Annotated in this window: 49 protein-coding genes, 1 tRNA gene and 1 rRNA gene (2 of these 51 only partly in view); 17 read left to right on the plus strand and 34 right to left on the minus strand. The window is 34.6% G+C overall.

Features of this window, described 5'->3' with window-relative positions; translation table 11 throughout:
- A protein-coding gene (locus NEF87_RS12905; protein ID WP_457916147.1) for a M1 family metallopeptidase crosses the window boundary here: on the plus strand, nucleotides 1-581 show its final stretch. The gene continues 1,888 nt to the left of window position 1, outside the view; the window shows 581 of its 2,469 coding nt (coding positions 1,889-2,469); its start codon lies off the left edge, out of view; its stop codon occupies nucleotides 579-581.
- Between the two features lie 251 nt (nucleotides 582-832).
- Nucleotides 833-1,060: a hypothetical protein gene (locus tag NEF87_RS12910; protein WP_371801862.1), complete on the plus strand. Its 228-nt coding sequence runs from the start codon at nucleotides 833-835 to the stop codon at nucleotides 1,058-1,060.
- Nucleotides 1,061-1,066: 6 nt separating this feature from the next.
- On the opposite strand, the gene NEF87_RS12915 is transcribed toward NEF87_RS12910, so the two are convergent.
- The 8 genes from NEF87_RS12915 to kdd form a co-directional block, all read right to left on the minus strand.
- Nucleotides 1,067-3,952, minus strand: a complete 2,886-nt coding sequence (locus NEF87_RS12915; RefSeq protein WP_457916148.1) for a cation-translocating P-type ATPase — start codon at nucleotides 3,950-3,952, stop codon at nucleotides 1,067-1,069.
- A gap of 50 nt (nucleotides 3,953-4,002) precedes the next feature.
- Nucleotides 4,003-4,776 (minus strand): ADP-ribosylglycohydrolase family protein, encoded by a 774-nt coding sequence (locus NEF87_RS12920; protein ID WP_457916149.1) that lies wholly within the window; start codon nucleotides 4,774-4,776, stop codon nucleotides 4,003-4,005.
- Nucleotides 4,777-4,838: 62 nt separating this feature from the next.
- A complete protein-coding gene (gene kamE / locus NEF87_RS12925; protein WP_457916150.1) occupies nucleotides 4,839-5,627 on the minus strand; it encodes a lysine 5,6-aminomutase subunit beta in 789 nt (262 codons plus the stop codon).
- Nucleotides 5,628-7,211 carry a lysine 5,6-aminomutase subunit alpha gene (gene kamD / locus NEF87_RS12930; protein ID WP_457916151.1) on the minus strand — a complete coding sequence of 528 codons (1,584 nt, stop codon included), beginning with the start codon at nucleotides 7,209-7,211 and terminating at the stop codon, nucleotides 5,628-5,630.
- Nucleotides 7,195-8,700: a lysine 5,6-aminomutase reactivase ATPase KamC gene (gene kamC / locus NEF87_RS12935; RefSeq protein ID WP_457916152.1), complete on the minus strand. Its 1,506-nt coding sequence runs from the start codon at nucleotides 8,698-8,700 to the stop codon at nucleotides 7,195-7,197. Before kamC ends, kamD begins: the two co-directional genes overlap by 17 nt.
- A gap of 1 nt (nucleotide 8,701) precedes the next feature.
- On the minus strand, nucleotides 8,702-9,751 hold the full coding sequence (gene kamB / locus NEF87_RS12940; protein ID WP_371801868.1) for a lysine 5,6-aminomutase reactivase subunit KamB: 1,050 nt from the start codon (nucleotides 9,749-9,751) through the stop codon (nucleotides 8,702-8,704).
- A gap of 59 nt (nucleotides 9,752-9,810) precedes the next feature.
- Nucleotides 9,811-11,079, minus strand: a complete 1,269-nt coding sequence (gene kamA, locus NEF87_RS12945) for a lysine 2,3-aminomutase (RefSeq protein WP_457916153.1) — start codon at nucleotides 11,077-11,079, stop codon at nucleotides 9,811-9,813.
- A 74-nt stretch (nucleotides 11,080-11,153) separates the two neighbouring features.
- A complete protein-coding gene (kdd, locus tag NEF87_RS12950; RefSeq protein WP_371801870.1) occupies nucleotides 11,154-12,194 on the minus strand; it encodes an L-erythro-3,5-diaminohexanoate dehydrogenase in 1,041 nt (346 codons plus the stop codon).
- A 254-nt stretch (nucleotides 12,195-12,448) separates the two neighbouring features.
- Between kdd and NEF87_RS12955 the strand changes: the two genes are divergently transcribed.
- A complete protein-coding gene (locus NEF87_RS12955; protein WP_371801871.1) occupies nucleotides 12,449-13,957 on the plus strand; it encodes a peptidase dimerization domain-containing protein in 1,509 nt (502 codons plus the stop codon).
- A 21-nt stretch (nucleotides 13,958-13,978) separates the two neighbouring features.
- Here the strand turns inward: NEF87_RS12955 and NEF87_RS12960 are convergent, their stop codons facing one another.
- The 4 genes from NEF87_RS12960 to NEF87_RS12975 all read right to left on the minus strand — a co-directional run bounded on the left by NEF87_RS12960 (nucleotide 13,979) and on the right by NEF87_RS12975 (nucleotide 18,555).
- Nucleotides 13,979-14,479, minus strand: coding sequence for an Lrp/AsnC family transcriptional regulator (locus NEF87_RS12960; protein WP_371801872.1), 501 nt, complete (start codon nucleotides 14,477-14,479; stop codon nucleotides 13,979-13,981).
- Nucleotides 14,480-14,596: 117 nt separating this feature from the next.
- A complete protein-coding gene (locus NEF87_RS12965) occupies nucleotides 14,597-15,850 on the minus strand; it encodes an acyl-CoA dehydrogenase family protein (protein ID WP_371801873.1) in 1,254 nt (417 codons plus the stop codon).
- Nucleotides 15,851-15,872: 22 nt separating this feature from the next.
- The gene (locus NEF87_RS12970; RefSeq protein WP_371801874.1) at nucleotides 15,873-16,688 is read right to left on the minus strand and encodes an SDR family NAD(P)-dependent oxidoreductase; all 816 of its coding nucleotides are present in this window, start codon (nucleotides 16,686-16,688) and stop codon (nucleotides 15,873-15,875) included.
- A gap of 220 nt (nucleotides 16,689-16,908) precedes the next feature.
- Nucleotides 16,909-18,555 carry a hypothetical protein gene (locus tag NEF87_RS12975; protein ID WP_457916154.1) on the minus strand — a complete coding sequence of 549 codons (1,647 nt, stop codon included), beginning with the start codon at nucleotides 18,553-18,555 and terminating at the stop codon, nucleotides 16,909-16,911.
- Between the two features lie 125 nt (nucleotides 18,556-18,680).
- Here NEF87_RS12975 and NEF87_RS12980 point away from each other — a divergent pair, with 125 nt between their 5' ends.
- Together NEF87_RS12980 and kal are read left to right on the plus strand one after the other, a co-directional pair.
- Nucleotides 18,681-19,412, plus strand: a complete 732-nt coding sequence (locus NEF87_RS12980) for an HFX_2341 family transcriptional regulator domain-containing protein (RefSeq protein ID WP_457916155.1) — start codon at nucleotides 18,681-18,683, stop codon at nucleotides 19,410-19,412.
- Between the two features lie 174 nt (nucleotides 19,413-19,586).
- The gene (gene kal / locus NEF87_RS12985) at nucleotides 19,587-20,024 is read left to right on the plus strand and encodes a 3-aminobutyryl-CoA ammonia lyase (protein ID WP_457916156.1); all 438 of its coding nucleotides are present in this window, start codon (nucleotides 19,587-19,589) and stop codon (nucleotides 20,022-20,024) included.
- On the opposite strand, the gene NEF87_RS12990 is transcribed toward kal, so the two are convergent.
- On the minus strand, nucleotides 20,010-23,183 hold the full coding sequence (locus NEF87_RS12990; protein ID WP_457916157.1) for a hypothetical protein: 3,174 nt from the start codon (nucleotides 23,181-23,183) through the stop codon (nucleotides 20,010-20,012). The two genes, kal and NEF87_RS12990, sit on opposite strands and share 15 nt — an antisense overlap.
- A gap of 1,011 nt (nucleotides 23,184-24,194) precedes the next feature.
- On the opposite strand from NEF87_RS12990, the gene NEF87_RS12995 reads away from it, so the two are divergent.
- Both NEF87_RS12995 and kce read left to right on the plus strand, forming a co-directional pair.
- A complete protein-coding gene (locus tag NEF87_RS12995; protein ID WP_457916158.1) occupies nucleotides 24,195-25,439 on the plus strand; it encodes an aspartate aminotransferase family protein in 1,245 nt (414 codons plus the stop codon).
- 111 nt (nucleotides 25,440-25,550) lie between these two features.
- A complete protein-coding gene (kce, locus tag NEF87_RS13000; protein WP_371801880.1) occupies nucleotides 25,551-26,372 on the plus strand; it encodes a 3-keto-5-aminohexanoate cleavage enzyme in 822 nt (273 codons plus the stop codon).
- A gap of 6 nt (nucleotides 26,373-26,378) precedes the next feature.
- On the opposite strand, the gene NEF87_RS13005 is transcribed toward kce, so the two are convergent.
- The 6 genes from NEF87_RS13005 to NEF87_RS13030 form a co-directional block, all read right to left on the minus strand.
- Nucleotides 26,379-28,028 carry a DEAD/DEAH box helicase gene (locus NEF87_RS13005; RefSeq protein WP_457916159.1) on the minus strand — a complete coding sequence of 550 codons (1,650 nt, stop codon included), beginning with the start codon at nucleotides 28,026-28,028 and terminating at the stop codon, nucleotides 26,379-26,381.
- A 145-nt stretch (nucleotides 28,029-28,173) separates the two neighbouring features.
- The gene (locus NEF87_RS13010; RefSeq protein WP_371801882.1) at nucleotides 28,174-28,857 is read right to left on the minus strand and encodes a 3-oxoacid CoA-transferase subunit B; all 684 of its coding nucleotides are present in this window, start codon (nucleotides 28,855-28,857) and stop codon (nucleotides 28,174-28,176) included.
- A complete protein-coding gene (locus NEF87_RS13015) occupies nucleotides 28,857-29,513 on the minus strand; it encodes a CoA transferase subunit A (RefSeq protein ID WP_371801883.1) in 657 nt (218 codons plus the stop codon). Before NEF87_RS13015 ends, NEF87_RS13010 begins: the two co-directional genes overlap by 1 nt.
- A gap of 246 nt (nucleotides 29,514-29,759) precedes the next feature.
- On the minus strand, nucleotides 29,760-30,197 hold the full coding sequence (locus tag NEF87_RS13020) for a Zn-ribbon domain-containing OB-fold protein (RefSeq protein WP_457916160.1): 438 nt from the start codon (nucleotides 30,195-30,197) through the stop codon (nucleotides 29,760-29,762).
- Between the two features lie 12 nt (nucleotides 30,198-30,209).
- A complete protein-coding gene (locus NEF87_RS13025) occupies nucleotides 30,210-31,484 on the minus strand; it encodes a thiolase C-terminal domain-containing protein (RefSeq protein WP_371801885.1) in 1,275 nt (424 codons plus the stop codon).
- 175 nt (nucleotides 31,485-31,659) lie between these two features.
- Nucleotides 31,660-31,745, minus strand: a tRNA-Ser gene (locus NEF87_RS13030).
- Nucleotides 31,746-31,906: 161 nt separating this feature from the next.
- On the opposite strand from NEF87_RS13030, the gene NEF87_RS13035 reads away from it, so the two are divergent.
- A complete protein-coding gene (locus NEF87_RS13035) occupies nucleotides 31,907-33,529 on the plus strand; it encodes a hydroxymethylglutaryl-CoA synthase family protein (RefSeq protein WP_457916161.1) in 1,623 nt (540 codons plus the stop codon).
- A gap of 62 nt (nucleotides 33,530-33,591) precedes the next feature.
- On the opposite strand, the gene hflX is transcribed toward NEF87_RS13035, so the two are convergent.
- The 5 genes from hflX to mfnA all read right to left on the minus strand — a co-directional run bounded on the left by hflX (nucleotide 33,592) and on the right by mfnA (nucleotide 38,068).
- Entirely contained in the window at nucleotides 33,592-34,941 is a 1,350-nt protein-coding gene (gene hflX / locus NEF87_RS13040; RefSeq protein ID WP_457916162.1) for a GTPase HflX, read from the minus strand.
- Between the two features lie 39 nt (nucleotides 34,942-34,980).
- Nucleotides 34,981-35,571 carry a helix-turn-helix domain-containing protein gene (locus NEF87_RS13045; RefSeq protein ID WP_371801888.1) on the minus strand — a complete coding sequence of 197 codons (591 nt, stop codon included), beginning with the start codon at nucleotides 35,569-35,571 and terminating at the stop codon, nucleotides 34,981-34,983.
- 165 nt (nucleotides 35,572-35,736) lie between these two features.
- Nucleotides 35,737-35,946, minus strand: a complete 210-nt coding sequence (locus NEF87_RS13050) for a MoaD/ThiS family protein (RefSeq protein WP_457920126.1) — start codon at nucleotides 35,944-35,946, stop codon at nucleotides 35,737-35,739.
- 161 nt (nucleotides 35,947-36,107) lie between these two features.
- Nucleotides 36,108-36,761 (minus strand): hypothetical protein, encoded by a 654-nt coding sequence (locus tag NEF87_RS13055; protein ID WP_457916163.1) that lies wholly within the window; start codon nucleotides 36,759-36,761, stop codon nucleotides 36,108-36,110.
- 53 nt (nucleotides 36,762-36,814) lie between these two features.
- Nucleotides 36,815-38,068 (minus strand): tyrosine decarboxylase MfnA, encoded by a 1,254-nt coding sequence (mfnA, locus tag NEF87_RS13060; RefSeq protein WP_457916164.1) that lies wholly within the window; start codon nucleotides 38,066-38,068, stop codon nucleotides 36,815-36,817.
- Nucleotides 38,069-38,372: 304 nt separating this feature from the next.
- On the opposite strand from mfnA, the gene NEF87_RS13065 reads away from it, so the two are divergent.
- Nucleotides 38,373-38,525, plus strand: coding sequence for a hypothetical protein (locus NEF87_RS13065; protein WP_371801891.1), 153 nt, complete (start codon nucleotides 38,373-38,375; stop codon nucleotides 38,523-38,525).
- A 111-nt stretch (nucleotides 38,526-38,636) separates the two neighbouring features.
- Nucleotides 38,637-40,673: an ATP-dependent helicase gene (locus NEF87_RS13070; protein WP_457916165.1), complete on the plus strand. Its 2,037-nt coding sequence runs from the start codon at nucleotides 38,637-38,639 to the stop codon at nucleotides 40,671-40,673.
- A 29-nt stretch (nucleotides 40,674-40,702) separates the two neighbouring features.
- Here NEF87_RS13070 and NEF87_RS13075 read toward each other — a convergent pair whose 3' ends face one another.
- On the minus strand, nucleotides 40,703-42,295 hold the full coding sequence (locus NEF87_RS13075) for a xylulokinase (RefSeq protein ID WP_371801893.1): 1,593 nt from the start codon (nucleotides 42,293-42,295) through the stop codon (nucleotides 40,703-40,705).
- A gap of 259 nt (nucleotides 42,296-42,554) precedes the next feature.
- Here NEF87_RS13075 and NEF87_RS13080 point away from each other — a divergent pair, with 259 nt between their 5' ends.
- The 3 genes from NEF87_RS13080 to NEF87_RS13090 are packed head-to-tail and all read left to right on the plus strand — an operon-like array spanning nucleotide 42,555 to nucleotide 44,450.
- On the plus strand, nucleotides 42,555-43,895 hold the full coding sequence (locus NEF87_RS13080) for an Lrp/AsnC ligand binding domain-containing protein (RefSeq protein ID WP_457916166.1): 1,341 nt from the start codon (nucleotides 42,555-42,557) through the stop codon (nucleotides 43,893-43,895).
- Between the two features lie 35 nt (nucleotides 43,896-43,930).
- Nucleotides 43,931-44,173, plus strand: coding sequence for an Lrp/AsnC family transcriptional regulator (locus tag NEF87_RS13085; RefSeq protein WP_371801895.1), 243 nt, complete (start codon nucleotides 43,931-43,933; stop codon nucleotides 44,171-44,173).
- A 19-nt stretch (nucleotides 44,174-44,192) separates the two neighbouring features.
- Nucleotides 44,193-44,450, plus strand: coding sequence for an Lrp/AsnC family transcriptional regulator (locus NEF87_RS13090; RefSeq protein WP_371801896.1), 258 nt, complete (start codon nucleotides 44,193-44,195; stop codon nucleotides 44,448-44,450).
- Here the strand turns inward: NEF87_RS13090 and NEF87_RS13095 are convergent.
- Nucleotides 44,447-44,761, minus strand: coding sequence for a nucleotide pyrophosphohydrolase (locus NEF87_RS13095; protein WP_371801897.1), 315 nt, complete (start codon nucleotides 44,759-44,761; stop codon nucleotides 44,447-44,449). The genes NEF87_RS13090 and NEF87_RS13095 overlap by 4 nt on opposite strands.
- Nucleotides 44,762-44,886: 125 nt before the next feature.
- Here NEF87_RS13095 and NEF87_RS13100 point away from each other — a divergent pair, with 125 nt between their 5' ends.
- Nucleotides 44,887-45,711, plus strand: a complete 825-nt coding sequence (locus NEF87_RS13100; protein ID WP_457916167.1) for a hypothetical protein — start codon at nucleotides 44,887-44,889, stop codon at nucleotides 45,709-45,711.
- Between the two features lie 6 nt (nucleotides 45,712-45,717).
- Here the strand turns inward: NEF87_RS13100 and NEF87_RS13105 are convergent, their stop codons facing one another.
- Together NEF87_RS13105 and NEF87_RS13110 are read right to left on the minus strand one after the other, a co-directional pair.
- A complete protein-coding gene (locus NEF87_RS13105) occupies nucleotides 45,718-47,484 on the minus strand; it encodes a GTP-binding protein (RefSeq protein WP_457916168.1) in 1,767 nt (588 codons plus the stop codon).
- A gap of 107 nt (nucleotides 47,485-47,591) precedes the next feature.
- Nucleotides 47,592-48,428 (minus strand): hypothetical protein, encoded by an 837-nt coding sequence (locus NEF87_RS13110; protein ID WP_457916169.1) that lies wholly within the window; start codon nucleotides 48,426-48,428, stop codon nucleotides 47,592-47,594.
- A 170-nt stretch (nucleotides 48,429-48,598) separates the two neighbouring features.
- On the opposite strand from NEF87_RS13110, the gene NEF87_RS13115 reads away from it, so the two are divergent.
- On the plus strand, nucleotides 48,599-48,916 hold the full coding sequence (locus tag NEF87_RS13115) for a hypothetical protein (RefSeq protein ID WP_371801901.1): 318 nt from the start codon (nucleotides 48,599-48,601) through the stop codon (nucleotides 48,914-48,916).
- 42 nt (nucleotides 48,917-48,958) lie between these two features.
- Here NEF87_RS13115 and NEF87_RS13120 read toward each other — a convergent pair whose 3' ends face one another.
- From NEF87_RS13120 to NEF87_RS13145, 6 genes are all read right to left on the minus strand, one after another.
- Entirely contained in the window at nucleotides 48,959-49,267 is a 309-nt protein-coding gene (locus NEF87_RS13120) for a hypothetical protein (protein ID WP_371801902.1), read from the minus strand.
- Nucleotides 49,268-49,316: 49 nt separating this feature from the next.
- Nucleotides 49,317-49,880, minus strand: coding sequence for an NAC domain-containing protein (locus NEF87_RS13125; RefSeq protein WP_457916170.1), 564 nt, complete (start codon nucleotides 49,878-49,880; stop codon nucleotides 49,317-49,319).
- Nucleotides 49,881-49,911: 31 nt separating this feature from the next.
- Complete coding sequence (locus tag NEF87_RS13130; protein WP_457916171.1) at nucleotides 49,912-50,418, minus strand: PUA domain-containing protein; 507 nt, start codon at nucleotides 50,416-50,418, stop codon at nucleotides 49,912-49,914.
- A 71-nt stretch (nucleotides 50,419-50,489) separates the two neighbouring features.
- On the minus strand, nucleotides 50,490-51,707 hold the full coding sequence (locus tag NEF87_RS13135; RefSeq protein WP_371801905.1) for a proteasome-activating nucleotidase: 1,218 nt from the start codon (nucleotides 51,705-51,707) through the stop codon (nucleotides 50,490-50,492).
- 707 nt (nucleotides 51,708-52,414) lie between these two features.
- Complete coding sequence (locus tag NEF87_RS13140; RefSeq protein WP_457916172.1) at nucleotides 52,415-52,678, minus strand: hypothetical protein; 264 nt, start codon at nucleotides 52,676-52,678, stop codon at nucleotides 52,415-52,417.
- Nucleotides 52,679-52,867: 189 nt separating this feature from the next.
- Nucleotides 52,868-56,052: ribosomal RNA gene (locus NEF87_RS13145) — 23S ribosomal RNA — on the minus strand.
- A gap of 303 nt (nucleotides 56,053-56,355) precedes the next feature.
- Here NEF87_RS13145 and NEF87_RS13150 point away from each other — a divergent pair.
- Nucleotides 56,356-56,571: a hypothetical protein gene (locus tag NEF87_RS13150; protein ID WP_371804315.1), complete on the plus strand. Its 216-nt coding sequence runs from the start codon at nucleotides 56,356-56,358 to the stop codon at nucleotides 56,569-56,571.
- Between the two features lie 294 nt (nucleotides 56,572-56,865).
- On the plus strand, nucleotides 56,866-57,671 hold the 5' portion of the coding sequence (locus NEF87_RS13155; RefSeq protein ID WP_457916173.1) for a hypothetical protein. 538 nt of this gene lie beyond the right edge of the window; 806 of the gene's 1,344 nt are visible here — the first part of the coding sequence; its start codon is at nucleotides 56,866-56,868; its stop codon lies off the right edge, out of view.

Raw genomic sequence — 57,671 nt, forward strand, 5'->3', positions numbered from 1 at the left:
CTAGTTTAAGAAATAGCTTACTTTGGTTGCTCTTTAAATTTGGTTCTGAGAAAGTGATCAAGTTTGGAGTCAAGAAATTCAAAGCGTTACTTGCTGGAGAAACCGTACATCCAGATATATTGGGAAGTGTTCTTCAAATAGGATCGGTAGCAGTTCCTGAAGGAAAAGCTTATTTACTTAAAATGTTGGTTTCACAGGAAACACCAGAAATGCAGAAACTATCTGCTCTTTCATCTTTAGGAAGCTCTGACAAACGTGAAAATTTGGAAGAATTCTTAAAACTTGGGTTTGATCAAGTACCTCCTAAAAATCGGGTGCAAGTTTTAGCGACTATAGCAGGAAATAAATCTGCAATTCCATGGTTGTGGCAATGGTTTAAGGATAATTTCAAAACAATACAAGGTGGAATGCCCATTTTCCATGTGGGGATGGCGATTCCAATGATCACAAGGTACGCTGGAATCGGTCATGAAGAAGATGTTAAAAAATTCATCTCTGAGAAAGTGAAAGAATTTCCAATGTTTGATGCAACAGCCAAAATGGGTTTAGAAATGCTGGAGATTTATTCCAGAATCCATTGAAACGAATGAAATAGAAAAATCCTTTTTTTTATCTTTACTTCTTTTTATATTATTGTTTTAATAAAAAATATTGATTGCTTAACTACCAGCGGTTATGTGATATTGTCGGAAATTGTCGTAATGTTGCAAAGGTTTAAATTATTGATTGATCAAATGAAATTTAGTTGTTATTTACGTCATAACAAATTTCTTTAATACCAAGCAAACACAACATCAAACTACGAAATAAAAAAGAGTGAGTGATACCTATAATGATGCCATACGGAAATACCCATACCCGATTAGTGGGGATAATTCGGGATGTTCAGAAAAAGCGTGCGTTTATCGAATTTCCAAAATATCAAAAAAAATTAGCAGTTCCTCGATTGTATATTCACTCCCAAATGAAGGATACTATTGATCAGGAACAAGAATTGGAAATAGAAACATGGTTTTTAAAAAAAAATAGAGTAATACCTTTAATGGACCGTAAATTTTAACGAGAACTAAAATTTAATTCCTTTTTTCCTACTTATCAATTTTACCAATTCAAAAGTTCCTATGCAAATGAAAGAGAAGAAGATACAAATGGACCAATCTACAATGTTGAGCACCATAAATTGAAAATTAAGGCCATTTTTCGCCAGGAATACTTGCAATCCAGGAATATAGAGGATTGCTAAATATACTACCAGTAGTATCCCCACGACAATAAACATGAATGGATTTCCATCATCTTTAATACTTTTTGCTAATGATTTGTTAGGTCTTCGAATTTGAAGAGCGAGGGTACATTCACAAAGGAATAAGGTTGTCATTAGCATAGTCAATGTTTTTGCAATTGTTGGATCCACGCCTTCAGATAGATAACGGGTAGATTCAGTAAAAAGGTAGAACGAATTGAAATTACCAAAACTATTGTTGGAATCCCGCACAGGAGAAAGAATAGTCCCATAAAAATAAGTCAATAACATGCTAACTGCGAGTAAACATCCATAAATTCCCATCAATATTAAAAATTTGTTTGAAATAATTTCTTCAGAATCTCGTGGAGCCTCTTCCATAACATCTTTGGAGACGCTATCAAAAGTTAAAATCAACCCGGGAAACATGTGCATAGTTAGAGATAGATACACCCACTGGTAGGTAAATGCAGAAGTTAAGAAATAGGGTTTACCCAAAATAACGTATAATATAAATTGAACAATTCCTTCGAAAAGATTGATACAGATGAAGAAAAAGACAACAGATCTAATATTGGCAAAAATGCCTCGTCCACGATGAATCCCTTCAACAATAGAACTAAAAGAATCATCAGAAATAACCATATCAGCGGCTTCTTTTGCAACATCCGTTCCTTGAATCCCCATAGCGACCCCTGCATCTGCCATATTTAAGGCAAGGGCATCATTCACCCCATCTCCTGTCATAGCGACGACTCTTCCTTCATTTTGATACCTTTCCACGATTGTTTGTTTATGTGTAGGCGACACTCGAGCAAAAACACGGACATCGTTAATGTTTTCGAAATTTTTCTCATCATCGATTTGATTTCCTTCCATCGCAGAATGACGTTTATCAGTAATTATCGAAATTTGGGAGCCAATTGCTATAGCTGTATTTAAAGAATCACCTGTAATCATAACTACATCCACCCCAGCACTATGACATCTTTCAACGGCGTCTTTCACATCATCACGGGGAGGATCCATGATAGCCACAAATCCAATATAAACTAAATCTGACTCTGCAAGTTCACGTCCTTCTTCAGTATCGGAGGGAATCTCATCAATTGGTCGATAAGCTAAGCTTAATACGCGGTATCCTTGTCGAGCATATTCATTTATTGTATTCATTACGATTAACTTCATTTCAATAATAAAATCAACAGCTTCATTATTTTCGGCAAGCATTTTGTCACAAATATACATTAAGACCTCACTTGCTCCCTTAGTGAAGATAAAATGGTCACCTGTCTCATCTTTATAGATTTTACTCATTCTTTTGGCTTGTGATGAAAAAGGGAATTCCATGACTTCTTCAAACTTATCAAGTTTTTGAGGATCATTAATTTTAGAATACAAAGCTTTCAGTGCTCCTTCAGTAGGATTACCAATCACTTTCCAATCGGACTGAGATCTCTTCTTTTTATTTTTATCTAATTCAAATTCATGCTTGATTAAAGAGGCATTGTTGTTTAATGCCCCCGCTGTTAAAAGCATTTCAAGATGAGGAAATTTTTGGATATCGGTTACTTTTTCAGGAATGGTGGGATTATCTACTAAAAAGATTTCTCCTTCAGGATTATACCCACTTCCAGTAACTTTGAACCGAGATCCCCGTGTCCAGACATGTTGAACACACATTTGACTTTTTGTTAATGTTCCAGTCTTATCGGAACATATTACCGATACTCGACCTAGAGAATCAACAGATGTTAAATTACGGATGATTACACCATGCTCAGCCATTTTTAATACCCCCGTTAACATGACGATGGTAGTTAAAAGGGGAATATTAATTGGCATAATATCCATGGCGGAGTTTAGACTCTCTATGATTTTTAATTCTCCTGTGGAGAGCCATAAAACGATAAGAACGATTAACCAAGCGAGGATAACCCCAATACCGAACCATTTTCCAATATTATTTAATTTAGTACGGATGGGAATTTCATTAGAATTCGCTGATTCTAATCCTTGAGAAATTTTTCCTATTTCAGTATCAATGCCAGTTTTGATTACAATAGCAAAACCGGTGCCCGTAGTTATAAAAGTTCCATAAAATAAGATATTTTCTTGATTTTGAAGGTGAAGAGGGGTATTTTTCAAAGGTTTTCCATTATTTTTTTTTACTGGTTCACTTTCTCCTGTAAGAGACGCTTCATTCACACGTAAATTGGCAGATTGAATAATTCGAGCATCTGCAGGAATGCGATCTCCCGGACTTAGAACAAGTAGATCTCCCACACAAATTTTTTTTGAGAATATTTCTTGTTTTTGACCACTGCGAATCACTCTCGTTGAGGGGGCAGATAATTCGCGTAATGCATTCAACTTTTTTGTGGCTCTGGCCTGCTGAAAAATTGCAACTAAACAATTTAGCCCTACAATTGCTAAAGTGATATAAATCATTTTCATATCAGACTCCCCTGAAATCTTTCCAGCAACAAACATTATTACTGCAGCAATCAAATAAATTATGATTAACCAATTAAACAAAGGAGCGAGATAAACTCTTAAAAAAGATTGTTTGGCTTTAGGAAGCTCATTCAATCCATTGCTTAGTAATAATTGTTGAGCTTTTTCATCGGTCAAACCTTTTTTTGGATCTGTTTGAAATTCTTGAAAAATTTCATCTAATTCATAAGCCCAAAGAAATTTATTTTCCACATTAAGAATGTAATTTGTTATATCGTAAAAAAATTTATATTCAGAATTTCTCAAAAACAATCAAATTTAGAACAAAAATTCTTTGTAATTTGAGTCAAGAAAGAATCTAATTTTTGATAAAGATAGTCTGTAATTTTCTTATCTAATGTTCCATAGTACGCATGAGCAATGCCACCAGTAATACAAGCAAGTGTGTCACTATCCCCACCAAGTGAAACAGCAAGACGAATTGAATGGAGAAAATTATCAGACTCTAAAAATGCTCGAATCGCGGGTGGAACTGTACCTTGACAAGACACATCAAACTTATAAGAAGGCCGAATTGAGTCAAGTGAAATTGACAAATCATATCCGAAATGAGATTCTATAAAATCTTTAATATATTTTTTTGATTTCCCAATTCTTGCAAAATAAATTGAAATGGCCGTTGCTTGAGCCCCTTTGATACCTTCTTCATGATTGTGAGTTACTTCTGCAGATTTTTTTGCTTCCATAAGTACTGATTCAATTGTGTTATAAACAAATCCAATGGGCGAGACTCGCATAGCAGATCCATTTCCCCATGAATTATAGGGTTCGCTATGTTCTAAAGCTGCCCAGTGTCGAAAACTCGTTCCATAACTTTCGTCTGGATATAATTTATAGAATTTCCTTAAATTCTTAACGTAATCAGTTCCCGAGAGAATAGATTCTGCAAGAGCAATTGTTAGCACAGAATCATCTGTAAAAAAAGCTTCCGGATTAAATATTTCAAAATTGGTTGTTTTAATATTATTCCATTCATATAGAGAGCCAACAATATCTCCAAAAATCGCTCCAATCAAAATAAATCCCTCATATCATTAATTAGGAAAAAAAGCTTAAAAAAAGTTTGAATGTTAGCATTCTAAATTAAATTGCGTTTCACAATTTCTTCTACCATAAAAGAGGCAACTGCATCCGCGTACTTCCCAGGACCAAATCCTGCATCAAATCCTAACTCCTTAGCAAGATCATTAGTTAAACGGGGACCTCCAGCAATTAAAACAACTTTATCTCGAATTCCTTCTGCTTCAATCAATTCCACAAGTTCAGTAAGGTTTTGAATATGAACCCCTTTTTGTGTGACTGTCTGGGATACTAACATAACATCTGCTTTCAACTCAATAGCCTTTCTAATAAATTCTTCATTAGGAACTTGAGCCCCAAGATTATAAGCATCAACCATAGAATAGCGTTCTAAGCCATAATGCCCCATATAACCTTTCATGTTCATGATTGCATCAATTCCAACTGTGTGAGCATCAGTTCCAGTAGTAGCCCCTACAACAACTACATTTCGTTTGATATTATTTTTAATATATTCATCTGTTTCTTTCATGCTCATGGTTTCTACTTCAATAGCTTGAACTTTAATGGCATTATAATCAATAGAAGGAATAGCACTTCCATAGACAACGAAAAAGGTGAATTCCTTATCCAATGCTTCGTGATAAACTACATCCGGTTCAAGGAACCCTAATTTCTCAGTATATTGTCGAGCAACTTCAACCGCTTTATCGCCATCTGGTATCGGTAATGTGAAACTTAACTGCACTTTACCATCGTTCATTGTATCCCCGTAGGGTTTTAACTTACTTAAATCGAGATGTGTATCAAAATTATGTTTTTTTGAAGAATATAATCCGCCACCCATTTAATTTTCGCCTCCAATATTCAATTCTCTAGCCATTTGTTCCATGAAAGGATTGAAATATTCCTTTTCGCGCAAAGCAACTCCATCAAGACCTTTTCCACCATCAATGGGTCGTTTCACACCAGCAAATTTTCCTTGGGATAACGCTTCAAATAAACCTTGCAACTCAATCTCCTTAATTAAGGCGTTTGCTTCTGATAAAACTTTCTTGACGCGTTGTTCCATAATTCCCCCTTCTTTGAAAGAAATTTCTGAGCCCAAATCAGCCATATTATTAAAAATATACTTTGCATTCTCAATTGCTAAGGCGCGATCCTGCATAAATGGTGTGTGAATCGCTTCCGTTAACATACCTAAAAGACAAATTTTTTGATTGGTCATAATTGTGATGGCATTAAACAAAGTATCTTGGATATGACCTTTGAAAATATTCCCTGTCATAAATTTTGTGGGAGGCATATACTTTAATGGTGCATTTGGAAAGATTTCTCGAGCCATTTGGGCTTGAGCCAATTCGTAAAGAAAACCATTTTTTATGTTGGGGTTCATTTCAAAAGCATGACCTAACCCCATTTGATTTTCTTGAAGTCCAGCAAGTTTAGCAAATTGCTCATTGATAAATTGAGAGGTTAAGACAGTATGGGCTTCTTCGAAGGCATCGGAAGTAGTTAAGTAATTATCTTCTCCAGTATTAATTATTACACCTGCATAGGCATTAATCATACGTGAGAAATATTGATCGATCATAGTGCGTTTCATATTGATATCCCGAAAAAGAATACCATATAAGGCATCATTTAACATCATATCTAGACGTTCAAAAGCACCCATTGCTGCAATTTCTGGCATACATAGTCCCGAACAATAATTAGTTAAGCGAATATAGCGCCCTAATTCTTCCCCAGTTTCATCCAAAGCTTTTCGCATGATTCTAAAATTTTCTTGTGTAGCATATGTTCCACCAAATCCTTCAGTAGTTGCCCCATATGGAACATAATCTAAGAGAGATTGTCCTGTAGTTCGGATAACTGCAATTACATCAGCACCTTGTTTAGCAGCGGCTTGAGCTTGAGTAATATCCTCATAGATGTTTCCTGTCGCTACAATAACATAAATAAATGGTCCAGATTTATCTCCATATTTCTCAAGCATTTGATTCCTTTTAGAACGATTTTCTTTGATTAATTCCAAGTTATGCTTAACTACATCTTGGATGGCTAACCTTATCTCGAAAGTATCATGGGGAGGCAATTTGGTTAAGTCTATTTCCTTTTGGCTTACTTTTTCAGCTATTTCTTGAGGAGATAATTTCGTTTCAAGCATTGCGTTTCCAATGAAATAAGCAGCACCAGTTCCTAATCCATTTCCTTGTTTGATATTTTCCACCACAACATTTGGTAAAGGAACTTCAAAATCATTTATGCCATCAATGCCCATTAATCGACATACAGTCCGCTCAACGGACACAGTAGTATGTTGATCAATGAAATTTTGCATTTCACTTGCGATTTTCCGGGCAGAATTTCGGGCTTCTTTCACAATTGCAAATTTTAGATGCAATTTACTGTCATTCTGAGTTGTCATATTGATCATTTTTTTCCATTTGATTGTATTGATTTTTCGCGTATTTTACAATGTTATCAGTTAATCCAAGCAAAATAGCTATATTAAGAGCATCCTTAGGAACAATGCTGTCATGTTGAACGCGTTCCAAACGATAATCCATATGTTCTTGAATAATTTGAATAGATGTATATTTTTGAGAGGATTGAAGGTCAATTTTGTGTTTTAGGGAAAGAAAATCGACATTTTTTAGTCCCATCACTTGATAATGTGCGAATTTTTTATTAGAAATACCTTCATAGTGTGTAGTTATAAGAGAAATTGCATTTTGGGAGTTTAAATACTGGGTTAAAGCCTTGATTAAAATTGTTCCTTCTGACGGATTTGTTCCTCGGGCAAATTCATCCATTACTATGAAGGAAAATTTTTTGGGAAGAGAAGAAATTATTTGATTAACAGTAATTATCTCAGCTCCAAAAGTGGACAAACCTGCAGAAACATCTTGCATATCATCAGAAACAAAATATAGATTATCAAACAAGGGGATTTGAACAGATTTTGCAAATACAAAAAATCCATAATGAGCAAGCAGTACATTTAGGAAGAGAGTTTGCAAGGAAACTGTTTTTCCTCCCATATTTGCGCCAGTGATAATCGTCACTCCCAAATCGAGATCAATTGATATCGGTGTAAATTGCTTTTCTGATTGATTTAAAATCGATTGAACATAAGGATTTATAGATCTTTTAATTTTAATACCCTGATTTGAAGAAATCTGAGGTTTAACCCCCCCAAATTCTAAAGCAAGTTTCGCTTTGGAGATCCAAAAATCAAAAAGTCCTAATTTGGTAATATTGTCCAAATATAGGGTAGTGTATTGCCGAAGTTGAAAGGAAAGGGATTTTTTAACATTAAGTTCTTCTTCGCGTTCTAATATCACTACATCTAATCGTTCTTCCTTAAGTTGTTTTATTAACTCCGAATCTTGCGTTTGAAAGATTTTAGTTTCAAGTGATCTCTTCCTTTCACGAATTTTCTGAAGGGAATCAGAATAAGAATCATAAAGATAAAAAGTAGGAATATTTGTCTGATTTGGATCTAATAAAGAAATTACTTGTTTAAAGGAAGTAAAATCCATTTCGGGTAGGGATAGGTGCAAACTTTGCACTTTCGAAGAAAAATCCTCAAAATCCATGGCAAATTTCTTTAATTCAAAAATCTCAACTTCATCCAATATTTTCGTTTCTTGAAGATTTAATAAGGATCGTCGGATATCTCTTAATTTTGGAAGAATATAGTCAATTTTTTTATGGATTGAACTATTTTTTTGAATTGAACTACAAAGACATCCAATATTTGAAAGTTCTGTTATTAGAAGCTCCTTTTCAGAAGGGGAGAACCTCCGTAAATTATTTTTCAATTCTTTCCCAAAGGGAGTTAAAGTATCCAGCTTGTTAAGAAGAAAAGTAAATCCAATAGTATCCAAATTCTCTTGAGTTAGCCCTATCATTTTAATTACCTCCAACTAGATCAAAAATTGGTAGGGATATTTTACATCTTAAAGTCGAAAGGAATTGCTTCGGATCAAATTCATATCCAAGAGGTGAAAACGGATTAGCAGTTAGGCATAAAATCTTAATGGGGGAAAGAACTAAAATTTTACCTCCTGTTTTTTCATATTGATACAATATATCCTTTGATAAAAATAATTTTGTACCATCTGCCACCAACAGTGTAAATTCTTTATATAAAAGAGAGTTTTCCATTAATCTGATGAGCAAATTATCACTTACAGCACCTTTGATAACTAAATATTGCATATCTTTGGATAAAGAATTGATTATCTCAAGTTCAGAATCTAAAGCAGTAGTCATCTGAAGATTTTTTACGATCTCATTCTTATCAATAATCCCAACTCGAGAGATCTGTTCAGTCAATTTCATAATATGGGGATTTTTTAACTTATCAAAGGAGAGCAATCTCACGGTATGAGCAGTCATTTCAGAAACGGCATCCATATTTCTTGAAAGACTCGCCCCAGTTGCGAGAATTGTGGCATCAGTGATTGAAGGGGCAGCAAACGTTTTCCGGCTTAAAGCACCATCCACTAAAACAAGTTCACAGCCTAATTTAAGTAATTCATTACAGATTTGTGACAGATATTCGGTTTGCGAGGGACCAGCAATCTCAATATATCCATCACTTAAAGCTCGAACAATAATGATTTCTCCCAGTGGAGTTCCAATACAAGTATTTGCAAGAATTTCTTTGGTGATATCACTTTGCTCTACACATTGTTTAGCAGTAGCGATAATTGTTCCTTTTTCAATATAAATACGGGGTTTAGCGGTAGCCGTAACAACATCTATGGTTTCTCCATCTCTTCCGATGGAAGTTAACCCTAATTTGTAACGGGTGCGTATTCGTGAAATTATAAAATTCAGAGTGGTTGTTTTCCCCACATTTTTTTCCATACCAATTATTGAAACTGTTTGATAATGAACAAGCTGTTGGATTATTCGATCAACTTCAAAGTTTTCTAAGGTATTTCTTGAACTCATAGTTTTCAATCCAACATTTCTAGGGGTATGGGGTGTTAGATAAAAAAAAAAGGATGAATTTATTCCTTTTTGATATTTCGTTTGTGGCGTTCAAGATTTGCGGGTTCAATGGTAATGCCTTCCCCATGTTTTCCCTTACTATGAATAAGTCCTGCAACACCTACGAGATGATTGTATTCTTCCTCATATTCATCATTCACAATTCCGGGTTTATAATTCTCTGGCTCATCATAGCGACAAATAACACCTTCATAATTACGTAGGATCACTTTTTGATTACTTTGCGAAATTACGTAATTGGGCATAACTGGAATTTTTCCCCCACCACCAGGTGCATCAACAATGTAAGTGGGAACGCAGAACCCAGAAGTATGCCCGCGTAAACCTTCCATAATTTCAATTCCCTTAGAGACAGTTGTCCTAAAATTGAGTAAACCTATTGATAAATCACATTGATACACATAATATGGTCTAACACGTATTTTCACTAATTCATGCATCAATTTCTTCATGGTATAAACAGAATCATTTACTCCACGAAGCAATACAGATTGATTTCCAAGAGGAATTCCTGAATTTGCCAACATTGCACATGCTTGTTGAGATTCGGGAGTAATTTCATGAGGATGGTTAAAATGAGTGTTAAGCCATACCGGATGATATTTTTTGATGATATTACATAATTCTGGGGTTATTCGTTGCGGCATCACTACGGGAACCCGTGATCCGATCCGAATGATTTCCACATGAGGAATTTCTCTCAGATTTTTAATAATATATTCCAAACGAGTATCAGAAACCAAGAGCGCATCCCCTCCCGAGAGCAGAACATCTCTAACTTTAGGATTATTTCGGATATAATCTATCCCTTGATCAATTTGATCTTGTTTTAACTGTTTGTCATGGTGACCTGCAAATCTTCGGCGGGTACAATGACGGCAATACATAGAACATTGATCAGTAATTAAGAATAGCACACGGTCAGGATAACGGTGGGTTAACCCTGGTACGGGGGAATCGGTGTCCTCATGTAAAGGATCTTCAATATCAGCATCACATGAGTAAGTTTCGGCAATTGTTGGTACACTTTGAAGTTTAATTGGATCCATCGGATCATTAGGATCAATCAAAGATAAATAATAAGGAGTAATTGCCATTCTAAATTTTTCAACACAACCCCGAGCGCTTTCTTCTTCTTCCTTTGTCAATGGCAAAAATGTTTTTAGAGCCTCAACCGACTCAATACGATTCTTCACTTGCCATTTCCAATCGTTCCAGAGCTCATCTGAAACATCCCCAAACAATTCCGCTCTTCTATTGACTTTCATTTTTTTTCAGCTGAAATATTTAATGAATAAAAAGTAAGTAATTTTGGTAAAAAAAAAGGATTAGGATTTCGTTCTTATACATATTTTTCTTCAAACATTTTTCGAAGAATTGGGCTTTCACGGAGTATTTCGAGCGTGATTTCTGCGTGATCCTTGCAATATCCATTTCCAATGATCATATTAACATCCTTTCCAACACCTTCAGCACCTAAAGCCGCTTTAGTAAAGCTGGTTGCCATTGAGAAGAAATACACAATTCCATCATCTTTACATGGGAGGATACAAGACATTTCACAATCTGGAACATTTAAACAGTTGATTACAATATCAACTTCTTCGCCGCCAGTTGCTTCCAATGTTTTTTCATAGATGTCGATAGGACTCTTGGCGTTAGCGATAACAGCTTTATGACAGAATCCATATTCCATCATATATTTAGCACGATCTTCATTGCGAGCATTTCCCAAAATCAATCCCGTTGGACCTGCACGTTTTCGAGCTTCATAAGCACACATCATCCCAGATTTGCCCGTTGCACCTAGAATTAAAACTTTTTGACCAGGTTTAACTAATTTTGCAGTTTGAGCAGGAGCCCCAGCAACATCTAAAGCGGCTAAAGCAACAGCTTCACTGAAATCTTCTGGAATTTTAGAATATATTCCACTTTCAAATAAAATAGCTTTACCAGTAATGTCAGCTCGATCAATATTCATATTCAATTTGTGAATTTTATCAATTCGGAGTGGAGTAAGGCTTAAACTAACCAATGTAGCGATTTTATCACCAACTTTTAAATCGATTTTCCCTTCTAAGTCTTTTCCAATTTTTTCAACTTTTCCTAATAACATTCCACCACTGCCAGTGTCAGGATTTCGATGTTTGCCTTGCATTTCCACAATTTCAAACATTCTTGCTTTCATCTTTTCCTCATCAGCTCCACAGCTTTCTTTAATTTGGTGGAAACTTGCGGAATCAATATTTAACGATTGGACGTCAATGAGAATTTCGTTATCGTAAAGAACATCCATGTTGTTGTCGAGTTTATCACAATTTTGCGGAAGAGCACCTTTGGGTGCAATGACACGGTGTACACCGAATTTTGAACCTTGAACCATTTTTTCTAACTCCAAATAATTCTTCACTCTTTGAGGTAAGGAATCTAAAAAGTGAATCTTATGAGAATTAAGGTGATGATATATTAAAATCACTCAGAAGATAAGTTGGAAATTTTGTTGATTAATAATACATTATTCGTGATTTTTTGAAATAAGAATTTGCTTATTAATTTTGTCTACATTTAGAGTATTTTTCACAACTAAATTTGCGCATCTTTTCAAAAGGATAAAAAGGAAAAAAAATGTTACAACTTATGGAAAAAGAACGTTCACGACCTCAATTTATCTGGACTATTTTGAAGGAAATCTATGCTCATCCTGATAATTACAAAAAAAACCAAGGTAAAATTCATCAACGGATTAAAAAATGGTTGATAAAACGTTCTAATACCTACAATATTCCCCTCAAAATACAGGAAGATTCGATCGGGAATATTTTTGTAAGAAAACCTGCTCTTTCGGGGTGTGAAAACTACCCTCCCATTTTATTGCAAGCTCACTACGATATTTACGATAAAAAAGAAAGTTCCATTTATGATTTCCAGGGTTCATCGATTAGTTTCCAAGAAAAATGGATTGAAATGATAGGAACCCCCATTTTTGATGACTCAATTGTTGGTGTGGCCTTGATTCTTGCCGTGTTAATTAATAAAAATGAAATTTTTGAACATGGACCGATAGAAGCACTATTTACTGTAAAACGAGATGATAGATTTGTTGGAGCCCTTAATTTGGATGTAGATTATTTCAATATTCAAAGCAAATTCTTGTTAAATTTTGATTCAGTAGATTTAGGGGCAATAACAAATGGTACCGCGGGATGTGCAGAGTTTCTTTACTCCAAAAAAGCAACACCTATTGATCCAGGCGAGGGCAAGTATCTTACGTTTTACAAGCTTTCGATTTCTGGCTTGAAGGGAGGAGAATTAGGATCAGAAATACACTTCTTTCGTGCCAATGCAATTAAACTGATCGCCCGAGCACTTTCTTCTTTAAGTGAACACATGCAAATTAACTTAGCAGACTGGTCCGGAGGGGATCTCTATCGATTTATTCCCCGAAAATCTACGGTTATTTTTGCGGTTCATACTGATGAAGAATTCAAGGTGGAGCAAATTTTAAAAGAAGAAAAGGGAACTATCATCAAAAAATATCGCACGTTCACCGAATATGGGTCCAATCTAGAACCTAATTTATGTATTCAGTGGGAAAAAACGAAAGCAAAACCCTATTTTTCGAAGAAGATCTCAGAATCAGCCATAGCTCTTGCAAATCTCATTCCGCATGGACTAAGTCGGTCATCTTCAGTTGAAAATGAATTTGGACGTATATCTAATAATTTTGCCAAGGTAGAGACGACCCGATCAGCAATACGTTTCCATTCAAAATCTCGCGGGGATAATGCGCCTGAATTTAAAGCTTTTAATAGAACTTTAATCCAATTGGGTGACCTTGGTGGTTGGAAAGTGAAAAATGATTATACTTTTCCAGTATGGGTGCCGCAAAAAGAGAAGGAATTTCTGAATTTTGTGAAACATAAATATGAAGATATTCTCCAAAAACCGATTCGTATTGATAAATTGTATTGGGTATTAGAACCAGGAATAATTGCCAAACAGATTCCGCAGATGCAAGCCCTCTCAATTGGACCAACCGAAATTGGAGTGTTTCCTGAAAATTATAAAGTCAGTGTCTATGATATTCAAATCCTCTTTCGTCTTCTACGGACAATTCTTAAGAATCTAAATCAAATCTCAATGTAAAATGAAGAGTTCTCCCAAGATCTAAGGATCCAGATGAAGGGTTTCGTCATCGAGGCACAATTTTTTTTGATCTTCCTTAATCACATGGGATATCACGAGAGTTTCCAATTTTTCCACTAAATTGGATTTCATGATTTTCGAATAGACACGCTCCATAAAAGATTTGTTATCTTGGGTTTTGACCAAGATCAGAAAGTTTTGAGCCCCTAAAATGAAATAAACCGCCCATACTTCTTCCATTCCAACTAAGAGGGATTTCATCTTTTCAACCGAATCTTCGTGAAATTTTGCGGAAAGCAAAACAGCCGAAAGAAATTCATCTGAATGAGAAGTAAGATTCACATCAGCATGATAACCTTGAATTATTTGTTCTTCTTCCAATCGTTTAATTCGGTAATGAATGGTGGAAAGGGATACATGTAATTTTTCAGCGAGTTTTCCATATGGAATCCGGCAGTCTCTTTGTAACTCATTTAGAATTTGTTTATCAATATTATCCAAAAAACTTCGACGATTTGACATGCTACTCCCTTAATAACTAATATGGTTATTAAGTCAGAGTAACTCAAAAAATTTTTTGATTAGAGATAATATAAAAATAAAATTTGTAAAAAAGAGAATTCGAAAAACAAAACTAATTTATAAAATTGACATCATATCCTTTAAAGTGCGTGATACCAGGAAAAGTTGAATATTTCGGCTCCCTCCAATCACTTCTTGCACTTTACTTACCTCAAGTGCTTTATCCACCCGTAAATTATCGGTAAATGCAATTCCTCCGCAAATATGTTGGGTTTCATAAGCAATACGATGAGCAAGGTTTGAGGTTAAGAATTTTGTCCCGGAGCTGAACGCGGCATTATATTTGACGAATTTTTGATCTGGATATTTCAATAACTTTCGATATTCAATACCCGTTGTAAGTCCGAGAACTGTGGCAGACATCAATTCTGTGAATAGTTTTGTAATTGGAAAAGACACACCTTGATTATTAAATATGGGTTTTCCAAATTGTTGGCGATTATTGGTATAAATAAGCGAAGTAATAGCTGTAAGCCAACCTATTCCTAAACTAGAGCCAATAATAGTATCCCGTTCGGCAACTAAACCGGTGAATAAGTTTTTGTAACCTTGTCCTCGCCCACCAATAATGTTTTCTTTGGGCACTTTCACATTACTAAAAATTGTTTGACCAATTTCCACTCGAGGAACAGAATTGATTCCAAGTCGATGAGTTTCTAATCCTTTAAAATCCCTTTCTATTATGCCTTGATACATGGTTCCCCGAGGATTCGTTACATCGGATACCCCATAGGCAATAAAATAATCCGCTACAGGTCCATTGGTAGTATATACTTTCTCCCCATTAAACACCAAGTGATCATTATTATCTTGAACCGTAGTTTTCATGTTGACCGCATCGGATCCTTGAGTGCGTTCGGTAATACAAATACAGCCGACTTTTCGACCAGAGATTGTTTCGGCAAGGATTTCTTGTGCTCGATCCGTACTGCCATGTTGAAAGATTGGATTGGTAAAAATTAACCCAGAGACAACTCGAGCGAGATCTAATTCAGGATCCATGATTGTAGTGGCCATTGCGAGAAGCAATTCATAACGCATCCCATAATGTTCCATATCCCCAAATTTATTCAATCGTTGCATATAGTTCTTTTTACCCAATATTGGAAAAAGATCATAGACTTCTTTGGAATAATCCAGTTTGGGCTCTATTTCTTTCAACAAAAAATCTTCTAATTCATAGAGAAATGCCCGCTCTTCCTCCGTTATTAGAGGTGTTATAAAATTATTGAAAATCTTGTAAATATTTTTAGTAGAGAGTTTCTTCTTTATCTCCCCATCCAATATATCAACGCCAGTCATGATGTCCATTTAGGTTCTCTCCAAATGATCTTTAAAGACCATCCATCTTTCCCCCATTAATCGGAATAATGGCTCCATTCATGAAATATCCTCCTTCACTGCAAAGAAAACATACAGGATCACTCACATAAGATGTTTTTCCAATTCCAAACGGAATTCTACCCTCATAATAACTTCGGAATTTACCATCATCCTTCTTTAAGAGGTTTCCAATAATTGGAGTTTCAATCAAAGTTGGTTTTAGTGCATGGGTTCGAATATTATATCTCGCGAGTTCTTTTGCCATGGTAAGCGTCATCCCTATAACCCCTGCTTTGGAAGCAGAATATGCTAATTGCCCTGCATTTCCTTCAGCAGCTAAGGAAGCCACGTGAATGACTACACGTGGTTTATTATCTAGAGTTGGAAGGTATTTTTCTCCTTTTTCTTTCGCCTTGGCACGGGAAAGATTCACCCATTTTGTAACCACTGCTTGAGAGCAAATCGCAGCCCCTTTCAAATTCACTTCCATGGTTAGATCCCATTTTGCTTCATCAAAACGACTGACTAGGAAATCACGTAAAATTCCAGCACAATTAACCAAAAAATCGATATCTCCTATTTTATTGAAAATTGCATCAACCGAGGCATCAACAAAGACTTTATCAGATACAGAACCGTGGAAGAATAAGATTTCTTTGTTAGTAATTGCTTTTAATTTTTCAACCGCTTCATTTCCCATTTCTTGGTTTAAATCAATAATGGCGACATTAGCACCATTTTCAGCCATATCGGTGGCGATTTTCAGTCCTATTCCTGAGGCTCCACCAGTAATTAATATAGTTTTTCCTTCAAAATTCCATTTCATCGAATTTACCTTACCTGTCAAGGATTTAATCAAAAATTTCTTTTGTGGTAGCTATGCGAAAGGTATCGCACCACTTTTTTTCATTTTTGATAAAAAGTACTTATAATTTAGCGATTTTTGATTAAAAAGTTTCATTTCTTTTGGAAATTATTAAAATTATTAAGCGATTTTTGGATTATATCACTATTTTCTTAAATACGTACTCTGCATATTTTCTAGTTTATATCATCGATGTTTGTTTCTTTTGACCATAGGGATTAATATCACCCATGGGAACAAAAATTTTTGAATCAGTCGGCAAAATCACCGTTTTTTCGACATTTTGAAAAGATTTAACTTGTTGTAATCGCAGATATTCTTCTGTTGTAGAACTTTCAAGTAATAAGAGAGTATTTTTCAAATGTAGTTCCTCTCCTTGATTAACTATAGATTCTCGCATTTGAATGGATTCCATTTCCCCTCGTGTTCGCTCTATTGAGGCTTCAGCTTCAATTTTAGCATTTCCGATCTCTTTAAATTTAAAATTTGCCAGTTCCTTCTCATATAATGCTTGTTTTGTATCTTCTATTTCGATTCGTCCTTCCACCAATTGCCGTTCCGCTTCTAATTGAGCAGTTTGTTGAATTTTATTCACATATACATCCATATTGGATTTAATGGCGGCATTGAGTTGATTCGCAATTTCAGCATCTTGAGGTAGGATTTTCTTAATATCAAGCCCGAAGATCTCGAAATAATTTTCATCAAAACGAAAATAGGTAAGATCATGCTTGAAAAGAACAGGTTCGATTAATTCAGCAGCTTTAGAATGAAATTCTTCAAAATTGTGTTGGGCAGCTTCTTGTCGGATGATGCTAGCCATGGTTTCGGTCGCATATCCGATAAAATCTTCCACCGCAAAAATTTTTTTCAAGTTTTTGGGATCTATATTGAACCGGGTTTTATATCTAAGATGAATCAATAACTCCGCATTATCTTTGGTTCTCACACATAGCTGATCAGAAACGAACATTGGACCCAAAAAAATCTTCCATTTAGTCAAGATATTTGGCATCTTGGGGGTTTTACCACTAATAATCAATGTTTTAAGCCGATCAAAGGGTTCTAACAAGAGCATTTTTGGTCCTATTTCTACTCGTTGTGTTTCACCAGAATTGATCATGGCAATTTCTTCCGTTTCTAATTTCAAAGGTATAGCCCGGGATGCATCAATTTGAACTCCAAGGATCTTTAAGGCTCTTTGTTCCGCGATTGAATAGTGCTTATAATAGAGTTCTTCAAAGGGAGTCAACATCAGAGTTTGAGGTCCCTTCTCTAAACGAACTTGCCCTGTATTAAAATTCTTTATATATAGGCCATCTTGTGCACCTAAACTAATTGCCTCTATTTCCTTCTCAATTTTGGTGTATATATGCGGATAATATATCATGGGTCCTTTTCTCATCCAGATATCCCCCGCTTTGTGCATTATTTCATCTTCCCGATAATCTTGTATACATCTGATAATAAGTCCTCTATCATGGGCCAGAACATAATTATTGTAAATTTTTCCGTCTTCCAGTATTTCTCCAGGATATAATGAAAATATACATGGCCCTTGCCGAATCTCGCGCACACCATGTTTAATAATTCGCTTCTTTGAGTCATGAGGATTGATTATAGTAGCATATTGCCCTTCTTTTATTATTATTTTTTCTCGAATAGTTCCATATAGTTTTTTCCACCACAGATATTTTATTCTTCGGTACGGTCCTTCAATAAGGTTGACTTGACCGGTAAATTTGTTGATAACATGGCAATATTCCAATTCTGTGAGAATTAATGTCGATATTTTGTGCGTTTTTGCTGGGGAGGAAAGTTTTTTCATTGTACACACTTAAAAATAACTCAAGTATTTAATTTACCAATGTCACATAAATAATGTGACTATTGTGAATAATGAAAACTTTTTTTTCAAAGTAAAAATTGCATTTAGTATAGAGAATTAAGACAATGATATATCAAGAACGAGTCCATGTTATTCCTGTTGGTGATGATGATGTTGATAGAATCGTAATTCCTGCCATTCAAGGGAAGGCTGATAAGGTGTACTTGGTCACTATGGACGATAAAGATTTGTTCCAAACTATCGTTCAAGAAGCGGAATCTCGTCTCAGAGATTTAAGGATTGAGGTAATCGTCAAACGTTGCAATTTGGAAAGCTTTAGTGATTTTATTTTAGAAATTGCCCGCATCATTAAGTCTGAGATAGACAAGAAAAACATACTAAACTATAGTATATCTACCGGAGGGAATCTTGCCGCAGCTGCTGGAATGTTAGCTTGTCTTCTATTTCAAATTCGGCCGTATTTTATTAAAAAAGATTTTTCTATTGGGAAAATATCTAAAGAGCAGTTGAATATTCCATTATACCATATGGATGTGCCTGGAAAACCCCTTATATTATTTCTAAATGATATGAAAACTGAAATGGATAACCATGGTACCACCTCAATTTCCAAGAAGGATTGCTTGGAGCTCATGAAAAGACGTCACCCAGATGAAATTTTCTCATCTACTTCTGGTGAATATAATAAACTCAAGTTCCGCTATTTGGACAAACTTCTTGGTAATCATTTCATTGATATTGAAAGTAAAGTTCGCGGAAGAATCTCAATTACCTCTGAAGGACTGTTTGCTTGGGATTTCTTCACTATTTATTACAACGTTTCATCAAGAAATTAGGATCCCCATCATCTATTCAATGGAGCTGAAATTCAAAAAAAAAGATGTTTTTCCAAATAAGACTGTCTGAATTACGAATTTCTTTTAACAATCTTAAATTAATAGCATGTTCTTCGACCTATTTACAAAGATTATATTTGGAGGGAGTGGTTTAACACAATTGGAGATATTTTTATGAAATCAATAATCCGAATGCGAATGTCCATGCATGATGCCCATTATGGTGGGAATTTAGTTGATGGCGCGAAAATGCTTAATCTTTTTGGTGATGTTGCCACAGAGTTGCTAATTCGAAATGATGGTGATGAAGGTCTTTTCCGAGCTTATGACAATGTTGAGTTCTTAGCCCCCGTTTATGCAGGCGATTACATTGAAGCCACGGGTGAAATTATTGGAATCGGCAATAGTTCCCGGAAGATGCAGTTCGAAGCTCGCAAAGTAATTATTCCTCGACCGGATTTAAATGATAGTGCTTGTGATGTGCTCACAGAACCTATTGTTGTTTGTCGTGCCAGTGGAACTTGTGTTGTACCGAAAAACAAGCAGCGAAATTTGATTCCAATATCCCAATCTACAGTACCAACTTCCCCTAGTGGTTTAGCATTTAAATAGCTTCGATACTCGATGATGGAGGGTTTCTTCATTCAATTGTTTTTTTTCTTGTAATTCACCACAAATCTTCTTAAAATCTAACCAAATAACTGTAGTTAGTTTGCTCCTAATTTTTGGATATAAATTCTCAATCACCTCATACATACATATTTGTTCCGCCATGGAATAAGTCTGGTATCTTTTTTTTGGTAGAAATAGAGGTATTTCTAGATAATCTTGATTATTTTTCGCTAGAAAGAATGGTTGTTTTCGAGAAATATTTAGAAGTTTACTAATGTCCTTTTCATAATAAATATCATATGGGATAATGGGAGTGATATAAAAGTCGAGATGATAAGATTCTAAGATTGAATAGAGTTTATCATATAAAATTTGTACATTTTCACGCAAATGCAAAAAAATAACCAATTTTTGAGCGTCATTCTGGGAATTTTTAGTATAAAGTATTTGTCCAGTGGGTAGTTGTTCTACCAAGGCTCGAATTTCTTTTTCTCTTGTTTGAGAATCCTCAATGATTAGGCACATAGTGAATGGATAGCCGATTATTTGCCAGAATTCCCATTTAAAAAACCGAGGTTGATACAAGATATTATTGTTGAAAAGGAGTTGAACTTCAGTTTCAGAAAGATCTTGATTAGTTTGATATTTTTTGAGCATCGCTTTGAGATCCTCAGATAAAGTGTGAAAACTATAGTCATAGTGAATCTCATGTGGATTGACAAAAAACTCAGCATCTTTTTTCTTCACTTTTTTTAATAGTAAATAATTCTGATACCGCCAATCCAGAGGATAGAGAGCATGTTCATTAAAAAAACGTCTTTCTTCAGTTAATTCATGAGAGTGTAAGCTAATTTGAAATTTTAATTTAATATTTTTAATCAATCGTTGAAAATTTGAGTTTTGATCATAATATATTTGTTCTGGAAGGTAATATTCTAAAATTAAAAACCCATTCTCATTCCCACCAAAATAATAGCAATTTTCAAGACCAAGCATTAATAAACCCTTCAGTAATTCATCTTTCTGAAAAATAAGTGGATTGATTCCTCTATTAGGTGGTTTGATGAAGATAAATATTCTCTTCATTTTTGAGATTGGTGGATAAATTTTAAGATCTGAAAAGTAATATTGTGTAATCTCATTTAGATCATTTGAAAATTTTCCAACAATGGAGGAGTATATGTTATTATTTAAAACACAGCGATTTAGGAATATTTTTTTAAAAATCGATTGGATCTTTGTACGATTTAAACCTAAGGTCTTGGAAAAACTATTCAATTGATTAAAATAGTTTAAATTTTTGAATAAATAATTATAGTTAAATTTACTTTTAATAGAGCACTTTTGATTAAAATTTGTATTCAAATGCAGATTTTTGCTTGGTATTATTCGAGTGACTCGTTTTTTTGCTTCGTTAATTAAAAAATCAAGATTAAAACTTTCTAAATTCCATTCTTGTTTATTGTAATTAAAAAAGGTAATCATGGAAGGATCGAATGCTTTTGAGAAGTTTCTGTAAAGAATTGACAAAGAATCAATGTTTTCTAACAAAAGTAACTTAGATATGATTAAAAAGGAAGATATGTTTGCAAATATACCTTTATGATGCATTATTTTTCTATATGGTAGAACTTGTTGAAATTTTATTGACACAAATAGGAGAAATACCTCATCGATCCAATCCAATTTATATTTGCTTAAAATAAAAAATTTTATCACCTCCTTGTGTGAATTAAAAAATGAATTAATGGCCATTATCTTCGAATTTCTTAATAAATCATTGTATATTAGAGAGATAAACTTGTTTTCAATGATTTGGAAAGAATGATTTTTGACTTGAGAAAAATTTCTTTTAATATCAGCTAAAGTTGGGAATAAGTCAATCTCTAAATCTAATTTTTCAATTGATTCTGTACTCGTAAATCCGAAAAATTCTATCAATTTGAGAAGCTTAATTTCATTCTTATTTTCATAGCTTTGATTTTTATAATATTTGAAAATTTCATTCAATGAGGAAAACCGTTGAAAAACCTTATCTTGATTAAGATGGATGAAAGTTTTTTTCAATTGACTAAAATTTGGATAATTTTTAATTAAAACAGGAAACTCACTCGTTTTAATGGTTAGTTTGATGAATTTCAAAAATTCTCTCATTGTTTTAAATTCTTGAAGTTTTGAAAGGAGCATACGTGAATTGAAGAATAGAAATAAATCTAAAGAATCAATTTCGATCTTGTCGGATAATTTACTGCCATTTGCATAAAAAAGTTCTGAATTATGTGAAATTTTCTGGTTAAATGAATTTTTTCTTTTTTCATTGATTTTGGAAAAATATTTTTTAGAATTAAAGGGAAAGATCGAAAGAATGTTTGTTTCACTTGAAATTTTTGAATTATAATTAATATTATAGTTCGCTTTTTTAATTTCTAATAAGTTATAACTAATTATGTATCCACTTTCCTTTAATGAATTAAGAAATTTCGCTAAAAAATTAAGAGAATTTCGAGGAAGGATGGAATAAAGGAATAAATCATATCCTTCCTTCCTAATAATATTAACGTATGGTATTTTATGGATAATTTTTTTTATAAATTTATTCTGATCGATTCCATTAGCAAGAATTATGTTGACGTAGTAAATACCAAGATTGAGATTATTATATTGATTAACAACAAAATAATTTAAAATCATACTTCCAGTGTAAATTTCAGAATTGGAGCCTTTCCTATTTAGAAGAAGATCCCTATTCGATTTATGGAGATTTTTCTTAATAAAGCCTAAATTGATATTTTTTCCGATATAATTTCCATAGGTATAAAATAACCCTTGAATAAAATCATGGGTACTGATATTCTCTGATAAAAATGGAATAAAAGTCTTAAAAACAATTTCTAGAGATATATTTTGAAGAAAATTCTCGATAAATGAGAGATAAACCATCGAATTATTTATGATCCCTGAAAAATGATCCAAAATCTCTTGATAAATTGGCTTTAATTCAAATAATTCATTGTTTTTAAAATGGAGAAGAAATATAAAAGAAATGATATTTCTGTTGTCTAAATATCTTTCATCCATGAAACTGATAATAGAAGCAAATTCTACCAATTGAATATAATTGTCCTTGTAATTCGAATGAAGATGGATAGATTCACTCAATAATAACCCAAAGTTTTTTTGAAAATTAGAAATTTCATTAGGATCACTATGAAATAAAATATTTTTAAAAATGAAATTAGGAATTCTTTCGAATAGAAGCTCATATTTTGAGATATATTGAAGATATTTTTCGTATAAAATTCCCATTGACTGTTAATTACTGATTCATCTGGAAAGAAAAATCTTTCTATGAAAAATATATGATTTTAAAAATATTGACTTAATTAATTAATGAGAAAAATGTATGAAAAAACCCTTATTACGATTAATTTTTTGCAGTTTTCCATTCGTGAGGTGAATGATAAATGAATGTTCCAAACGATGTACAACTCCCACAATAAAAAAAATGTCCTTTAAAAACCAATTAGATCAAAAAATCTAAGAATGTCCTTTAAAAACCAAGTAGATCAAATCTACTTTTTTTAAAGTTCATTTGGTTAAACTTGTTGAATAATGAAGGGGTATTGAAATCAATTTTAATATACGTATTCATATTTATAGAGATTTTGAAGATATTTTTCGTATAAAATTCACGTTGACTGTTAATTACTGAATCGTTAAATTAAAAAAGTGTTTCGAAATATTTTGAGTTTATATACTCAAATCTAAAAAATATCTGAGAAAAATGCATAATCCTAATTGTCCGGAAAATAATCCTGTTTTCTAACTTTGAGGTGACATGTTAAATGAAAATACCGAATGATGTATTTACTCCTTAAAAAATTAACTAATTGATTTCCCATGCAATTTTGATGGAATAGATTTGATTAAATTGCTTGAAACTCAAATAGAATGAATTCTTTTCTTTTCAATATATCTTTATTTCAAATTCAATATTCATTTATCGTCTTAAAATCAATTTTTTTCAATTATATGAAATGAATCATTTCTGTTCCCCCTTTTTTTTTACTAAATTACCTATCTTTTCTCTTTAGCTAAAAATTAGATCACATTTTTAATCGAATACAATATAAACAAAATTATTGCATTTTTACTCATGAGGTGATACCAATGGTAGAAAAATTAAAACTTGAAAAATCCGAACAATATTACAAAGAAGCTCTTGAAGTAATTCCAGGTGCCATTTTGGGAATACGTAGACCCTATAATTTTGTTGTAGGTGAATATCCTATCTTTTTTGAAAGCGCTGATGGTGGAAAAGTGAAAGATGTTGATGGAAATGAATATATCGATATGCTTTGTGCATATGGACCTATTATCATAGGGCATAAGGAAAAAGAGATTGATGATGCAGTTATTGCTCAGATACAGAATAAAGGATTCTGTTTCTCCCTTACCCAAGAAATCCAAAATAAACTGGCAAAAAAACTTACCGAATTGATCCCATCATGTGAAAAAAGTGTGTTTGTGAAAACAGGATCAGACGCAACCACAACGGCAGTTAGAGTCGCACGAGGATATACAGATCGAACAAAAATTTTGCGCTGTGGCTATCATGGATGGCATGATTGGTGTGTAGAAGTAAAGGGTGGAGTTCTCCCAAAGACTTATGAGGATGTAATCGAATTTGAATATAACAATTTAGAGCAGGTAAAAGAATTATTTGAAAAGTATGGACCTGAAATAGCTGGAGTTATCATTACTCCAGTAGGACACCCTCTTGCACATGAAGTAGAGATGCCAAAACAGGGATTTTTGGAAGGTATTCGAGAGATTACAGAAAAAAATGGAACTGTACTCATTTTTGATGAGATTCGGAGCGGATTTCGAGTGAATTTGGGCGGAGCCCAAAAAGAATTTGGAGTTACACCCGATATGTCCGTCTTTGGGAAAGCGATTGCCAATGGCTATCCTATTGGTGTGGTGGTAGGTAAAAGCGAATTTATGGATGTATTAGCAGACAAAGTGTTTTTAAGTTCCACATTCTTCCCAAACAGTTTGGCTCAAGTCGCTGCGCTGAAAACCATTGAAATTATGGAACGAGATAAGATTTTGGATGTGATCAGAGAAAAAGGGACAAAATTCGGAGCTATGATTGAAAAAATCATCAAAGAAAGCGGAATTGCGTGTACTTTTTCCGGTGCTCCTTGGATGCCCTTTATCACCTTTGATCATGATCCTAACAAGTTATATAAGAAATTGCGGAATGAATTCTATACCCGTTTAATCCGTCGAGGTGTTTTCCTCCAACCATATCATCATGGTTACATTGCTTACCGTCATTCCGAGGAGGATTTAGAATATGTGGCAAAAGTTATCAAAGAATCTCTAGAAGAATTAAAACAATTTCTATAATTTGTGTTGAGTTTCCAGTTTTTTACAATTTTTTTTAATAACAAAAACCAGTTCAAATCCTTTTCTAAGAAAGAAATATGTGTTTAATAAAAAGTCCATATTAGTAATCATATGGAAAAATTGATCATAACCGCAGCGATAAGCGGTGCAGAAGTGATGAAGGAACATAACCCAGCGGTTCCATACACAATTGAAGAAATTGGAAGAGAAGCAGAATCAGCCTATAAAGCGGGAGCAAGTATCATTCATTTACATGTGCGAAATGATGATGGAACTCCTACCCAAGATAAAGCACGATTTCAAGCTTGTATGGAGGAAATTCGAAAACGTTGCTCAGATGTTATAATCCAACCTTCGACCGGTGGGGCAGTAGGAATGACCGATGATGAACGTTTACAACCGACAGAGTTATCTCCAGAAATGGCCACCCTCGATTGTGGAACCTGTAATTTTGGAGGGGATGATATTTTTGTCAATTCAGAAAACACCATTAAAAATTTCGCCATAAAGATAAAAGAACGCGGAATCAAACCCGAATGCGAATGTTTTGAAAAGGGACATATTGACATGGCCATTAAAATGCACAAGAAAGGATTGATTGATGCCCCAATGCACTTTAATATGGTGTTAGGAGTTTCAGGAGCAATGAGTGCCACCCCTCGAGATTTGACGTTTATGGTAGATAGTATTCCTTTGGGCTCAACCTTCACTGTATGCGCGATGGGGCGATATCAAATGCAAATGGCCGCAATTTCAATAGTACTCGGCGGACATGTTCGAGTGGGTTTTGAGGACAATGTCTATATTTCTCGAGGAGTGCTCGCCAAATCAAATGGAGAATTGGTGGAAAAAGCAGTTAGAATTGCAAAAGAGTTAGGGCGAGAAATTGCAACTCCTGCCGAAACTCGAAAAATACTGGGATTAGTAAAGTAAAAAAAATTATAAGATTTCAATTTTTTGGCGATTTTTTGATGAATAAGACTTTTTCTTCTTATTCCCATTTCGATTCTTACGTCTTTTGGATTTAGCTAAATTAGTTGAACCACTCCGTTTTGGGGCTTCACTCACTTTTAAGGTAGAAGCTCGTTTAGGAGAAGAACTTCGTTTAGGAGCAACACTTACTTTTGGAGCATTTGAATTACTTGGAGGCGCCATTCCTTTTGGAGCATCATTCTTTTTGTAAGCATCAGAGCGTTTCGACCCATTATTTCGTTTTGGAGCTTCGCTTCGCTTAGGATTACCACTTCGTTGTGAAAAACTCTTTCTCTTTGGGAAATTAGAAGGAGAGGATTTATTACGTCTCTGTTTAGACCCATTTCGGTTTTTGCGGCGATCAGATTTTGCTTTGTTGGGGGATTTTTTCGTATCAGGAGTGGTAAACCATTCTGGGACTTCAGGTTTTTCAATTTTAGGAAGCACTACTTTATTAGTTGGATCATCAACCGAACGACGTTCTATATCATACTTCAATAATTTTTCAATTTTGAACATTAACTCCCGTTGATTCATGGCAACAATAGACACGGCTTTTCCATTGTCAACATTTTTCTCAATACCTGCAGTTCGGGCAGTTCTTCCAATTCGATGAACATAATCTTCTGGATCGCGAGGTAAATCATAGTTGAACACATGAGATACTTTTGGAAAATCCAAACCTCGGGCAAGGACATTAGTAGCAACTAAACAATTTAATTTATGTTCCCGGAATTTAGCGACTGTTTCTTCACGCTTTGCCTGTGTTAAATCACCGTGAATAAAACCCGCTTTAAGATTAAAGTTAAGACCAAGCTCCGCATTCAATCTACGGCAAAGTTCTTGGGTTTTACGTTTAGTTTTAGTAAAGATTATGGAAAACTCAGGAAGTTCATTATTTAAGATTTTCACAAAATTCCAGAACTTATTTTTATCAACGTAATAAGCATATTGATCACAATTTTCGACAGTTAAGGAATCTTTACTCACATCAATTTCATGAACAGTATCATTTTTCGTAAATTTATAAATCAATTTTTTAATTTCTTCCAACAATGTGGCCGAAAATAGGAATAATCGAGGTGAGACATTACGCATGGCATCCAACAATAGAAAGCGGATATCCGGGAAGAATCCCATATCAAGCATTCGATCTGCTTCATCCAACGCAACGAAGTTAACACATTTAAAATTCACTTCTCCTTGGCGGACTAAATCAATTAACCGTCCAGGAGTGGCAACTAATACTTGGCCCCCATTTTTAATTTGCTCGATTTGGAGACGAATCGAAGCTCCGCCATACACTTCTACGATTTTGACTTTTTTATACGTGGTGATGGAACGGAACACTGAGGCATTTTGTTTGCATAATTCCCGAGTAGGAACTAAGATGACTGCTTGGATATGACGATTTTTCAAATCAATTTTTTCAATGATGGGGATCGCAAAGGCTAAAGTTTTCCCAGATCCTGTTTTTGCTTGACCTATAACATGGGATTTTCGTATAGAAAGCCCGTGGGGAATGCTTTTTTCTTGGATTTCGGTTGGAGAAGCAATGTGATTGTCTTCTAGCGCCCGAATAATTTTTGGACTAATGTCCATTTCTTTAAATAACATTAAATATACCTACTAAATTTACAAAAGGAATAAAAAAGCATTTTTTACACACACTGGAAATAAAAAAGCATTTTTTGGTGCTTATGTAATTAATACAATTAATTAAGCATTGAATAATTAGTTTGTTAAAAAAAAGGAAAGAGTTTTAAGCGGTGATGGGGGAACCATCATCCATTCGTTTAAGTTGGGGTGACACTTGATAATCAGCTTCCGTATATTTACGAATTTCGTCCAGCGAAGAATCTTTCTGAATTTCTTTTAAAATCAAACCTTGGGGTGTTACTTCAAATAAACCAAATTCGGTAATGATTTTATCAACAACTTTAGCTCCAGTGAGCGGTAAAGAACATTTTTTCAAAATTTTTGGGGATCCTTTGGCTGTATGGAACATAGCAACAATAACTTGCTTAGCCCCTGTCACGAGATCCATTGCCCCACCCATCCCCGGAATAAATTTTCCCGGAACGGCCCAATTTGCCAAATTTCCCTCTTGATCTACTTCAAAAGCGCCCAAAATGGTGGAATCCAAATGACCTCCACGAACTATTCCAAAGGAGGTTGGACTGTCAAAATAAGAACCATAATCTTCAATGGTGACATAAACACCACCAGCATTAGTCAAGTCTTTATCAATAGCTTCTGAAGGAGCATCTGCACCCATCCCAACCAACCCATTTTCGGAATGGAAAATGACATTAACATCCTTAGATATAAATTGAGGGACCATCATGGGAACTCCAAAACCTAAATTGACGACTTGGCCATCCTTTAATTCTTTAGCTACACGCTTGGCAATAACAATGTTGGCTTCTTTTCTGTCGTTGATCACTATGCAACAACTCCTTCTATGATATAATTAACAAAAATGCCTGGGGTATGAACAATATCTTTGTCAATTTCGCCGACTTTTACTAATTCTTGAGCTTCGCATATTGTGATATCAGCAGCCATTGCTACAGTAGGATTATAATTTCGGGTAGATTTGCTGTAAAAGACATTTCCGAACTCATCAACCTTGGTACCTTTGATAATTGCCAAATCGGCTCTCAATGGCGGTTCTAAAATGAATTCTTGTCCATCGACTGATATTTTTTGTTTACCTTCTTCAACAGGAGTACCAATTCCAGTTGGGGTTAAAATACCCCCTAAACCAAATCCTTGGGCTCGAATCTTTTCAATCAAAGTTCCCTGTGGATAAAATTCAACTTCCATAAGTCCTGCATTGAGGCATCGTTTAGATTCAGGATTGGTTCCAACGTGGGAACATATAACTTTTTTAATGATACCTTTGCCAACCAAGCGGCCAACACCGCGATCTGGAAAGGCAGTATCATTGACAATAATAGTAAGATCTTTTAATTTTAATTCCATAATAAGATCGATTAGTCGTTCAGGCGCTCCACAGCCTAAAAATCCACCAACCATGATAGTCATACCATCTTTAAAGAGAGGCTTTATCGTTTCTAAATCAACAACTTTTTTCATAAGACACCACTTTAATTTTCTAAAATATAACGCTCCAATTTAAATGTGATTTCACTGTAGAATTGCGTAAACCGAAAATACATGCGGGAAATTGTTCCCAATTGATATAATAGAACAAAAAATTTGATATAAATGCAATATTTTACACAAAAATTAGAAGATGGTGATCAAAAATTGATAAATTCCTTTAGATAATTTCAAAAAATGATAATAAAAAAAAGAAGTAACTTAAAAAGATGAGATCTTTTACTTTTGAGGTTCAAATCCAACGTCCCATCGATATAAGGGATTGCCTTCTTTGTCAACACCGATTTCAGCTCTCAAAAATGTGACTTGAACAGCCATGTCAATTGTAATTTTATCTGGTTGAGTTTCATCAACCCCAATCAATTGTCCCGCCACACTGGGTCCTTCTTCCATCTGACAGACAGCAAAGACGTAAGGTTTCTTCCGATTATAACCTTTATCCATCATAGCCTTGGACCCTACATATATCGAAGAGAAGGTTTTAAGTGCACCTTTTCCCGATAATTCGATCCATTCAGCTTCCGATAAACATTCAGAGCAAAGTCTTCGGGGAGGTAAATCAATCTGATTGCAATGAGGACATTTTGAAGCCATCAACTTTTTTTCGGCAAGATATTTAAAATAATTGTTAACAGTGATCATATTTTCGTTTGACATAATAAAACACTCCTATAGTTTCTCCTTAGTCATGATGGTGACCGTGGCTGTAGCCCCTGATCCACCCAAATTTTGAGCAAGCCCTACTTTTAAATCACCTTGAACTTGCCGATTTCGTTCGGCTTTTCCTGCAAGTTGTTTATAGATTTCCACAATTTGAGAAGCCCCTGTTGCACCCACAGGATGACCTTTAGTTTTTAGGCCTCCACTAGTATTAATGGGCCGTTTTCCATCCCGCTTGGTTTCCCCATTTGCAATAGCTTTAACAGCTTCACCAGGTTTATAAAAACCAAGATCTTCAAGAGCAACTAATTCAGCAATGGTGAAACAATCATGAACTTCAGCAATTTGGATATCTTCTGGTGTTAACCCAGCCATATCATACGCTTGTCGAGCTGCTTCTTTGGTAGCATCAAAAGTGGTCAATTTTCCATCTTTGCGATCATGCAAACTGAGAGAAGCGCTTCCTTGTCCAATACCACTTACCCAAATCGGATGATCGGTGAATTTATAAGCTAGTTCTTCCGAAGCTAAAAATATAATGGCTGCTCCATCTGTCACTAAGCTACAATCAAAGAGACGTAAAGGAGAAGCAATCATGGGATTTTTGGATGATTCTAGAAACTCGTATTCATCCTTCCAATTTGGAACAGGTTGGCCGCGTTTTTTCGCTTTTTCAATCGCTTTAGCCATAACTTCAGGAATGGTGCTTTGAACATGCGCAAACGGATTTTCCTTTCCATTTTCATAATTTTTTATTGCTATATTCATAAGATCTTTAGAAGTGGTTCCATATTTATGAAAATGTGCCGTGGCGACTGCAGCATAAAGTCCTGGAAAAGTGGCCCCTGCATAATATTCATAGGTTGTATCAGCAGCAGCAGCTAAGGCACTGGTCACCCCTGCCGTATTAAGCTCATTCATTTGTTCCACCCCTCCAACACAAACCACATCATTCATCCCTGAAGCAATACTCATTACAGCATGACGGAAAGCAATTCCACTACTGGCACAAGCCGCTTCAAACCGAGAAGATGGTTTTGGAGAGAGTCCAATTAAATTTGCCATTAAAGGAGCTAGATGCCCTTGATGATTAAACAAATCAGCAGTAAAATTACCCAAAAAGAGCTCATCAATATCTTCAGGTTTAATTCCCTTATCAGTTAATTTAACCGCTTCTAACCATGCTTCCTGCCACATGTCTATCATACGCATTTTTGGATAATTAAACCCGAATTTTGACATTCCGGCTCCAACAATTGCAACTTTTCGTGCTAGTTTTCCCATACAAATTTCACTTTTATAACCAAAATTGAATATTCTAAAGTAATTTTTTAGGTAAATTGAAAAAATTTGGTTCGAAAGCTAACTGATAATGACATAACCCACAGAAATCCGTTTAGAAGAAAAAGATGAGAGTCAATGAAATTGTGATGAAGAACAAGAATAGAGAAAAAAGAAATGGCGCGGCGGAAGGGATTTGAACCCTCGCGCCTCGAAAGGCACTGGATTAGCAGTCCAGCTTCGTAACCACTTGAATACCGCCGCCTAGTTTCAGATAAAAATTTCTATTTTTTAAAATGCGGCAAATTAAAAAAAATTTTCGTTTTTTGAGTTTACCTAAGCAACTGTACTATTTTTTTGAAGGGTAACTATAATTTTGGGCTACAAAAAACTATATAAAATAACCACTTCATAATATTATTAATATGATGTCTGATGGATTTTTCAAGAATGTCGGTATTGATTCCATTGGCTTCTATACACCTCAATTTTATTTGGATCTTGATGATTTGGCAATAAATCGTAAGATAGATCCCAAAAAATTTCGCGATGGGTTGCTTCTTCATGAAATGCGGATTCCAGACCCCAATGAAGATTGTGTTACTATGTCAGTTAAGGCGGCGCAAAATGCCTTAATTCGGGGACAAGTCGATCCAAAAACAATAGATGCTATATTCGTAGGAACGGAAACAATCACATATGCTGTGAAATCTGTTTCGAACATTTTAGCAGATATTTTGGGCGTATCGCCGAATTCAATAACCCAAGATATTTATAACGCTTGTGCTGGTGCAACTTTAGCAATTTTAAATGCTATTGCTATGATTGAAAATGGTATTATAAATAAAGCCCTTGTGATTGGAGTTGATATAAGTTCTTATGATATGCATTCTCCTGGAGAACCTACCCAAGGGGCTGGAGCAGTGGCATTAATTCTGACTAAAAATCCTCGTATCGCCGCCTTCAGTCATAAATTTGGAAAAGTTTCTGGAAATGTGAATGACTTTTATCGAGCAGCGGGACAAAAAAATGCTAAAGTATTTGGTAAATATTCCGTAGATTCTTATTTAAATTTTCAAATGGCAGCTTTTGATGATCTAAACAAACACATAGGGGAGATTCAAGCAGATTACTATGCATTCCATGCCCCCTTTTCAAAACTACCAGTCAAATTTGTTCAAAAATTAATTGTGGAACGGTCTCAACATTTTGTAAATTATATTCTCAATTCTAACCCAAAACCTCCCCGATCTCGATTAACGAGCAAACTTCCTTCTATTCGTTACAGTCTGAAGCATTTTCCATCTCTTATTTCCAAAATTTTACTTCAGAATGGATATTCCCGCAGTGTTATCGATACTGTCCTTCAAAAAGCCTCACATTATCGAGAGCATTTCTTTCCACACTTGAATGTTCCCATGCATTTTGGCAATATGTATTCGGCCAGTGTCTGGGCACAAATTAATTATATTTTAGAAAATCATTCGCATTCAAATGATGTAATTTATTTCGGATCCTATGGATCAGGTGCAACTTGTATATCTGGTTTACTCAAGGTTATGCCAAAATTCGATTCAGTCTTAAAAAACTATCCTAAAGTTGAGGATTACATCCAAAACAAAGTTAGACGAACTTATGAAGAGTATGAATTAATTAAAATGGGAAGATTTCATACAACGCTTTCTTATGGCCAGATTATTCCTCATGAAATAAACAATAATCGTGGAATTGAACTTCATTATTGCGATGAAGGTTGTCTTATTGCATCCCATGAAGGATTAAATCGATGTCCACAAGGCCATTCTGGTAATCATAAGATATTTTATCCCCTTTACGCATTATTAACCACCGATCCTATAGAAAATTATGATTTTACTGACACTACACCCTTATTTCAAGGAAATGTTAGGATATTGGGAAAACCAAAAAAAGGAATGCTTTTGGAATATGATATGCGTCGGGTTCAGATTAAAATCAAGGATCATGTCAATGCTGAAGGATTGTTAAACTGGGTTCCAACCTACGTGCCAAATTCGCATACTTATTAAATAGAAACTCTAAATTCCCGTTTTTTTTATAAAATATTTTCTTTAAAGTGGTAGAAAAAAGATTACTTTAATTTTCGATGCAATTGAAGTTTTCTCTCAATTAATAACTGGGCTAAATCTTCAAAACCTTGTTTTTCCATAGCCGAAATTGCAAGAGAATCAATATTCGGAAAATGGGTATGAATCTTGGTCACCCGTTCCTTTATAGATTCGCCAGAAAGAAGGTCAGTTTTATTAAAAACAAAGATTTTGGGAATATCTGCGGCTCCAATTTGTTCAATAACTGCAAATGAAGATTCAATTTTTAATAGAATGCGATCCCACTTTTCATCGGAGATATCAATGACAATCATAACTAAATCAGAAAATTGTAGTTCTTCCAAGGTAGAGAGAAAGGCATCAATTAATAATCGAGACATATCACTAATGAACCCAACGGAATCTGTCAAAATCATTTCTTGTCCTTGCCATCGACCGTATTCATCAAACTTTGGAAAAGTAACCTTTCTTGATGTAGTTGTGACTGTTGTGAATTCCTGATCAGCTGTTTCTAAGGACACTTTAGCTAGCTTGTTCACAAGGGTTGATTTACCCGCATTCGTATAACCCACAACCCCCACATTGAAGAATTTATTTCGAGATTTTCGTCGAAGAGCCCTTCCTTGAGATATTTTGTTCAGCTCAAGCGAAATTTTATGCTTTTTTCCTCGGAAAGCTCGCATCCGAGGTTCCCAAGCTTTCATCCCTTTACCTTGTTGCCCTCTACCTTGTTTTTCCTGAAGATGGATACCCATTTCCTTCTTAATAATATTAGTTTGTAATGTCAGTCGGGCTAATTCAATTTGTAATTTCGATTCATGAGTCTGAGCATGATTTTCGAAGATTTCTAAGACGAGTTCATCACGATCTATGGTTTTAACATCCCAAGCACCATGTAAATTAGTCAATTGGGCAAATCCAAGTCGATTATTAAAAATAATTGTCAGATCATGGCGATTTTTAAGGGTTTCTGGAAGGGTGAGATCGATTATTTCTTCTGGATTTTCAATAAATTCTTCTGATGTTGATGATGAATCAATACCTGTTTCCCAAATTTCATTATCATTAATAATAGCTCCATCCGCATAATCAACGTTTGAGAAATCGGGATCTTCAATTGAAATTTCAGAATGCTTAGTTTTTTTTTGAGGATTGAAATGATCATGAAGCACTTCTTTAATCAGTTTCACTTTTCCGCTACCCATAAAAAACCGAGGATTTTTCTTCCGCAAATTCTGAGTAATATAGGAATGAATCGAATATCCTGCTGTTTTAACAAGTCCAAGCATCTCTTCTTTGTCGTATGGTTTAAAAGAAGGATGAAAAATTTGGATAACCACCGCCGATTTCAGATCTATCAGCGATGGGTCCATTTTTAAATTTTGAGTGTGAGAATTTTTTATCATTAAATATCAATCATATTCCGGTTTTTGGCCCCGTTTCTTAAAATATACCATGGATTCGGGAGCAGATTTATTTTGTTTAAGAAATTCGGAATAATCATCTTTTTCATCTGCATCCTCAATTTCTACCAATTTTAACTTGTATTTTTTCTCAAACTTCCGGGCTAAATCTAAAGATAGAGCAGTTGTTCCTTTTTCAATCCGTTTATAATAGTTTTCTTTAATAAAAACGGAATTTGCAAAGTCTTTGCTACTTAATTGATTAGTAGTGCGATATTTTAATAAAATATTGGTGGCATTATCAACAATTTTATATTGAGTAAATCGGTCTTTGCGAACAACTCTCTTTTTCACTTTATATGGACTATCCGGCATTCTACTTTGTGCAATAGGAGAACTTGAAGCAGATACCATCGATCGAAATTTTTCACTTCTCTGAGATCTTGCATGTGCCTGAGCTTGTCTTTTTCGATCTATTTTGGGTACATCTCCCAAATCTTGACAATTAGGACATACTTCCATAATTACTCCTTCAACCTCTCTACGTAACAACGTATAAGTTTCATTTCCACAAAGTTCACATTCGCCTTTATTTCCCATTTTTCTCACAAAGTTACTTATTAGTTAGAATAAAGGAAACATCCCAAAAAAATATGTTTCATTAATCAAATCTCAAAGCGATAACCCGAAAAATTATTTATCTAAAAAATCATAGCGGATTATGGGAAAAATCGGTTTAGAAGAAAAAGAGAAGAAAAAAAGAACCTATTTGCCACCGCTGATTTTTGGAAGCACAAGAATTTCATCATTCCTTTCAATTTGCATGTTGGAGTCTGCTTTTTGACCATTAACTAAAATTGCAAAATATTTGGTTTCAATATTTAATTTTTGTATTACATCATGGACTTTTGATGCATCTTTTACACGATAAGTAGTCATTGAAGAAATTTCATTCAATTTTTCCAATCCAACCATTCGATTCAATATTTTCCCTCCGATTAAATACGACAAAAAGATCTTACCTATTTAAACTAAAAACATATCTATAAATGTAACTAAAAGTGTTGTCCAATTCTCAATAGAGAAAAAATATCCGATATTATTGTTTTTAAAACAAACCCTGACTTAATCAACATTTAATCCCACGGATTGAATTTTTCTCGACTTTTCATGTTAAATTTTTTCTGAATATCATTAATCAATTGATTTTTGCAGTAATCATCAATGAACTGTTCAATCAATTCTTGTTCTGAGAAATCATAGCTTTCTGCAAGATTTGAGTTTTGAGAAAAAATGTAGTTAATTATTGAAAAAGCTGTATTTGGAATATTAGAGACAGAATGCATCCTAAAATTAGGATTCGAATTTGTTTTTAAAATTAAATTGTTCAAATGGTTTGAAAAATGAGATAAATTAGGATATTGAGCAATTTTCATTGATTTCATGTATTCAGGATTTTCAACAATGTTCTCATCGAGAAATAAAAGGAATGATTCTGATATCTCATCTATCAAAGCATGAGAGAATGAAGGAGGTAAACCAGTTGTTATGACTAAAACATCAACTTCTTGCTCAAATTGCTCAAAATAAGAACTTTCAAAGTCAAATAGATATTTTCCAAGTTTGATTGATCTTAGTTTATTATTCGCTTCTTGGCTCATGGACCTCGCAAAGGTTTTTAATGCAGAGAAAAAACTGAGGAGCAAATTAGGATCGATAAATTGTTTGGAAAAAAAATGAGTAAATAGTGGAATTCCATTCCCGTCAGAAATTAGAACTGCTTCAATCATAAATAACCAATATATTCCTTTAACAAATCTTGCTATTTAAATTCAATTGAAGACTAAAATATAGCTTTTAAATCAGAAATGAAAGATTTTAAATGATCCCGTTTTACATGGGGCATCATCACCACTCGCATAACATCCCATTGAGAAAATTTACCAAGAGCCCATCCTTTCGCTCGAAGCCGAGAATCAAATTGATCAAAATTGATCGAAGCCTTTGAGGTCAATTTTAAACCTAAAACATTCATTTGTGGAGTGGTAGCAATTTTCACTTCTGGGATTTGAGTAATTTGATTAGCTAAATAGAGAGTATTTTCCCAACAGCTCTTTGTTATTTTAATGAAACCATCCTTTCCAAGGAATTGTAAAAGTGCCCAAAAAGCAATGGCTGGAGCACCTGGGCGGGTCCCTAGAATATTGAAAGATTTAAAGGATCCTCCAGCGAGATAAGGAATTTCAAATTTTGAATGAATTGTATTAGAATTCCTCACTAATATTGCACCAGAAGGATTTACTCCCATTCCCATTTTATGAGGATCAACAGTCATCGAACAAACCTCTGGATTCCGAAAATCAAAGGTAGGATAATAGTATCCGAACTTTTCCATAAAGGGGAGAACTAATCCGCCAAACGCAGCATCTACATGAAGATATATTTGATAATCGCGAGCAAATTGGGAAATTTTATCAATAGGATCCACAAGTCCAAGCGAACTGGTTCCAGCAATGCCCACAAGTCCAACAGTATTCTCATCAATCAATGATTCATAGTGATTCAGATCCAGTTCATAATCCTGTTGAAGACGAGCACGCCGTAACTGTAACCCCATGAGAGCTGCTGCTTTATCAAATGAATAATGAGCAGATTCAGGAATGACAATCGAAGGATTTTTAACATAAGGTTTTGATCGTTTTGCGAGATACATTGCTATCAAATTGGCTTCAGTACCCCCACTTGTCATATTACCTTGAATATTATTATCTCCAAGTAAATTGCCAAGTAAAGAAATAGTTTTGTGCTCAATTTCAGCGGTACCAGGATTAATTCCACGATCTCCTAAATTTCGATTCATATATTTTGCATATACCAACTTTGCAAATTCATGAGGCTCGGTTGTCATAGCACCTAAAATTTTTCCACTAGAATAACTAAGATCGGATTTAAGAAGATTATCAAGCTGATCAATAATTTCGCCTTGGTTTTTTCCATTATTCGCGAATCCATCAGGTTGGTATAATTTTTTGGGGAAAAATGAGTCGATATTATTTAGAATTTCAAATATGGATCTACCCTTTTCACTCATTTCCATTTGATGTAACCCCAGAATTAAATAACTTAATTAATTCCTAAAATGATCCTTTTAAAATTCAAAATAAGGTTTTAATCTTAACTAGTATATACTACAAATCCAAGAATAATTCTCTTCAAAAAAGAATTTGATCAACTATTTTATTGATTAAACAAAATTTTATCTAATTTATCTAACATCTGACTAATTTTTCACCGTTTTTTTGCAATTTTTCCCCAGAAGTTTAAATATCTGAATTATCCTTACAAATTTGTTTAATAAAAAAAAGAGAATTTTTTATCACAACTCATGAGGAAAATAAACCATGTCAGATCAAATACATTTCAGCGACGTGATTGCTATCATCATTCAGAAGATTCAACAAATATGGAACGAGTATGAATTCACCGAAAGTGATTTTTTGGAGGAAATACCCCCAGTTAAATTTCTTTCCAGTATAGATTATGACTTAATGTAGAAATTTTTTTTATCTCCTTCTGTTAAAAAAAACAAATTTGTTTCGAGTTTTATTTTTAAAAATTATCAACACTATGATTTTTTTAATTAGTGCTTACAGTGTTATTTGTCAATGGGTAAAAAAAAAATAGTTCTTAGAAAAAAAGAGAACAAGATTCCTGAACGTTATAAAAAAGAATTGAATGAGGAACAATATAAAGTAGTAACTCATGAAAATGGCCCTGCATTGGTAATAGCTGGAGCAGGATCAGGGAAAACCCGAGCATTAACCTATAGAGTTGCACTTTTAATTGAAAAAAACGAGGATCCTGCCTCCATTGTATTAGTAACCTTCACTAAAAAAGCTGCCAAGGAAATGACAAGTCGGGTTGAATCACTTGTTGGATCCAAAGCGCGTGGTATAAATGCAGGCACTTTTCATCATTTAGCAAATCGAACATTACGTAAATATGCACAAACTATTGGTTTTTCTAATAATTTTACGATTTTGGATAAAACTGATCAAATTACCTTAATGAAACTAATATTAGCGCAATTCCCCAAATCAGAATCTGAAAAGCGAACTCGATTTCCAAAAGCTCAACAGCTCCTAGAAATCCAGTCAAAAAGAATTGATCTTACCATAACACTGAAACATGTGATAAAGGAATATTTCCCACAATATGCAGATCTAACTGATCCCATTAGGAAAATTTTAGATCGCTTTGTTTCCAGAAAAAAAGAAACTAATCTCATGGATTTTGATGATCTCATGGTCTATTTCTTAGTTTTTTTGGAAAAAGATGAAGCTTCGAAAAGCTTTAAAAAAAGAATTAGTCATGTATTGGTTGATGAGTATCAAGATGTAAATTCAATCCAAGCAAGAATTGTGGATAAACTCGCTGAATATGCTCATAGTTTAATTGTAGTCGGGGATGACGCACAAGCGATCTATAAGTTTCGAGGTGGAGATTTTACTCACATGTTAAACTTTCCAAATAATCATCCCACAGCATTACAGTATAAATTAGAGACAAATTATCGCTCAAATCCTGAGATTCTTAGTTTAGCAAATATTTCCATTGGACATAATCAGAATCAATTTAAAAAAAATCTAAAAACATCACGTCCTTCAGATGAAAAACCGATGATGGTCCCGTGTGCAGATCTGGAACAAGAAGCGGAATTAATTTGCCAACAAATTCTCGAATATCGAGATCAAGGGATTCCCTTGAATGAACAGGCAATTCTTTTTAGATCAACATATAACTCTCTAAATATTGAACAGAAACTGGTTCAGGAAAACATCCCCTATGAAATGCGAGCCGGAATGCGATTTTTTGAACGGGCACACATTAAAGATTTACTGGCATTTCTCAGTGTGATTGTAAATCCTGCGGATCAAGTGCAATGGATGCGAATCCTTAGTTTACATGAAAAAATTAGCAGTGTGAGTGCCCAAAAAATATTAAACATCTTTTCCCCGAATTCCAATCAACTAGAACAATTTTGCTTTTATGATTTGGTCTCGAAGCTAAAAGGTAAGCGCATTCAAAAAATAGGGATTCATAGCTTGATTAAATTACAAAATTTTTATAAAAAACTTATTATGGACATTCCTAAAAGGTGTCTCCTCCCCACGGAGCAATTTGCATCTATCCCACAAATAATCGCGAAAATCATAAAATATCTCACCCCTATAATTAAAGAAAATTATAAGAAAAATTTTGAAGATCGATTGCGGGATCTGGAAGAGTTGATGGGTTTTGCATCAAAATATTCCGATATAACATCACTACTTGGAGATATTCTGACCCAATTTGACATTCAAGGCGAGACTATAAAAGAAGGAGATATCGTTGAAGAAGAAAAACCCTTAATTCTATCTACTATTCATTCATCCAAAGGGTTGGAATGGAAAATTGTGTATATGATCAATTTGGCCGAAGGACGGATGCCTAGTTCAAGGGCCATTGGGAATTCGCAATCGATGGAAGAAGAACGTCGATTATTTTACGTTGGTTGTACCCGTGCGAAAGATGTATTAATGCTAACTTATCCTAGGTTTTTACCATATCGATCATTTGATTCAATTAGTGGTCCTTCGCGATTTCTGACGGAAATTCAATCAGCAGAAGTTTTTGATGAAATCGAATTAGAAGAAGAATGAAAAAAGAAGTTCCAAAAAAATATCTCAATTCAAGTGTTCATTGTTTTGTACAATTTTTTATTATTGGAATAGAGTTTCTTGAAGACTTTGAAATTCTTATCATAGTGAGCCTTATACTTCTCTTGTGGTTTGAAGACTTTTTCAATTGGGATAAATTTTTTAGCAGCTTTGAAGGATTCTATTACACCCAATCCAATTCCACAAATGATTGCTGCTCCAGTTGCACCAGCATTTTGAGGATCTTCAGGCACTTCAACAATCCTTCCTGTAACATCCGCAATTATTTGAGACCAAACATCAGATTTTGCACCGCCTCCAACGTACCTTAGTGTTTTTTGATAAGGAATTTTCAATTCTTCAGCTTCTAAACACCATCGAAAATTGAAAGCAACACCTTCCAATACTGAACGAATCATTTCACGCTTGCCAGTGTTGAGCCCCAAATTAAAGAACATCCCTCTCACATACGGATCTTGAGCGGGAGCGCGATTTCCATGAAGCCAAGGTGTGAAAATAATGTTAGTTGGTTCGATTTCGGACACTATGGCATTCATATAATCAAAAAGACTATTAAATTCATCATTTTTATCAACAATATTTTGCTTATCTAGATATACTCCAATTTCATCCAAAGCAAGATGGTCTCTAACCCATTGCAAACAAATTCCTGTGGTTTCCATTTCAGCAATGTAATTATAATGATTTGGAATTCCTCCTAGTAAAGACACACAGAAATGGCCTAAATCTGCCATTCTTTTATCAACATTTGAGACGACCCAACCACTAGTTCCTGCATATAAGTGAGTATCATATAAATCCGTTGCCCCTGATCCAATGGGAATATTGCTTGCATCACCACCACCTGCATAGATTGGGATAGGACCTTCCAAACCCATTTCTAAAGCTGCTTGTTTAGTCAAATTTCCTACAATATCAGTAGCATTAACAACTTTTGGTAAGTGTTCCATATTTACTTTGACCATTTTACACAATCCTTTATGCCACCTGAGCTTTCTTGGACGAGTGTCATAAAGCCATGTTAGCTGAGCACTATCCCCGGTCATACAATAATTTCCCGTACACTTAAAAATAAGGTAATCTTTAACATCTAACCATTTATAAGTCTGCTCAAACACTTCGGGTTCGTTATTTTTTACCCATAGATATTTAAACAGTGGATCTTTAGCAGTTCCGGGTCCACCTCCTGTAATAATCAACCATATAATTATTTTAAACCAATGATAGCCCTCAATTCGGATCAATCCATGAGCTAACACTTTTTCAAATTCCTTTACTGCTCTTCCATCCAACCAGATCATTGGTCTTCTTAAAACTTTCCCGTTTTTGTCTACCATTATGGAACCTTGTAATTGTGTTGTAAAAGAGATACCATGGATATTTGAAGGGGAATGACCAGAATGCTTAATTATTTTTTTTGTACCAATACATATCGCATTCCACCAGTCCTTTTCATCTTGTTCCGCTCCACCATCTGGTGTTGTATAAAGAGTATATTCCGTCATAACACAATCAAGAAGTTTTACAGATCCTTTGATCTCATAAAGACAAGATTTCATCCCAGTTGTTCCAACATCATGAGCTATTACATATTTTACTTCCATTCAAAATTCTTCCTATAATCAAAATTTTCCTTAAAAAACTATAAAGCTTTCTAATTTTACGTGAAAAACCAAGAATTTAACCTCTAAAAGAGTATCTAGTTTTGTATTTTTTTACTAATCAAAAACATAAATAATACCAAAAAAAGTTAATTGGAGGGGAGTGCTTTAGATTTTGAGTGCAAAAATAGTCATATTAATATTGGGAAATGGCAATAAGTAACCAATTTCTTTGTATTACCGTACTGAAGAGTGAGAAAACATGGCAAAACAGAACACTACGAGTCAAAAAATAGTATTGCTAAGTCTTTGTAATGTGATGTGGGGATTAATACCATTACCCGCATCAAAGTTATTTGCAAATTATTCTACCTTTCTGATTATTTTCGCTCGTTTTTTAATGATGACAATCTTCACTCTGGGGTTTATATTAATATTTATATTGTATCAGCAAATGCATTTAAAAAAAAAAAAAAAGCAATCTATTAAAATTAAGGAAATTGTGTCGTATCTAGCAAGTAAAAATGTGGAATTTTTTAATTTTCCTCAATGGCTATATTTGCTGTTCCTCGCGGTTTTTGGAATGAATTTGATGACAATTCTCTTTTTTTGGGGTTTAAAATCGGTGGGTGTAATAATAACATCAATCGGAGTCATTTTTTCTTTAGTTGTAGTCACAGCTGTTAATTGGGGGCGGGGAAAAGAAGAAATGTCTCCTTTCAAAGCTTTATACTTAATCACATTAATAGGAGCAACAGTTATACTCGGGATTATTAGCCAGAATCAACAATCTGGAGAAAATCAACAGTTTTCGTGGAATACAATCGGAATTATTATTGCTTATGGCTTAACTCTTTCATTTTTTGTCATCAGCAGTTCAAAAGACAAGATGAGTCCAAAAGAATTTACCCTTCTACGAATAAATAAAAACTATAGACTAATCAGAACATTTCTAAAATTAGGAATCCTTTCTTTTTTTGCCTCATTAACCTTCATTCCATTACAATTAATCTTCGGAATTCTACCTTTAGGAAATGAAATATCTGGAGAAATCAGCCGATTTTTCTCAGAAGTTCACCTTTGGTGGACTATTTCATGGACTGGGAATGGAATTATCCTGATTTTAATCTGTACAATTGCGCCATATTTTTTATATTATTTTCTTGCAGCAAACTGGCCAAAACATACTTCTTTTGATTTATGGGTAGGAGTTTTACAATTAATAGAACCCATAATTAACCTCATATTGGGGGTAACAATTTTAGAGGAAAATTTCCCTATTTCATGGTTAGTAGTGATCATATTCTTGATGGGTATCGCAATAGTCACCAGATATCTCAGTGAAACTGAAGCCCAGATTTTTGCCTTATTTCTTCTAAAAACAAAACCGAATCAAAATAAAGAAGCAATGACCATTGCGTACTCGTTTAAGGCGGTTCGGCAAGTTTTTTCTCTGATTGGAAATTATGACCTTATGCTGGATGTTCAGCTCCACTCATCACAAGCGTTAAATAAATTTATCCAACAGACTATCCTCAGTCTTCCAGGTCTAATTGAATATGATATGCTGATTATTACAAATACTGAAATGGATCGAAACTGAATAAAAAATGAAAAAAAAGAATGTGATTCAACACCATGGGAATTAAAATAACGAGTTTTATTAAAATTGAATTTGGTAATTCTGAGAAGTTTAATGAAGAATTAAAACAGATTCCCGAAGTAGTTAAAATTTTATCTATTTCGGGTGATTTTGACCTGTTAATCCATATATTGGTAGAAAAAAGTGAAGATTTAGTTGAAATAATTGAAAAAATCGAGAAAATCCCAGGAATTAAAGAAATTAACAGCCATTATGTTTTAGCGGAATGGGAAAAATAAATTCAAGGAGAAAAGTCTAATGAAAGTCAAGATATTATCTTTTGTTAAAGTAGAATTGGGTCGAACCATGGAAATTGTGGAGAAATTACAATTGATAAAAAATGTTAAGGAAATTTATTATATCACTGGTGAATATGATCTTGTGATGAAAATTGAAGGCGAATCGAGTGAAGAACTTCAAAAAATCATGATGACTCAAATTGACATAATAAAAGGAATTAAAAAACTAAACAGTCATTTAATGGTAAAAAGATGGATGACAGATTCTGAAGGTTAATTAAAGCGATTTTTATCTCTTTTTCGATACTTTTCTAAAACATTTTTTAATTCAAGGGTTAAATCTACTTTATAATGGTTTGCTAAACAAATTAGGCTGAAAACAGTATCAGCTAATTCCTCACCAATGGAATTTGTTGGTTCAGAGGCCTTTTTATGTTTAATATTCACCTTTGCATTGATTTCACGGGATAATTCCCCAACTTCTTCAACAACGGATGCAAGCATAGATAAAGGAGGCCAGTATCCACCAAAATCCGTAATAAGAGAATCTACATCTTTTTGAATTTGCTTTAAAGTTTTTTCAATCATGAAGTAATCACGAAGTATTGAAATATTCTTAAGTTATTTTTTAAAAGGGTTTTAAAAATATACAATTTTCCCTTTGGAAAAATAAAGAAGTACAAATAATTATAAATCGAGATTGTGAAAAAAAAATGGCTGATGATTTTAGTTTTAACTGTCCCCGATGTGGGAAAGAACCTAAACGTGGGAAATTTTTAGGATCAGAAATATGGCATGATGAATGTCTTGTCGAAGATATGGTGGAAAAGTTTAATTCTGGAACTCCACGTGAAGAAATCGAAAAAACTTTAAAACGAGTAAAAGATAAAGGTGTTGAACAAAATGTGGGTTTGAAATGTGGTTGGCCTGAATATCAACCACCTAAATCTCAAGAGGAAATTGAAGCAGAGTATCAAGCAGAACTAGAAGCTGCAGAAGCAAAAGCAGATGCTGAAGCCGCGATTAAAGCCGCTGAAGAAGCTGAGAGTGAAGAAGCTAAAGCTGCTGCAGAAGCTGCAGTAGCTGAAGCACAATCGAAGGCTGATAATGCTTCTAAAGTTGCAGAAAATGCAAAAATAATTCAAACTCCTTCATCTCAAAATTCTGGAGCCCCGGCATCTACATCTTCAATGCCTTCAACACCTTTGACCCCAATGGGAGCACCTCAATTTGCCCCATATCCACCAATGACCGCACCACAGATGGCTCCAATGCCTATGATGGCCCCATCGAGATTAGAAGCTTTTAAGCCCGCACCCACCGATGAAGTTGTGAGAAATATTGCAATTTCAGCAATGGAAGTATGCTTAAAAACTATGAAAAAAGATGTGGAATATGGAAAGTTATTATTTAAATTCATGAAAGAATTCAACTGGGAAGCTGAAGAAGATGATGATGTTGAAAAAAGTGAGGATTCTGATAAAGAAGATGTTGATGAAGAAATTGAAGATGCTAAACCATTCCTAGTTGAAGATTAATTTTTTTTATTTTGTTCTACTCCCACATTTGTTGCAAAACTTGAAATTTTTATTTAACTTTGCACCACAATTAGGACATTCAATCATATTTTTATTCGAAACATCTCCAATAACAGAATGAGAAGTTCCAAAAATATTTGATTTTGCAGAAGTTACATTTGAAGGACCAGTGTTCGTTCCAGATGTAGTTTTTTTTAAAAAGGAAGGAATATAATCAGTTTGATTGGCAGATTTCTCAATGAATGGAGATCGACTTTCTTTATTTGTAGATTTGGGAATAATTGGTTTTTTATTGACATCTACATTTGACATAAAACCCCATGAAGTTTTTGGTTCTTTTTTTTTGATATTAGATTGAATTGAATCAGGTTTTGAAGGAGCATCAAAAAAAGAATAGGTTTTTTTCTTAGGAATGATGGATTTTGATTCGGTTGTTCCCTGTTTTGCTGGTAATGAATCTAAAAATGAATAGGATTTATTATTATCATTTGAAGATTTTTGAAATTCATTAGGTTTTTTTGGGCTGTCAAAAAATGAATAATTTTGAGTAGGTTTGATAATTTTTGGTTCTTTTTTCTCAGACCGAGTATTTCTAAAGTCAGGAGATGTAAATGGAGCAGGCTTCTTTGTATTTGATTTTGAAGATTGAGCGAGAAATGGGTTCCCTTTGATTTCTGATGAATTTCCAGATATGGATGAAGGAATGCCTTCTGAAGAAAATGATGGAGGAGAAGGTTTAGGGGGTATTTTTACAGTTGGTGGTTCTTGCTTCGAATTTGATGGAAATTGTGAATTAATTTGAACTGGAGGTAATTTGACCTCTGATTTTTTAGGAATATTTTGCTTTTGAATTGGGGTATTTTGAACGGGAGTTTTTGGTGAAAACCAATCAGGTTCTTCTACTATTGAAGATGTAAGAATATCATTACTTTTTTTCAATGCTTCTTTCTGAGGTTCCGAAGTAATATTTTCTTTAGAATTACCCAAAGACAATATTGAAGTCTCATCTATTTTCGGAATATTGAAAGGGTTGCTTGGTAATTTATTAGAAACAGGATTTTTTGATAATGAAGAATATATTGGAGCGGGTTTAGGTTTATGAGAAACACTCGGCATAGGTTTATTTGATACTGGATCCTTAGGAGCAAACACAGGTATAGGTTGAGGTATTTTTTTTGAAATAGATTCGACGTCTATTGTTTTTTCATTATTAGGTTGCTCAGATAAGGAAGGAGAACCCCCTAACATTGCTGGAGGGATATCTTCTCCAATCATTAGCAAAGCAAGAATTCCAAAAACATCTCCAACTCCATCTCCACTTTTCGCACTAGACTCAACATAAAACATGTTAAGATCTTTTGCAACCTCTTCAGCTTCATTTCTTGAAATAACCCTTTGATCAACAAGATCTTTCTTATTTCCAACTAAAAGCATTGGAATAGAACCGGATTCCTTTTTAACCTCATCCATCCACTTAGGAATATGATCAAAACTCTCACGATTTGTAAGATCAAAAAGAATGATACAACCCATTGAACCTTTGTAATAAAGAGGACGAACATACTGGAATCTCTCCTGTCCACCTGTATCCCATATTTGAAGTTTTACATTATGATTATTAATATGGATGGTTTTGACTGCAAATTCCACACCGATAGTTAATTTATAGTTTTCTTGAAAAAAGCCTTGACTAAAGCGAACCACAAGAGCAGTTTTCCCACAGCCACCATCACCTACAGCAACACATTTAAATAGATAATCATAATTGTCCAATTTCTTGTAACCTCTTATTTTGTTTGAATTTCTTTTTTTAACGTTTTCTTTATATTACTTTAATTAGTATCACATAATGCTAATAATTTTTGTATATAGTATGATTATTAATTTTTACTACCGCATATAGGACAAATCTTCCAATTATTATTCATATTAGCTTTGCAAATAGCACATTTCTTATTAGTTTCGAGCACTTGAACATTTTTTAAATAGCTATTCTTTTTTTTAGGTGGTGAGGTCATTCTCCCATCAATAATTTGAGAGAAAGATAATAATGCGTTTTGGGATGATTCTAAATCCCCATAATCGGCCGAAAAAGGATTATAAGGGATAATGGGTCGGATAACTTTACTTGAATCTATTTGAGAATTGGTTCCTTCTTCTTCAATTGGTTGATTTATATGAGAAATTTTATGAGTGTTGGCATCATTTTCGATAATCTCATTCTCACTTGATTTAATATTATGAGAAGATGCCGATCTATTAAATTCTTGCTTATCTACAGAAGATCTCTCTAAAATCATTGTTTCTTCACCAACTATTAGATCTTGAACAACATTTTCGATAATAGACTCTTCTGCAGTAAGTTTATTATTGGAAGCTGATATTTTTGCGTCCGAATTTTCGTTTTTATTAGGAATTGATTCTTCATACAAAACTTCCTTCTGGCCTGCAATTTCAAAATAATATTGCCCATTATTATCATCAATATACTCTTTTCCATCAGATCCAACAATTTTAAAAAGATAGAGGATCTTATTTCCAAATGGCACATTTGGAAGGGTTATTGAATATGAATGGCCCAAATTATTCATTTTTACAGAATACCATGAATGAGCATTATCAGTACTAAAAATGAGAAATAAATTGGACAAATCACCTTCAATATTGCATTTTATTTCCACTGAAATTTTAGAATCAATTTCTGATTGTTGACTCATCCCAAGATTATTCATTCTAATATTAGATTATAATTGTTGCATTATTAAATTTAGTCATGTTTGAAAGGTATTTAAGAGGAAATTTCTCAATTAGCCTATGAGTGAAAAGTCAATTGAATAATATCTAGATAATATTAGGTTTATAATTCAAATATTGAGATTCTTATAATATGGCGTCTATGAATGATTTAGTAAATCTTTATAAATTAGAACAAGCAATTCAAATTAATAAAATACAAGGAAATTACCAACAATTGCTAATCTTATATGATAAAATAATTGAAATGAAATCAAAATTATCAAATAAATTAGGATTGGCCAAAACAATTTCTGAAAAAGGATTTTTATTAGAACAATTAGGATATCATCGGGAAGCCTTGGAACAATTCAATTTTGCAAAACATATAGCGCGAGGAACTCCAAATAAAGATTTCATTTGTATTATTGAAAATAGAATTGAAAAAATTGAAAATTCTCAATTGTTATGAGGAATTATCTCGTTATTTGTTTGAAAAGGTGAAAAAAAAAACTTACCACATATAAGCGCCCATTATTGCGCTGGTTAGTAATCCAATAAAAATCAAACCGAAATACCAATTGTTAAACAATCCGAGATTATTTTTATGTTCACTTATATAACTTTTCATTCCTAAACACAAGCCGGCTAGCAGTAAATAATACATAATTGGAACCATAAAAGTTGAAGTAAAAGCCCATTTCATTATAAAGAATAAGAGGGTCGCAATAATATCAATAACTATGAAGGTCAATCCCATATATGTAAAAATTACTTCAGAACCTTGTTTTTGAGATTCTTTTTTCTGTGCTATTATCGACATATTTTTCATGTTTTAAAATATATGCAGAATTAAAAAAATTTTGGAACAATTAACGGGTTTTTAGATCAATTATCGCACGTGCTAAATCCCCATTCGCATCCTTCAGAGCTTTTTTTGCCACTTTATCAGATACTCCCGTTTGCATGGCGACCAATTTAATATCTTCTTCAGTAATCTCAACAGATAGGGTTTCTTCGACATTCTCACTATTCTCAATAAAATTTTCATCTAGTATTTCGGCATCTTCGACACCAGAAGCAGAGATATCCTGCTCAGAATTTGATTCGTAAGCATAATTCCCCGCTGAACTTTCCTTAGCACTTCCTATTACTTGATATACTTCCATTCCTTCTTGAACTACTTTAATAATTTGAGGTTCTTCAATGATTAAATCGTTTCCATCAGCACTTTGGATAATCACACGTTTTGCATCTATTTGTTCCATGTTTTCCATTGCTTGTCCTTGTTGTTGCATCCTTCGTCTTTGTTGGCGATTCAATCCTTTTGTAGACGTTGCTCTTTGATTCATTGCGGCATTGCCTTGAGATCTTAGAGATTTACTCCTTCTTTTCTTTTGCTGCATTGATTTTGGTAATTTTCCCATTGCTATCATTCTGTTATATTTAGATTATTTATAAAAAAAATTAATTCTTAAGTTTTATTGAATTAACACCTTTTCGTACTTTAACAGCGCATCCACTATTACTTGAAAGAATCAAATTCACCGGAGCATTCAATTTACCAATCGCTAGTAGTTCATCCGATTCGTCAACTACAAAGACTTCATCACCAATTTTAAGATTTTTATCAAGCAATTCAACATGCTGAGAGAAGACAGATTTACCTTGTCTAATAAAATCTGCTACATCATGTTGTACTTGGATTCGGTTATTTGGATTTGGAATTTTTTTTAAAATTCTAAGAGCTGCATAAAGTGTGAGTGAAAAAGTTCCGAAAGGAGATCTATAAGTAGATTGTAATTCTCCTTGATAGAATATTTGCTTCACTTTACCAGTTCTTCTAGAAAACTTGATGACCATATCTTCAAAAGGTTCTAAAAATAAATCAGCAATATTTTCACTGAATTGGTAGCTGAAAATTTGATGTAAAACATGAAATAATTGAGCTTTAGATAAAGATTGCATCTTCATATTAGTTTCACCGCCGACGAAAGCATAAATGTCAGAAGTACAATAAAATCAATTAAAGAAATAAAAAAAATTTATGCATATAGAGTAAATCTATCATGAGTCTTTTTTGATCCTTTAACAACTTTTGTTATTGCTTTTTTGAAATCGGTCACAAGAATTGTGTCAGATTCCCTACGGATTGCAAACATTCCAGCTTCCATTACAATTGCTTTAATTTCCGCACCAGTTGCCCCCTCAGTAGCAGATAAAAATTGTTTGAAATTCTGAGCTTTTTTCTCAATATTCATATTTCTAGTGTGGATATGAAAGATTTGGAGTCTAGCGTCTTCATTGGGAGGAGGAAACTCGATCAATCGATCAAATCTACCTGGTCTCAATAAAGCAGGATCCAATATATCTGGACGATTAGTAGCACCAATTATACGAACATCACCCCTATTATTAAAACCATCAAGTTCGCTAAGAAGTTGCATTAAGGTTCTTTGAACTTCTCTATCACCAGAGGTTGCAACTTGTAGTCTTTTTGAACCAATCGCATCAAGTTCATCAATGAAAATTATGGCTGGTGTTTTCTGGCGAGCCATATCAAACAACTCACGTACCATTCGAGCACCTTCTCCGATAAATTTTTGAACTAATTCACTACCAATAATTCTGATGAAAGTCGCATTAGTTGCATTTGCTACTGCTTTTGCGATCATTGTTTTTCCAGTTCCAGGACTTCCAAACAATAAAATTCCTTTTGGAGGGGAGACTCCAACTTTTTTGAATATTTCTGGTTTTAATAAAGGAAGCTCCACCGTTTCTCGAACTTCTTGCAATTGATCTTCTAATCCACCAATATCATCATAAGTGTATTCTGATGGTTTTTCTTCAATTTCCATTACTTGCACCATAGGATCAACTACACTTGGCAGACGTTCCATTACTGAAAAAGTTCTTTGATTTAATGCAACACGATCGTTTACTTTCAAAGTCTCAAAATCTACTTTGCGAGCAATATTAACAATAAAAGAAGGTCCTGAACTTGATTTTACAACTGCACGCTTATCAGGAAGTAAATCAGTTAAATTTGCAGAAATCAAAGGAGGTTGACGTAGTCGATCTAATTCTTGCCTTAAATTTGCCAAATCTCTTTGACTTGATAGAAGTTCTCGCTCTAATTTTGACTTGGTGGATTCCAAATTTCTTAAACGTCGTTCCAAGTGTCTCGTATAAGTTATGAGGTAATTCGAATCTTTTTCTTTCTCAATTGGTATGTTTGAATCTTTATCCTTTTCAATAGCCATCCTTTTCAACTCTATTGGAATTTTTCACTTTTCTCATGCATTTTTTTTGTTGTTCCTAATATGTCTAAGATAATCTGAGTTTATATAATTTCTTTTGGAAAAAATCTCAATCTTCTTGGAATAAAAAAGAATTATATCTTTTGTTTAAAATCTTTTTACTATTTGTTAGTTGAATTATTTTTGATGAACTAGAGGGATTTTTCTTGAGCTTTAAAATTTATGTAAAAATTAGATTTACGTGAGAAAAAAGGCTATCTCAGAAATAAACGCATAAAAAAAGATTGTGGGAAGTTCCACTTGAAATTCTTTTTAATGAAGAACAATTAAAACAATTTTTTATTAAATTAACTTGTTCTCTTCTTTTCCGTGATGAAAACAACCTTCGAACAGTTGAGTTGCAACATTTTACATTATCAGTATGATTGTTACCTTACTAGATTTATGGCCAGAAGATAGTATTTTCATTTTAAGATCAAAAGGCAAATTGATGGAAACTGCAATTGCAAAATCATGCAAGAAGTTATTTATAGTTGAACAAATAATGAGGTCGCACCTTTTATATAAGAAGTATATATAAGATTAGAATTGAAGAATGTTTGGATTAATAGAGGAAATCCTTATTATTGATTTAAAGAAGATAAGAATTTATATTCCAAATTAATTAAGAATGGATTACTACGTTAGAAATATAATCTTCTAATCACATTCTAATAAGAAATAAATTCATACAACGAAATATTCTTTTTTTCGAGTCTATGAAATTGAGTTAATTCTTGTTCAGTAGTGATTATTTCATAATCACGAATTGAGAAATTATAGTCCATTATAATAATAAATTGATGGGAACATACAGTTCCACTTTTGATAGGGAATTTAAGCAAGGAACCTGCATCAAAATTAAAAATATCATCTGAAAGAGTGATTCTCCGGGATTTAGAACAAACCGGACATATTATTCTAACTTTACGCATTTTTAGATCAATTATTTTTCAAAATTTTAATTTTAAATTTCTATATTTTTTATCAATAAAAATATATGAACCAATATCAAAAGTAGTAAAATCAGCCCATGGCAAAGTCCTGTTGTACCAATTGTATTAGCTCTGTATGAAATCCGGTTCCTTGGCTGATTCAAAGCCAGGGTCCATATGTTCCTTTTCCAGTCCAAACACTCGCTCTATTGAGATCGGCCGGCTACGCACGTCGCAAAAGCTTCGTGTTTACACCGCCTGACTCACCTACCCCGTCTTTTACGGGTGAGCTCGTCTTAATCATGCGGTTGCTGTCACCAGCCCCCGCCCATAATCCTTTGCCGGCAATACTACTCCACGCGGCAACGCAGAGGTTCTCTTACCGGCCAGTTAATTATTAAAATAGTTAAGAATGGGAATCTAGTTTCGAGGCATCCTTCATGCTTAGATGCTTTCAGCATTTATGATTTGCCGCGTAGCTGTGGGGCATGCTCTGTCGAACAACCCCTCACCAGAGGCGACCGCGCGTTGTTCCTCTCGTACTGGACGCACGCTGCTCTCAAATTCCCAACAACACCGTTAGATAGAATCCGACCTGTCTCACGACGGTCTAAACCCAGCTCACGTTCCCTTTTAATGGGCGTACAGCCCCACCCTTGGACATTGCTGCATGTCCAGGATAGGAAGAGCCGACATCGAGGAAGCAAGCCGCAGGGTCGATATGAACTCTTGCCTGCGACAACTCTGTTACCCCCAGGGTAATTTTTCTATCACCTTTACCACCTACTAAAAGATTGTAAAGGATCGTTAAGCCAGACTTTCGTCTCGGGACCCCTTGCTGTCGAGGGTCCCATCAGGCCAACTTTTGCCTTTCCACTCTTCAACGGATTTCTGTCCCGTTTGAGTTGACCTTAGGGTACCTTGGATATCTTTTCCAAGGTCTGGCGCCCCACCGAAACTGCCCACCTGCACGTGTCCTCGGAAGCGTCTTCCGAGTTAGACATGCCCCTTTACAAGGCTGGTGTTCCATTATTGCTCCATTGCACCCGAAAGCACAATATCTACGCTCCCAGCTACACTCTGCATGTAAAAGAGTATGTCAAGAACAAGCTGCAGTAAAACTCCATGGGGTCTTCTCTTCCCAACGGTGTGTGACGGACCGTTCGCCGTCCTGTAGGTTCACGGAGTAGAATGTTGGGACAGTTACCACCGCGTTGATCCGTTCATGCACGTCGTTACTTATACGACAAGGCATTTGGCTACCTTAAGAGAGTTATAGTTACTCCCGCCGTTTACAAGAGCCTATTCCCGTTGAACCGGGTATTGACTGACTTGCACTGGGCAGGATTCACTTTCTATACTAACCTTTCGGTCTTGCAGAAAGCTATGTTTGTATTTAACAGTCGGGTGGTACTTAGTTATTGCAACTTAGAATCCCTCGCCTAAGCAAAGATTCCAAGCAAGCGTTCTTCCGAAGGTTCCGCTCCATTTTGCCGATTTCCCTAACAATCTGTATTTCCACACGCCTTAGGCTTCTCACCTTAGGTACACCTGTGTCGGTTCTGGGTACGTCTTGAAAGTTCGTTACTGATTTGCTTTTCAGTGGGAATAAGAGTCGCCTCAGACCTCCCACAATAAGGTGGCTATTCATGCTTTAATCTGGTTCTCGCCGCAAAGGCACACCCCAGATGTATACATTTAAACAGGAACGACAGTCCTGCCTGAAACATCTTCTTCCGTCACAAATCAGTCGTTCGTCACCGAATACCTACCTTCCAAATGCAGAAATATAAATCTGTTTCCCTTTCGCTCAAGACGGTTAAGAATGAGCCTAGGAACGACTAACTCTTGGCTAACGACGTATTGCCAAGAAACCGTTGACCTTTCGGCGGATACGATTTTCACGTATCTAAAACATTACTACTGCCAGGATCTGCACTGGAGAACGATTCATAGGACTTTACAGCCCTACTTTATCTCGAACCCCACGCCCCTCTACCGGATCATACACACTACTGCGTATGCCCCTCGGTATCGGTGGTAGACTTGAGCCCCGTCCATTTTCTGGGCCAATTTTCTTAGCAAATGAACTGTTACGTACTCATTATAGGGTGGCTGTTTCTGAGCCTACCTTTTTGCTGTCTTAGAAAATTGACGCCATTCGGTTTAACACTTAGTCTACACTTAGGGACCTTAACCGAGGTCTGAGTTGTTTCTCTCTCGCCACCCACGCTTACCGCGGGTAAGCCGTCTCCCATAGTCAACAAAGATTGCAGCTTCGGAGTTTAAGAGGCCGGCGAAGATTTTACTCTCCGTACCAAGCGAATTAGTGCTCTACACCACAATCATTCTCGTATGAGGCCTGCCTTTGAGCAGCTTCGAGGGGAACCAGCCATCCTCGGACTAGATTTGGCTTTTCCGCCTAGACCCAGTTCAACTCAACGAATTGCACGTCAGAACGATATCGGACCTCCATGCTCCTTTCGAAGCACTTCGCCCTGACCAGGCCTAGATCGTCCGACTTCGGGCATTACATCAGTGACTATAGGCGCTTTCACACCGCACCCCTGGACCTATCTCTTCAAAGTTGAATTCCACCGGCGCACCGGTAAAACCACAACTAAGTGTAATAATAGGCTTGCGGGTGTATTGGTTTCCCTGCGACTTCGGGGATGATCCCCTTAATCTCGCCACTAACATAAGCTCCCTGGCTAATGTTTCTAGAATAAAGAAGCAATCCTGATCCGCTCCACTCGTCTCCAAGTTCACACAAGGCGACTTCGAAGAGCATTATCTCTTTCAGACCGCTTCAGTCTTAACTGTATAGTTTCAGGCACTTTTCACAACCATTCCTGGGTGCTTTTCATCTTTCCCTCACGGTACTAATACGCTATCGGTCTTGGGTTATGTTTAGGTTTACCTGTTAGTATCAGGTACATTTGCACGGAAAAACTATCCCGCGCTACTCAGGATACTCGCCATAAGCCACTTGGATTACGTTTACGGGACTGTCACCCTCTACGGTCTAACATTCCAGAAAGGTTCAACTTCTCCAAGGAGGCTCGACACGAGTCCGTACTCCACATCTCCACACAGTTTCCCGTGCGGATTCGGTTTGACCTATTCCGTTTTCGCTCGCTGTTACTCACGGAATCGCTATTGCTTTCTTTTCCTGCGCTTATTATGATGCTTCGCTTCAGCACGTTCCCTCTCCCTGACGGGAGTATATTAACATTACTTAATATATGATGTCACATTGGGGCATCCCCGGATCAAAGGTTACTTGCACCTACCCGGGGCTTATCGCAGCTTGTCACGCCCTTCATCAGATACCAAGCCGAGACATCCACTATACAGCGTTGGCGTATGGACCTTAATCAGGAACGAACCCTGATTACTTATCTGAGACGAATTGTCTCGAACGGTCTTCATACTACTTCGTAGGTTATCAAAATCGTTGGGAGACTTTTGATAACCTGGAATTTTAATACAATAATTAATTGTTTTTGACTTAATATGCATTTCACGATCTAGTTACTTTGCATATATGTGTCGGTACAACATGTTATCCGAATTGAATGCTAATTGTAGTTCAAAAAGTAGAAGTGTACAAATTTAACACGAACATTGGATCACTTTAACCTGATCAGATGTTACAAAACGAATAAGACTTTGCCATGGGACCAATGTTCATGCGTAAACGCATGCTGAACGGAGATTCGCCCGGATATTCCGACTATTCCAATCAAACTGAGTGGTGTTCTGTAACAGAACCAATAATCAGACCGATGCCTCAACGTTCCCATATCAACACGAGATCGATGTTTTTGGCTTGTTGTCGGTCAAAACATCGTCGCACTTTTGATATGCTTTTGAGATTAGATCGAGTTTGATAACTAAATCTAAGATAATAAGAGGTCTCTAATATTTAAAGTTAATGTCGCTTCTGAAGTAAAGTTTATATTAAATGCAGCTAACTTTGATTCCCGAAACATTAGATTTAAACATTTGCTCGTAATAATATTAAATCGAAACTTGTAATTATTGAATGTATTAAAGTCATGGAATGATAAAAAAAAATGTGCAATTTATTAGATTTTTTTTAAAGAAGATTATCAAACAATACTCAGATATGAATCCTTGAACTACCAAAAAAATAAGTTCAAATATAGCTAAAGTGACATTCCATGAAAAATCCATTTAGTACCAAAATAATAAGAGAAAAAATAATAATTTATTTAGATTTATCCAGTAAAGTTATATCAAAGAAAAATTTACTCAAAAACATCAATTCGTTTGTAATTGCTAAATTTGAATCAAATCCTCATCATGATTTTAGCATTTTTTACTTTAAAGAGGGTGGAGAACCTGTTATTCAAGATGGATTAATTTCATCAAAAAGTGTCAAACAAGCAATTGAAATTGCATATGATGAAAGATCTAATACTTCAAATTACTTTGAAAATGGACTTTTCTTTTGTTTAAGTGGCATTGCTTCTTCATTTTTAGCTCAAGCAATCACTTTTAGGATAATAGTTTTTTCAGATTTACCAAGCGAAAAAAATACTCAATATATGGATGCATTGATGAACTTAGTCGAAACTGTTCGTACATTTCCAACTTTCATCGATATTATAAGAATTGGAGATGAAAGATTATATTCTGATGATGTTAAATTACGAATAATTACAACACTTACAAATGGTGGTTTATTTTATATTAATTCAGCAAAAAACTTAAAAGAAGCACTTGCAGGTTTAGTTCATAATAAAATTCTTCCAGATTTAAGATCTGAAGGAGGTCAATCTATTTCAGATCAACATAAATTGTATTACATGGATCTTTCCTTGGAATTAAATCAACCTCCAATCCATCAACGATTGAAGTTAAAATGCAATTTGTGTGAAGATGGATTATGCCAGTATTGCAATAATTCGAGTGATCTCTTGAAAACATGTCCTTCATGCGGAATAGCTTTACATGAATGTTGTTC

The organism is Candidatus Lokiarchaeum ossiferum (assembly GCA_025839675.1).
In the GTDB taxonomy this organism is placed as follows: Archaea; Asgardarchaeota; Lokiarchaeia; order Sigyniarchaeales; family Promethearchaeaceae; genus Lokiarchaeum; species Lokiarchaeum ossiferum.

Bases quoted from the DNA above. Each gene is read 5' to 3' on its own strand.
- NEF87_RS12910 (WP_371801862.1), top strand. From the start codon at position 833: ATGATGCCATACGGAAATACCCATACCCGATTAGTGGGGATAATTCGG.
- kamE (WP_457916150.1), bottom strand. From the start codon at position 5,627: ATGGGTGGCGGATTATATTCTTCAAAAAAACATAATTTTGATACACAT.
- kamD (WP_457916151.1), bottom strand. From the start codon at position 7,211: ATGACAACTCAGAATGACAGTAAATTGCATCTAAAATTTGCAATTGTG.
- kamC (WP_457916152.1), bottom strand. From the start codon at position 8,700: ATGATAGGGCTAACTCAAGAGAATTTGGATACTATTGGATTTACTTTT.
- kamB (WP_371801868.1), bottom strand. From the start codon at position 9,751: ATGAGTTCAAGAAATACCTTAGAAAACTTTGAAGTTGATCGAATAATC.
- kamA (WP_457916153.1), bottom strand. From the start codon at position 11,079: ATGAAAGTCAATAGAAGAGCGGAATTGTTTGGGGATGTTTCAGATGAG.
- kdd (WP_371801870.1), bottom strand. From the start codon at position 12,194: ATGGTTCAAGGTTCAAAATTCGGTGTACACCGTGTCATTGCACCCAAA.
- NEF87_RS12955 (WP_371801871.1), top strand. From the start codon at position 12,449: ATGGAAAAAGAACGTTCACGACCTCAATTTATCTGGACTATTTTGAAG.
- NEF87_RS12960 (WP_371801872.1), bottom strand. From the start codon at position 14,479: ATGTCAAATCGTCGAAGTTTTTTGGATAATATTGATAAACAAATTCTA.
- NEF87_RS12965 (WP_371801873.1), bottom strand. From the start codon at position 15,850: ATGGACATCATGACTGGCGTTGATATATTGGATGGGGAGATAAAGAAG.
- NEF87_RS12970 (WP_371801874.1), bottom strand. From the start codon at position 16,688: ATGAAATGGAATTTTGAAGGAAAAACTATATTAATTACTGGTGGAGCC.
- NEF87_RS12975 (WP_457916154.1), bottom strand. From the start codon at position 18,555: ATGAAAAAACTTTCCTCCCCAGCAAAAACGCACAAAATATCGACATTA.
- NEF87_RS12980 (WP_457916155.1), top strand. From the start codon at position 18,681: ATGATATATCAAGAACGAGTCCATGTTATTCCTGTTGGTGATGATGAT.
- kal (WP_457916156.1), top strand. From the start codon at position 19,587: ATGAAATCAATAATCCGAATGCGAATGTCCATGCATGATGCCCATTAT.
- NEF87_RS12995 (WP_457916158.1), top strand. From the start codon at position 24,195: ATGGTAGAAAAATTAAAACTTGAAAAATCCGAACAATATTACAAAGAA.
- kce (WP_371801880.1), top strand. From the start codon at position 25,551: ATGGAAAAATTGATCATAACCGCAGCGATAAGCGGTGCAGAAGTGATG.
- NEF87_RS13005 (WP_457916159.1), bottom strand. From the start codon at position 28,028: ATGTTATTTAAAGAAATGGACATTAGTCCAAAAATTATTCGGGCGCTA.
- NEF87_RS13015 (WP_371801883.1), bottom strand. From the start codon at position 29,513: ATGAAAAAAGTTGTTGATTTAGAAACGATAAAGCCTCTCTTTAAAGAT.
- NEF87_RS13020 (WP_457916160.1), bottom strand. From the start codon at position 30,197: ATGTCAAACGAAAATATGATCACTGTTAACAATTATTTTAAATATCTT.
- NEF87_RS13025 (WP_371801885.1), bottom strand. From the start codon at position 31,484: ATGGGAAAACTAGCACGAAAAGTTGCAATTGTTGGAGCCGGAATGTCA.
- NEF87_RS13035 (WP_457916161.1), top strand. From the start codon at position 31,907: ATGATGTCTGATGGATTTTTCAAGAATGTCGGTATTGATTCCATTGGC.
- hflX (WP_457916162.1), bottom strand. From the start codon at position 34,941: ATGGACCCATCGCTGATAGATCTGAAATCGGCGGTGGTTATCCAAATT.
- NEF87_RS13045 (WP_371801888.1), bottom strand. From the start codon at position 35,571: ATGGGAAATAAAGGCGAATGTGAACTTTGTGGAAATGAAACTTATACG.
- NEF87_RS13050 (WP_457920126.1), bottom strand. From the start codon at position 35,946: ATGGTTGGATTGGAAAAATTGAATGAAATTTCTTCAATGACTACTTAT.
- NEF87_RS13055 (WP_457916163.1), bottom strand. From the start codon at position 36,761: ATGATTGAAGCAGTTCTAATTTCTGACGGGAATGGAATTCCACTATTT.
- mfnA (WP_457916164.1), bottom strand. From the start codon at position 38,068: ATGGAAATGAGTGAAAAGGGTAGATCCATATTTGAAATTCTAAATAAT.
- NEF87_RS13065 (WP_371801891.1), top strand. From the start codon at position 38,373: ATGTCAGATCAAATACATTTCAGCGACGTGATTGCTATCATCATTCAG.
- NEF87_RS13070 (WP_457916165.1), top strand. From the start codon at position 38,637: ATGGGTAAAAAAAAAATAGTTCTTAGAAAAAAAGAGAACAAGATTCCT.
- NEF87_RS13075 (WP_371801893.1), bottom strand. From the start codon at position 42,295: ATGGAAGTAAAATATGTAATAGCTCATGATGTTGGAACAACTGGGATG.
- NEF87_RS13080 (WP_457916166.1), top strand. From the start codon at position 42,555: ATGGCAAAACAGAACACTACGAGTCAAAAAATAGTATTGCTAAGTCTT.
- NEF87_RS13085 (WP_371801895.1), top strand. From the start codon at position 43,931: ATGGGAATTAAAATAACGAGTTTTATTAAAATTGAATTTGGTAATTCT.
- NEF87_RS13090 (WP_371801896.1), top strand. From the start codon at position 44,193: ATGAAAGTCAAGATATTATCTTTTGTTAAAGTAGAATTGGGTCGAACC.
- NEF87_RS13095 (WP_371801897.1), bottom strand. From the start codon at position 44,761: ATGATTGAAAAAACTTTAAAGCAAATTCAAAAAGATGTAGATTCTCTT.
- NEF87_RS13100 (WP_457916167.1), top strand. From the start codon at position 44,887: ATGGCTGATGATTTTAGTTTTAACTGTCCCCGATGTGGGAAAGAACCT.
- NEF87_RS13110 (WP_457916169.1), bottom strand. From the start codon at position 48,428: ATGAGTCAACAATCAGAAATTGATTCTAAAATTTCAGTGGAAATAAAA.
- NEF87_RS13115 (WP_371801901.1), top strand. From the start codon at position 48,599: ATGGCGTCTATGAATGATTTAGTAAATCTTTATAAATTAGAACAAGCA.
- NEF87_RS13120 (WP_371801902.1), bottom strand. From the start codon at position 49,267: ATGTCGATAATAGCACAGAAAAAAGAATCTCAAAAACAAGGTTCTGAA.
- NEF87_RS13125 (WP_457916170.1), bottom strand. From the start codon at position 49,880: ATGATAGCAATGGGAAAATTACCAAAATCAATGCAGCAAAAGAAAAGA.
- NEF87_RS13130 (WP_457916171.1), bottom strand. From the start codon at position 50,418: ATGAAGATGCAATCTTTATCTAAAGCTCAATTATTTCATGTTTTACAT.
- NEF87_RS13135 (WP_371801905.1), bottom strand. From the start codon at position 51,707: ATGGCTATTGAAAAGGATAAAGATTCAAACATACCAATTGAGAAAGAA.
- NEF87_RS13140 (WP_457916172.1), bottom strand. From the start codon at position 52,678: ATGCGTAAAGTTAGAATAATATGTCCGGTTTGTTCTAAATCCCGGAGA.
- NEF87_RS13150 (WP_371804315.1), top strand. From the start codon at position 56,356: ATGGGACCAATGTTCATGCGTAAACGCATGCTGAACGGAGATTCGCCC.